The organism is Solibacillus palustris (genome assembly GCF_022549215.1).
GTDB classification, from domain to species: domain Bacteria; phylum Bacillota; class Bacilli; order Bacillales_A; family Planococcaceae; genus Solibacillus; species Solibacillus daqui.
On record NZ_JAKZFC010000001.1, the window covers coordinates 1,211,099 to 1,268,769 of the forward strand.

A 57,671-nucleotide genomic window follows, 5' to 3' on the forward strand; every position below is an offset into this window, starting at 1 on the left:
TGGTACAGCAGGGCTTGATGGTGCATGGTTAGTAATTGTTGGTTCAATTATTTTAGGGTTTTTAATGGTAGTGATGCCAGCGATTGCACAGCCATTCATGCGTCAAATAACAGGTAATGACGACGTGGCAATGGGGCATTTCTCAACAGCAGGTTACGTTGTTGCAGGTTTAGTTGGGAAAGCAATCGGTAATAAAGATAAGTCCACAGAGGATATCAAAATTTCGGATAAATGGGCTTTCTTAAAAGATTCTTTGCTTTCAACGGCGTTAACAATGATCGCAATCTTTGTGATTATCGCAATTTTAGCTGGATCTGACATTGTTAACGAATATTCTGCAGGTCAAAACTTTATTATGTTTAGTATTATCCAAGGGTTAACTTTTGCAGCTGGTTTGTCCATCATTTTATTAGGGGTTCGAATGATTTTAAACGAAATCGTCCCAGCGTTTAAAGGGATTGCTGATAAGTTAGTTCCGGGCGCTAAACCAGCATTAGATGTACCAATCGTATTCCCATATGCCCCAACAGCTGTACTAATAGGATTTTTATTCAGTTTTGCAGGAGGATTAGTTTCAATGGCGGTCCTTGGTGGATTGTCAATGGCATTAATCATTCCTGGTTTAGTACCGCATTTCTTTACAGGTGCAGGTGCAGGAGTATTTGGAAATGCAACGGGTGGTCGTGTAGGTGCGGCAGTAGGTGGGTTTGTAAATGGTATTTTAATTAGTTTCATCCCAGCATTTTTACTACCAGTATTAGGGGATTTAGGCTTTGCAAATACAACTTTCGGTGATACGGATTTTGGTATTGTAGGAATTATTATTGGGTATATAGCTAGCCTATTTGGCTAATAGCAAAAAATTAACCTTCTTCTGAATAAAGAGGAAGGTTATTTTTTAAAGGGGATGAATGTGATGATCTCTATTCAACAACTTGAAAACCACGCAGTTAACATTCGTCGCAAAATTATAGAAACAGCGCATTATAAAAAACAGGGTCATGTTGGAGGCTCATTATCTGCGGTGGATATTTTGACAGTTTTATATTTTGATAAGCTGAATTTGAATGGAAATGAAATGCGTGATCGCTTTGTATTATCAAAAGGGCATGTAGCACTTGGTCTATATTGTACGTTAGCTGAGCGTGGCTTAATTGAAATGGAGGAACTTAAAACATTTGATAGCTTTAATTCGCGTTTGCAGGCACATCCGGATATGACGAGGCTTGAAAGTTTAGATATGTCGACGGGCTCTTTAGGACAAGGGCTATCAACGGCTGTTGGAATGGCGATGGGTGCAAAATATTTATCACAATCATTTCATGTATTCGTACTCCTTGGTGATGGTGAGTCACAGGAAGGTCAAGTGTGGGAAGCCGCTTCCATAGCAGCACGCTACAAGTTAAACAATTTAACGGTTATTGTTGACTGCAATGGATTACAGCAATTTGGGTGGCATGAAGAGAATCAAGTATTTCCGCCTGATCAACATTTACCTGAGAAATTTAAAAGTTTTGGCTTCCTTGTACAAGAGGTTGATGGACATAGTATTGCATCGCTACAAAAAGTGCTTGAGCAAAGTAAGCAAAACCAAACTAATCAACCAATAGCTATTATTGCTAAAACGGTAAAAGGTAAAGGGGTATCCTTTATGGAAAACAACTATTTATGGCATTCCAAAGCCCCAAATGACGAGGAGCTAGACCAGGCACTTCTACAGCTTGAAGTAGGTGGTGAGTGTAGATGAAAGGTGAAAGTCTTCGCAATACATTTGGCCAAGTTCTATCGCAGCTTGTACAACAAGACTCTAGAGTGGTTGCATTGGATGGGGATTTAGGGAATTCTACTAAATTAGATCATGTGTTGATGGTTAAAGAATCTGCATTTTTCCAAATGGGAATTGCAGAACAAAATATGGTAGGTGTTGCAGCAGGGCTTGCACATGTTGGCGTTAAGCCATGGGTATGCAGTTTTGCAACCTTTTTAACGAAGAGAGCATTCGATCAAATTGTAGTCAGTGTTGCACAAACCAATGCAAATGTAAAACTAATTGGTAGCTATAGTGGCTTATTAACTAGTAATACAGGAAAATCGCACCACTCGTTGGAGGATTTAACCATGTTTTCTACAATTCCGAATATGAGTGTCATTGCACCGGCTGATGCACAAGAGTTATCTAGTGCAATGAAAATAATGTACGAAACAGATGGGCCCATGTATTTGCGTGTTTCACGTGACGAGACCATTCCGCCTTTTTTAGGTGGAGAGCCGTTTCAACTAGGAAAAGGAAGAGTTTTGACAGATGGAGGGCCTATACTAGTAGTCTCCACAGGGACGATGACTTATCAAGTGAAGCTTGCTTTGGAGCAACTTCAAACGAGCTTGGTGACACATCTACATATGCCATCGATTAAGCCCTTTGACACGGAGCTACTATTAGAGCATGCAGCTTTATGTACACAAGTAGTAACGGTAGAAGAACATTATATTCGTGGTGGCTTAGGTGGCATTGTAGCAGAAATATTAAGTGAACAAAATCCAAAGTATGTGACACGCATAGGGGTAAAGGATGGGTTTTCAGGATGTGGTACAGATGCAGAACTATTAGAGGCTAACGGCTTAAGTGCAAACTGTATAGCTGAAGCAATAAAAAAATTATTAGTGAAATGAGGAACCAAGTATGAATAAAACGTATACCATCCCATTTTCAGAAGGGCTACATGCTCGTCCGGCTTCGCAGTTTGTGCAGCTAGTACAAGATTTTGATGGACATGTGCAAATTGACAAAGAAGGGAAACGAATCAATGGCAAAAGCGTGATTCATATTATGACGTTAGGTGCAAAAAAAGGCGATCAGTTAACGATCGCTTTAACAGGTGAGGAAACAGCAGAAGCTGAACTATTTGCAAGGTTAGATGATTTTTTCTCTGCATAGCTCTCCTTAAAAGCACTTGTTTTGAAAATAGCGGACAACGCCAATGACAGAAACCCTAAGATTCTGTCATTGCGTGACTGCTCTAATATTGCTTTAGCAAAATATCCCCAACCTCAAAGCTTGCTACCTCGTTTCTTTACCCGCTTCATTATTCAGAACTTTCCCGCTCTATAAAAGCGATATCCATACTTCGCGCAGTGCTGTAAATTTTTTGTTTTTGCTCTGTACCGAATTTCACCGTTTCGTTAATAATGATTTCATCGTTCGCAGTTTGGAAAATGTATTGACCATACGGAAGCTCGTGATGATATTCGTAAATTACTGCTTCTATGTCAGCCCAATTGAAAATTTGCTCATTATTATAGGATTTCAAAATAATTTTTTCGTTTTGAATCGCGTTATAATTCGTTAGCGTCCAGCCACAAAAGCCGATAATTGCAATAATCGTGAGTGTCGCTAGACTGTACGTAAGTTTTGTATGCTTTAATGCTAGTAAGATCAGTGTAGCAACGATCAAAACAAGCGAAGTAAGTGAAATGATTAAGTTGTTTTTCGGTGTCAGTAAGACGATGTTGTCTTTACTAAAGTGTAATGTCTCGGTCATAATAGTCGGTAAGAAAATAGCGAAAATAATGCCTATGAATCCAACAGCAATTGCGATAATACCAATTTTGGCACGTGTTGATTTTTTATTTAACATCAAAACTCCCCCTTAAGTCATTTCCTTATATACGTATTAAATTGATAAAAGTTTCGAATATATGGAATATTTCGATAAATAGAAATCATTACCGAAACATGGGGTTCATGTGCGTTTCGGAGCATTTGCGTGCGCTTTAAGACCCGAGCCCTCGTGATTCGTGGTAAACTAAGGAAGAGAACAGTACAAATGAAAATGGTGATAAAATGAACGAACAAATTACAAAATGTGCGTCACTCGTAAAAGAGATTTATGAAAAAATGGACGCAAGCCATGATTTTCAGCACATCGAACGAGTATATGAAAATGCGTTAACAATTTTAACAGCAGAGCCGCAAGCAAACGAAAAAATCGTGCGTTTAGCGGTGTTATTACATGATGTGAGCGATTCGAAATACGCAGAGACAAAAGAAGATGAGGATCGCATTTTACAGGCGCTTAACTTAACAGACGAAGAAATCCAGCACATTCAAACAGTCATTGCTGAAGTATCGTTTAACGGTGGCAATGAGCTCCCAGCAACAACGATTGAATCAAAAATTGTGCGGGATGCCGATCGATTGGATGCGATTGGTGCGGTGGGAATCGCCCGTACATTCGCTTATGGTGGGGCAAAGGGTCGTAAATTGTATGATGATGCAGAGGAAGCACGTGATGGTATGACGTTAGAAGAGTACCGCACAAAATCAACGGCCAGCGTTACCCATTTTTATGAAAAGCTTCTTCTTTTAAAGGGTTTAATGGTAACAGAAAAAGGGCGCGAAATGGCTGAAGGGCGTCATGCATTTATGGTACAATTTTTACAGCAGCTTAAAAAAGAAAGAGACGGGATTTCATGAGTCATTTAATCGTATCAAATTTAACAAAAACAGTTGGCGATAAAACGCTATTTCAAAATATTGAATTTACCATTTATGAAGGGGAGCGAGCGGGTCTAATCGGGATTAATGGCACAGGGAAATCGACACTATTATCCATTTTAGCCGGTATACAAGATGCGGATGCTATTGAGCTTGACCACCCAAATAAATACCGTATTGCTTATTTAGAGCAAGACCCACAGTTTGAAGCAAATGTAACGGTATTACAGGCAGTGTTCAGCGGGGATTCGCCAATTTTACAATTAAACCGCCAGTATGAGGATATTGTAGCGGCACTTGCGAATGACCCAACGTCCGAAAAGCTACAAAATGAATTGTTCCGCCTACAGCAGCAAATGGACACGGACAATGCATGGGATGTCAACGCATTAGCAAAACAAGCGTTAACAAAGCTTGGCATTGATATGTTTGATAAGGAAGTAACTTCTTTATCAGGTGGTCAGCAAAAGCGAGTGGCTCTTGCAAAAGTATTAATTGAACCAGCAGATCTCTACTTATTAGACGAGCCGACCAACCATCTAGACGTCGCATCAACGGAGTGGCTACAAGAAATGGTATCGCGTTTAAAAGGTGCGGTGATTTTCATTACCCATGACCGATATTTTTTAGATGAAACGGCAACGCATATTTACGAATTAGCGGATCAAACATTATACCGCCATACTGGTTCATACGGAGATTACTTAGAAGCACGTGCGATTCGTGAGGAAATGCAAGCGGCAACACAAGCAAAATTACGCAATCGTTACCGTTCTGAATTACAGTGGATTCGCCGCGGTGCAAAGGCACGAACAACAAAGCAAAAAGCTCGTATTCAGCGCTTTGAGGCATTGGATGATTCCATTGATCGTTCAGGTGAACAAACAGATCTTGAAATGAACTTAGCTACATCACGTCTTGGCAAAAAGGTGTTGGAGTCAGATGCCATCACAAAAACTTATGGCGATCGCACAATTATTAAAGATTTCAGCTTTTTACTACAGCAAGGGGACCGAATTGGCATTATCGGCGCGAACGGTTACGGGAAGTCAACATTACTAAACATGCTTGCTGGCGAAATCGAGCCAGATCAAGGCGAAGTTGTTGTAGGTTCTACAGTTAAACGTTTACACTTTAAGCAGACATTACCGGCGATGAACGAAAAAGCGCGTATGATTGACTATGTGCGTGAAGCATCGAATGATATTACCGATGCAAACGGTGAACGTTTTTCTGCATCTCAAATGCTAGAACGCTTCTTATTCCCATTAAATGTACATGGCACACCGATTAGTAAGCTTTCAGGTGGTGAGCGCAAACGTCTACATTTACTGCGCTTACTTATGGAGCAGCCGAACGTGCTTTTACTAGACGAGCCGACGAATGATTTAGATATTGAAACGCTAGGTGTATTAGAAGACTTTATCGAAAATTTCCCAGGCGTTGTTATTACAATTTCGCATGACCGTTTCTTCTTAGATCGAATTGCGAAAAAGCTTTGGATTTTAGATGGTCAAGGCGGTGTGTCGGAAAGCTTGGAAGTTTACACAGACTATCTAGCGAAAAAAGAAATTGAGCAGCAACAAGTCGCAAAAGAAGTAAAACAAGAAAAAACGAAAGCCGAAAAGCCAAAATCCGAAAAGAAAAAGCTATCCTTCAAAGAGCAAAAGGAATGGGAGACAATTTCGGATGACATTGCCAAGATGGAAGAAAAAATCATGCAGACGGAAGAAGAAATTTCTACAGCTGGCTCAGATTTTACAAGGCTTCAGCAATTAACGGGAGATTTAGAAACTTACAATAACGAATACGAGCAATTAATTGAGCGTTGGAGCTATTTGGACGAAATTGTAAATGGATAGGAGCGCTTACTATATGAAAATATTATCAATCGAGCCAACACCAAGTCCAAATTCGATGAAGGTTATCATTGATCAAGACTTACCATTTGGGAAAAGTTTTAACTATACAAAAGACAATATTCGAGAGGCTTCTTCTGAGTTACAAGCGATTTTTGCGGTTGAAGGTGTGAAGGGCATTTATCACGTATCGAACTTTCTAGCAATTGAACGTAATGCGAAATATGCATGGGAAAATATTTTAGCCGATATTCGTCGTACTATTGGTGGCGAAGAGACTGAAGGTAAGGAACAGCAAATTAACGAGCATTACGGAGAAGTAAATGTACACGTACAAATGTACAAGGCCATTCCACTGCAAATTAAAGCATTTGATGGTGAAGGAGAAATACGTATTAGCGCAGGCGACCGTTTTACGATTGCATTTAAGCATCTACAATTTAAAGTGGCAGAGGACAACTTCATTTTAGAGCGTAAATGGGTGGACTTCGGCGTGCGCTATGGTGATAAAGAGCAAGTGGCACAGGAAGTATTAAAAGAAGTGGACGCGCTATATCCACAAGACCGTGTGGAATCGATCGTCGAAAACGTCAATACCGAAGTTGTAACAGCTGCACAAGAACGTAAAGAAGTAACGCTTGAAGCATACATGCAAGTGGAGGACTGGCAACAGCGCTTCCAACTGCTTGACCAACTACCTGATCCCGAGGTGAAGGATATTCCGCTATTAGAAAAAGCGTTAGAAGATGAGCAAATGTCAATTCGTCGTCTTGCTACAGTTTATTTAGGAATGATTGAGGACGAGGCGGTCGTTCCAGCGTTGACGAAAGCACTGAATGATAAGAGTGCGGCCGTGCGCCGAACAGCAGGGGATTGTATGAGTGATTTAGGTCTAGAAAGCTTTGAACCTGCAATGATTGCAGCACTAACGGATAAAAATAAGCTAGTGCGCTGGCGTGCGGCAATGTACTTATATGAAGTAGGGACAGAAGTAGCGGTAGAGGCTTTAAAAGTTGCGAGTACCGATAAAGAGTTTGAAGTGAAATTGCAGGCGAAAATGGCGCTAGCGCGTATTGAGGGCGGCGAGGAAGCAAAAGGCTCTGTTTGGAAGCAAATGACGGAAAGCCGTAAATAATCGTTCGAAAATATTGAAACCTATTGAGCAGTTGAGACTTGCTTAATAGGTTTTTTTGAGTTTGATAAACTTAATTTTTAATGGGTTTTTAACCATAAAGCATAAGAAATGAAAGTGAATTATGTAGAAATTTGTCGAATGAATGTTGTAGACGTTCCCGTGAAAAATATTCACTTATTGAGATATTTGTTATATATTTACAGAATGGACACAATGAAGGAGATGAAGGTTTAATGGAGTTGTTACAGAATGAGCGATTGTTGGAAAATCCAGTTAGTTTAGAAACTAAGCGGATGGAAAAGCTTTTATCACTTTTAGACTCTTTTAAAATGAATCATTCACAACTATTCACGAAAGAGGATGCTTGCTTAATTACATATGACATTTGGACATTGTTAGAACTTGGCGGAGATTACGAAGAGAAAATCAATAATGAAGATGTTAATAAAAAAAATTGGCGCTTATTTTTACTAAATTTTTTTGCAGCAAATGGATTGGACAAAGATTCCGTGTTTACACAATATGATAGCACCGAGAAGCGATTTTTTACTGCGTTATTTATTGTAAAAAAGCTAATATCAGGTCATTTATCACAACTAGAGAAATTATGGAAAGTACAAGAGCACAGTGAAACGATTCAATCAATGAATAGTATTGATAAAAAATTGGAAATCCTGCAGCAAAGATTATTTAAAGAAATACAAAATAAGTGGTATATTCATTTGTTCAAATACAAGACTGAATTCCAAAATATTCTTGTACAAGTTGAAAGGCAGCAAAACGCGGTTGAACAAATATTAGGTCCAGAAATTTGGAAAACAATTGATGAAAATCATTTTGTTATGCTTATGAAATCAATTGAATCTAATCACTTTGCAGAGCTTCTCTTTTGGAAAGAAAAAATTGAGAAAACAGAATTTGTAACAAATCAATCCAACCAAAATTGTTCCTACATTCTTTGTGTGCAGCAAGATGTGTCTATGCGTGAATATATTAACATACAAACTGCAATTGTCCTCCAATTAATAAAATCAATCCAGAAAAACGAACAGAATTTCATAATTGTTCCCTTTGCTCAAACCATTGAACGCGAGATGGTTGCGTTAAAAGGGATGTTTAATATGGACCGTTATTATGATTTGAATCAGCCATTTCAATCTAAAAATGAGCCAATAAATTATAAAAATGCACTGAATTATGCGTTATTGATGTTGAAGCTGGAGTTATCTCCAAATGAGAATGGTAAAATCTATTTTTTATGCAATGAAATGATCTATAAGCATTTACCACAGGATGAAGAATGGAAAAATGCTGTTGAAAGCCATAAGAAAAATAATAGTATTCAAATTTGTGTAATTTATTTAGGTGGCAAAAATAACTTTAAACCTATATGGTTTGCCGATGAAATTCATTTGGCTGAACAATTTGTTGCGTCAGTAAAAGTGTAATAACTTATAACGAACATTTTTCAATACAAAATTTGGAACCAAGTGCATTTATCTAATAAAATCCGTTCTGCTACGCTACGGGGGACGCTTTCCTGAGGGCGTGGCTGCAACTAACTTGTATGTGCCTCTTACGCTGGCACATACAAGTGGATTTTCCGCACACGCTTAATCCTCTAGGAGTCACCCCCTTCACTTCGCGGCACTCTACTATAAAGTAAAAATTGGTTTAAATTACAAAGAACTTGAACAAATGTGCTAAATCTAGCTCTGTCATTGAAATAAAATAAAAATTAGTCTAAGAATGTTTTTATTTTGAAATAATAAAAGTAGCTAAATTTATCGCTGTAGCAAACCTTTAATCTAAATTTCAATAATAAAACAGAGCAATATTTTATTCAGCACCGCCGCCTCGCGATAGCGCAAGCGGCAACATTGGACTCTTTTAGCTTTATTAAAACGTAACATATTAATTTGGCGGGCCTTGGATGCGGCATTAAAGACAGTAGTATGGACACGTACCACGTGGCCATAATGCTGTCATGCCGTTGCCCGACAAAAATATGTAACACTTCACTTAATACATTTTTTGTTAGCAAATTTGCTGAATGTCAGTAATAAATAAACACTGAAGAGTATGCTTCTGTAGGAGGCATACTTTTCAGTGTTGGGTTAAGAATCAGGCTGTACTTTTTGAACTTTTTGGTCTGGATAAAACACGGTATATATAATACTCCCGAAAATGAGGACAATACCTAATATTTGTAGCATTGACGGTCTAAAGCTCAGTAAAATGGCATCCAGTAAAATGGCTACAACCGGATCAACAAAAACGAGCACCGATACAATTACTGTTGGTAAATCACGAATACTATCAAAAAACAAATAATAGACAAAGCCTGTATGGATGAAGCCCGTGCCAAGAATATACAGCCAATTTGTTGTAGTTAAGCCGTCAAAGACCGTAAAATCACATAGCGGAAACAGCATGACAATTCCGACCGTCGTTTGAATAAACGTTAAAGCATATGAAGATAGTCCGTGAATGGTTTTACTTGTAAACATAGTGAGCGCATAGCAAATTGCCGACAGTAACGCCCAAACAAAGCCCGAATTCATAAATTGAGAAATACTTGAGAAGTTATCAATACCAACAATTAATATGCTACCTAAGAAGCAAACAACCGTTGCTAAAATTGACCGTACCCCCATTTTTTCTGCTAGTAAAACCGAGCCAAGCATGAGGACGAAAATCGGTGCTAAATTGTAAATCGAAATTGCGATTGAAATAGACATCACTTCAAAAGCTTTAAATAAAAACACCCAATTCAGCACGATGAAAATCCCACAAATACACGTTTTAATCACTTCACGTTTGTCCCATTGTTCTGTTTTATGACCACCTGTCAGCAACCATAATCCACCTAAAAACAACGTTGCACAAATACAACGTACAAACACAAGCTCAATTGCAGGGAGTCCTGTATGAATTGTAAAAAATCCAATTGAACCAAAGATGGCCATAGAAAGGGTCAATTTAATCATGGAGCTGGTGTTCATCATTCAACCTACTTTCTGCCTGTTTAGTTGCGAATTTGGCCTTTACCAGTAATATAAAATTTCGTTGATGTTAATGCAGGTAAGCCCATTGGTCCACGTGCATGTAGCTTTTGTGTAGAGATGCCAATTTCTGCACCGTAGCCAAATTCAAAGCCATCTGTAAAGCGTGTTGAAGCATTGTGATAGACTGCGGCAGCGTCAACTGAATTTAAAAATACCTCTGCATTTTGTACATCTTCTGTAATAATTGCTTCTGAGTGATTTGTTCCAAATTTATTAATATGATGCACTGCTTCATAGACGTTTTCGACAACCTTAATGCTTAACGTACATGCTAAAAATTCTTCCGCATAATGTTCATCTTTTGCTGGCAAAGCTGCATTCAATGCGCGGCATACTTGTTCGTCACCGTAAATTTTAATACCTAACTCCCCATGTAAATAATGTAGGAATGCTTTACCGTGCAAATGGAAGAAGTCCTCGTGCATTAGTAAGCTTTCTGTTGTATTACATACCGAAAGACGCTGCGTTTTTGAATTTTTTAAAATTGTTTTAGCCATGTCAACATTAGCGAAATTGTCTAAATAGACATGGCAGTTACCTGCGCCGGTTTCAAGAACGGGAACTGTCGATTCACGTACTACTAAATCGATTAAGTTTTTTCCACCACGCGGAATCAGTACATCTAAATAGTCGGTCATTGTGAACAATGTTTTTGCTGTTTCACGGCTGGTATCTTCGATCAATTGCACGGCATCAACTGGATAGTTTGCTTTTTCTAATGCGCGGTGAATCGAGGCAACAAGTGCCATATTCGAATTTTTTGCCGATGAACTTCCACGCAAAATAACGGCATTACCTGTTTTTAACGAAAGGGTAGCAGCATCGACCGTTACATTTGGACGTGCCTCGTAAATCATACCGACAACACCAAGTGGAACGCGCTTTTTCGTAATATGTAGGCCGTTTTCCTTTGTAATGTCTTCAAGTACTTCTCCAACTGGGTCTGGTAAATCAATCAGTTGTAAAATGGCGTCACTCATCGCTTGTACGCGTTCTATATTTAATAATAGGCGGTCTAGTGTAGAGGAATCTACCTGGTTTTCTTGCCCTGCGATGATATCCAGTTCATTGGCAGCTAAAATTTCGTTCAAATCCATTAATAATTGTGTGGCGATGTGTTTTAATGCATCATTTTTTTGTTTTGTTGAGCAAATATTTGTTTTATAGCTTGCGATTTTTGCGCGTTTTCCTTTTTCAATTACTTCGTTTGTCATTGTTGCTCCCCCCTTAATTTTTCACCCAATGATTGCGGTGGATAACTTCGATTGGTGCGTTTGAAAGCTCATCAGTACGTTTGCCCATTGCCTGCTCTAGTTCTTTTGCTGAATATAAAACTTCCCCACGGCCAATACATGTATGACGGTCATATACTTCGACAACATCGCCTCGATTGAATTGTCCTTCAAAGGCGTATATACCAGCAGGAAGTAGGCTTTTCCCACCGTGTTGCAGGGCATTGACAGCACCTTCATCGATAAATAGCTTGCCTGAAGCCTCTGTAAGTGTAACCCATTGTTTATTCGTGGGAATGGCCTTGTCACTTCGTTTGAAATACGTGCCATCACCATTGTTATCTAAAATTTCAATTAATTTAAGTGATCCGAAACCTGTACCGATAAAGACATCTACTCCGGCATTCATTGCAAATTTTGCGGCAGCAAGTTTTGACTGCATACCACCTGTACCAACTTTTGAACCAGAGCCTTTAGCGTAGCCAAGCATTTCATCGGTAATTTCTTCAATGAGTGAAATACGTTGTGCATCTGGATTGGTTAGTGGATTGGCTGTGTAGAGTCCATTGACATCCGTTAAAATAATGAGCTGGTCGGCATGGACTAAACCACTCACTAAAGCCGATAGCATATCATTATCGCCAAATGTTAATTCAGCTACAGATACTGTGTCATTTTCATTGATAATTGGAATGATTGAGCGCTCAAGTAGCTCAGATAATGTTTCGTATGCATTTTTATAACGCTTTTTATCGCTAAAGTCAGAGCGTGTCAATAAGATTTGCGCTGGGATATTGCCATAGCATGCGAATTCGTCTGCATAGGCTTGAATAAGTACGCTCTGTCCAACGGCTGCTGCTGCTTGCTTGCCCTTGATTGTTACGGGACGAGATGAGTAACCTAATTTACGAAAGCCTGCAGCAACTGCTCCCGATGAAACTAAGATGACTTCATGGCCAGCTCCTTTTAATTTTGCAAGCGCTGCGACGTGATCGGTGAATTTTTGTTCGTCAATTTCACCTTTTGTATTTGTTAAAGAACTGCTACCAATTTTGACGACGACGCGTTTTCGTTCCATAAAATTGCCTCCATTTCCATCATAAACAATAAAAAAGCACTTTTCCTCCTAATGCATAGGACGAAAAGTGCTGTAACTTCCGTGGTACCACCTAAATTGAATGTTAAAAACATTCCACTTCATCTCATAACGCTGAGCCGGCGCCTAAATTTATTAGGAGCATGTCGAAGTAGGTTCGGTAGGTTTTGCTATGCCATTCTTTCAGCCGCTGGAATGTGCTCTCTTTTCTAGCCAAGTGCTACGTACTATTCTTTGAGTAAGCCTTTATTTTCTAATAGCATGCCCGATTGAATGGGATTTGTCAATATCATTTAAAAAATAGTATCGTGAATAATAATTCTACAATTCCATGAAATATTTGATGTTTTGTCAATTTTGATGGGGGAAATTGTTCAAATAAACGTTTTCCATTGAAAATTTTGCAAAAACTGCACTTTGTCAATGTAGCACGAAATTTTTATGGTGGAGTTACCTAGGAATAACAAGTTGTGCACAGCTCAAAGGAATGCAGCATAATGCAAGAAATCGATGAGTGCATTGGCGAGTTTGAGTATTTGATTTTACGTGTGATTGCGAAGTACAAACTATTTCAGGATAAAGAAAACTATATGCAGATAGGGCGGTTAGCCATTTGGAAGGCGGCCAAGGAGTTTGATGAAACAAAAGGAAATTTTGAAATGTATGCCTATATGCTGATTAAATTTGCGATTCTTCGCGAATTTAATGGTAATTTGAAGGTGACTGAACATGAAACAGCTACAGAGGATGACAAGTTGTCATATTTGTGCAATACAGCTTCAGACCAATTACCGTTTACAATGGAACGGCCGGATTGGTATTATCACCTATTCCCAGATCATCAACGATTGATTGAGCTACTTTATTATGAAGGCCATTCAATGCGTGATGCAGCAAAACTAGAAGGCATTTCGTACGAGCTGATGAAAAAACGTAGAAGTAAAATGCTGAAAAATATTCGGACAATGATACAAAAAAAGGATGGGCAAGTACCCATCCTGTGAATTATTGATTAACGGTATTTAAAAATGCGTTACGTTGTTCTTCCGTTTGTTGAATACCAGCTACTAGCATTGCACCTACACGATAATCAGCTTGGCCTTTCTCAACAACGTATTGTAAATTAACGGATTGAACTTTGTCATTAACTTTGCAATCACCTTTAAATTCAACGACGTGCTCCATCATTTTCGTTTGGAAATACTCCCATTTACTCTTTTCACAATAGTTTTTGAGGGCAACTTCAGTTGTGATGTTACTATTTTCGACAACTGGAGCTGCCTGTATGTATTGAACATATTCGTTATCTGTCACGGGCTTTTTTGGTCCAAAAAAGAAAATAAACACCCCTAAAACAGCAATTGGAATAATCCAAAAAATTGTTCGTTTATATTTCCCCATATAAAAACTCCCCCTTTGTACATATGTAGTATAACATCTGGATGGATATATTTTCTACATCAACATAATAAAGTTCTCGTTCATGTTGAAAGTTTATATAGATGTTGGTGAAGGTAGTGCCATACGTATGTTCGGTTTTAGTTTGCAAATTGTGTGATTCAACTTATACTAAAGGTAGATAAGGGGGAGGATTGCATGCCTAAAGCATTGCTCATTGCTGAGAAGCCTTCACTCATGCGTGATATCGAAAAAGTATATAAAAAAATGAATTTACCATACACGATAGATTTTGCGAGCTTTGTAGGACATGTCGTGGAGTTGAAAGAGCCGCATGAATATAAGCCGGAATGGAAGAAATGGGATTTAAATTTGCTGCCAATGATGCCTGAGCGATATGAATTCCGTGTGAAAAAAACAGCTGGGAGTGTTTACCGCAATATTGCTGACCAGCTAAAGCAAGGTCGCTATGATTTCGTAATAAATGCGTGTGATGCAGGGATGGAAGGTGAAAATATCTTCTATTCATTTTACAAAAAAGCGAATTGCACATTGCCAGTAAAGCGTTTTTGGACATCGCAAACGACTGAGCCTGCGATTCGAGAGTCACTTGAAAATTTAATTGATGAGAATGATGTGCTCATAAAAAATTTGCGCAATGCCGCGATGTATCGCATGATTTTTGATTGGCTAGTTGGTTTGAATTTAACACGTGCTGCAACGGTAAAAGGCGGACGTACAATTAAAGTGGGGCGTGTTATGACACCAACATTAGCCATTGTCGTTCAGCGTGAGCTAGAAATTCGTAATTTTGTGCCGCAGCCATATTTTCAAATTGAACTTGATTTAGGTAACGTCAAGGCAACTTGGTTTGATCCGAAAACAAAGTCAAATAAAATCGCAACACTTGAACAGGCACAGGAGGTTTTGCAGCGCTTGGCAGCTGAGGCAGTAGTTGTAGACGTAAAGACCGAGCGAAAAACGATGTATGCGCCAAGCCTGCATTCGTTACTTGAGCTACAAAAGGAAGCCAATCGCTTATACGGCATGACATCTGCTGAAACGCTAAAGGCCGCACAAAGTTTATATGAAACGCGAAAGCTAGTGACGTACCCTCGTACTGAATCACAGCATTTACCTACAAATTTTGCGAAAACGATTGACCGTAATTTAACTGCGATTCAATCGATGCCCCAATATTCTGAGCTAACATCTTCTATATTAAATGACCGAGCACGCATACAAAAAGTCCAATATTCGAAAAAATATGTGGATGACAAGAAGTTAACGGATCATCATGCCATAACCGTTACTGAAGTCAAACTTGGTCAAAAGAAACTAACGCCCCAAGAGGATAAAATTTATCAGCTCATCGTCAAACGTTTGCTTGCCATTTTTATGGACCCATATATAATTGATAAAACACAAGTGGTGTTCACTTGTGGTGGGGAGCATTTTAAAGCATCGGGAAATGTCATAGTTGATGAAGGTTACACAGTGTTATATAAAGCGCATAAAAAGAAACAAACAGAAACACCATTACCAGCACTCCAAAGTGGAGAGCAACGAATGGTTAAGGATGCTAAAGTCCATTCTAAAGTAACTGAGCCGCCTGCACGTTATACCGATAGTACATTATTGGATGCGATGTTTCATGCGGGTCGCTTTGTAGAAGATAAGGCACTTCAAGAAATTTTAAAAGATGCAGAAGGAATTGGGACATCAGCTACGCGTGCTGAAATTTTAGAAAAGCTATTTGCGATTGGTATGCTAGTACGAGATGGGAAATCCATTGTAGCAACACAGTTTGGTATTGATGTGATTGAAAGCATGAAGCACCATGATATTGTGTCGCCTGTATTAACCGCTATTTGGAGCAAAAAACTGAAGGATATTGTGGATGGCACACTAAGCTCGCGCCAATTTTATGAGGAGATGCAGCGTTATATTGTTGCAACGACAGAAAGCTTTAAAGCCATTGACATGGAAGTGGCAGAGAAGGAAATTGTAGTAGTTGGCAAATGTCAAAAATGTGGTGGACAGGTTGTAGAAGGTTTTAAAGGCTACCAGTGTACGACAAAGGGCTGCAAGTTTTTCATTTCGAAAACGTTAATGAAAGCAAAAATTATGGTGAATGATGCGAAAAAGCTATTGGCAGGTAAAGAAACACGCGAAATCCGCTTCACCTGGAAAAGTGGGAAAAAGGGAAAGGCAAAATTGAAGCTCGAAAATGACCAACTACAATTTGTCTTTTCACAACCGAAGAAATAATTCCAATAAAATTAGAAAGCAACCATTTTTCCTATTGAGAGGTGGTTGCTTTCCTTAATGAAAATAATTGTTAGTATTCCATCATTTCAATCGAAAAATCACACCAATTTGTAAAAATACAATATAATATATTGACAAATGTAAAAAAAATTCGTATTTTGACTAAATAGATTATGAATTTCCAGAATAGTCTTGACCGCATTAGGATATGTTTGTACACTGTGTAAAGTCAAATGTTTTTTCGGTAAGTACAAATATCAATTTTGAGAGTAAGGATCTGATGAGATGATAGTATGTAAGTTTGGAGGCACATCTGTAGCAAGTGCAGAACAAATTAAAAAAGTAGCAAACATTGTGAAATCTAATCCTGAAAGAAAGATTGTCGCTGTCTCCGCTCCTGGTAAGCGTTCAAGCGACGATATTAAGGTGACAGATTTATTAATCGATTTAGCAGAGACGGCTTTAGCTGGCGGTGATGTAGAGTCAAAAATTAACGGTGTAGTAAATCGATACCGAGATATTACTGACGGACTTGGTTTAGACAATACGATGATGAATGTAATCGCAGCGGATTTAAGTGAGCGTGTTCAGGCAGATCGTTCAAATAAAGATTTATTCATCGATAGCATAAAAGCAAGTGGTGAAGACAATAACGCAAAATTAATCGCAAGCTACTTCAACTCAATTGGTATGCCTGCAAAATATGTTAGCCCAAAAGAGGGACTTGTTTTAAATGATTTACCTGAGCGCACTTATGCATTACCTGAAGCGTATGTAAACTTAAGTAAATTAAAGGACACAAAAGAAATTATTATTTTCCCTGGCTTCTTTGGCTATACAAAAGAGGGAATTTTACGTACATTCGACCGTGGTGGCTCGGATATTACAGGCTCGATTTTAGCGTCAGCAGTTGGCGCAACCTTATATGAAAACTTTACGGATGTGGACTGTGTTTTTGCGGCGAACCCGAAAGTTGTCAATGATCCAGTAGATATTAAAGAAATTACGTACCGTGAAATGCGTGAATTATCGTATGCGGGCTTCTCGGTTTTCCATGACGAAGCATTAATGCCAGTATACAAGCAAGGTATTCCGGTAAATATTAAAAATACAAACAATCCTTCAGCTCCAGGCACGCGAATTTTACCAACACGAATTCAAACAAATCGCCCGGTTACAGGTATTTCGGCAGACGGAGGCTTTTCAATCCTTTACGTGTCAAAATATTTAATGAACCGCGAAGTTGGCTTCGGTCGTAAGCTTCTACAAATTATTGAAGAAGAAAATATTTCATATGAACATACGCCATCTGGTTTAGATGATATTTCGGTTATCATGCGTTCAAATCAGCTAACTCCAGAAAAAGAAGAGCGTATTGTGGCACGTGTAAAAACTGAATTATGTGCAGATGATGTCCATTTCAGTCATAATTTCTCAATGATTGTGATTGTGGGCGAAGGTATGCGTCATAATACAGGTCTTGCGGCGCGCGCGGCAACAGCGATTTCAAATACTGGGGCAAATATTGAAATGATTAATCAAGGTTCATCAGAGGTAAGCTTAGTATTTGGCGTCCGCTCTGAATTCGAGGACCGCATTTTAAAAGGACTTTACGAAGAGTTTTTTGCAAAAATTCCAATTTCTTGAAAGCGTAAGGATGAGTCGAATCCGTAATGGGTTCGGCTTTTTTTCTTGTCTTTTAAACTGATGCATGTGAGAATAGACGCACGTACTATTAATCGGAGGAAACGCATGAAAATCGAAATCTTCTCGGACTTTTCTTGTCCATTTTGCTATATAAGCAAAACAAAATTATTTAATGCAATTCAAGAGTTAGGTTTGCAGCATCAAGTTGAAATAGAATATAAGGCATATCAACTGAAGCCAGATGCCTCAAAAACGGAAACGTGCAACTACAAAGAGGAAATGATGCAACGTTTCCAAGGTCGTCAATTCAAAATGCAAGAAGCGATCGACGCAGTTCATGCGCATGCAAATGAGGTAGGACTTACGTACAATGTAGATGAAATCAAAATCGCCAATACCGAAAATGCGCACCGCTTAGCAAAATTAGCAGCTACATTTAACGTAGCTGATGCCTTTATAGAGCATGTGATGAATGGTTATTTTTCAAATGGCTTTGATATGAATGACACCTCAGCGTTAATTGACATAATTGTATCATTAGGTATCCCAAGAGAACACGCAAAGCAAGTGATTGATGAGCAGCTATTTTCTGAAGAGCTTGCACAAGACCGCTATGATGCTCAACAGTTACAAATTTCGAGTGTACCATTTATGGTTTTTGAAAATGCATATGGCATTAAAGGTGTGGAGCCACTTGAAATTTATATGAAAACATTAAAGCAAGCGCAAGGAATCGCTAAAAAGCGAATAACTGTCATTGAAAGCGATGCAGTCTGTAGTAATGATGGCTGTAAAATTTAGCAACAAAATTAAAATTAGTTATTAAGGGGTCTTTCATGCAACTATTTACGTATAAAGCACTTGGCGATATTAAATCAACGAATCCGCAGCCTATTAGAAATGAGGCAGGCGAGCAAGAACAGTTAGTAGAGCGCGTTTATGATAATGGCTTAAAAAGGTTTCTAGACGGTTATTTTGACTACCGCTATTTTTTAAAGTATCGCGTGACGAACAATGACGGAGCGCCAATTTTTGAAGCAAAGAAAATTTTCCGTAGAGGTAAAGTATGGTTTGAAGGGAAAGATTTTGTTTCTAATGAAACATATAGGATCAATTATGAAAATTGGCGAATTGGTGTGCCTGAATTGTTTGTAAGCGGCCCAAATTTTAATATGAAAATCGATAAAGAGATGGAAGACTGGTCAAACTTCATTGTAGAAGATGAAATCATTGCACGGTGGAAGGCTAACTATGATGAGGCAAGTGACGAATTTACAGTAATGCTTGAATTGTCAGAAGCCGCACCGGTTCAAAATACTGCATTCTACATCGCGATTGCACAGGCAACATTATTTATCGGAGTATAGGAGAAATATATGAACGTTGTATTTGTATTAACTGAAACAGCAGAAGAAGTGCTACATATGGTTTCTAATGATGTCGCAGGTCTTCTAGCGGCAGTCAAAGGAGACAGTGTGTCATTTCCTTTTGGCACGTACCAATATGATAGCCACACATTAGATCACTATTTATTAGAAGATGGCTCATATCAGCAAGAGCTCGTCGTGTATTTAAAGCCTGAACAAAAGAAAGGCGAGACCGTACTTCCATTACCACAAGTAGATCAACCGATTTATTAACTTGCTTCAGCTAACTGGCTGAATCAAGTTAAGCCCCGGCGGGTGTCACAGATTTTTCAAGGGAGTTTTTCAAGCGAGCTTGAAAAAAATCTGGACGCAATTACGCCGAGGCGTAATTGATTGGATAGGAACATAAATGTTTCTTAAAAAAGGAAATTCATATCACCTGCTCGAATGTATTGTACATACAAGTCGGGTAGGTGATTTTTTGGAGCAATTGAGTTTATTTCAAATTGTCGATGAGGTGCGAAAGCCGAAATTTTTAGTATTAGAACGGGTGATGGTGCGGTTAATTGATGAAGAAATCGATAGCGAAACTCATCATTATCGTAAATACTACGAGCCGCATATAGTAAATAAAGTGGGCGAAGTGCTACAAATTATTGTAACGACACAAGGTATTACCTATGAAGTCGATATATATGGCACGAAATATTATTTACTAGAGGAGGAGCTGGTTGGATTATAGGGGTTTGTATGTGGATAATTTTAGGAATATTTTGAAACTTTATCGGTTCTCCACTCGTAAGTAAGGAGAATGGAGGGAGCTAGATGGTAAAATTGAACATTTTTAAAATCGGGTTTGTCGCAATCTTGCTAGTGGTTTTCATCGGATTTGGCATTATGTTGACGAATGTAACGATTTACACAACAGCCGACTTAGAATCACAGCAAATTATTGAAGAAAATGATAACTATTATTTATTATTCGATGATAGAAAATTGAAATTAAGTGAAAACTCACTAAAGCAACTGGAGTTGGATAAATTTCCAACATACAAATTAACATATTCATACAATAAATTAATTGAAAATAAAGGAAAAGTTTTGCGCCTCGAAGTATATGGAAAGCAAGTACCTTAAATTTCAAACTGCTCATTAGGCATCAAGTGAAACTCAATTTCTTCACAATTTATGCCACTTTCCACCAAAATGTAAATATATTGTTAAATTATAAGGGATTAAATGTTAAGATAGATTTTTGAGTGGATAAGAAACTATTTTTAAATAGAAATCCTCTTTAGAACAATATCATTTCGCGCTGCGCTAGTTTGCGACACATGTGTTTTTCTATTGATAATTACATTTGGTGGTGAATTCAATGCTCACGATTTTTGGTGGGATTGGTCTGTTTTTACTTGGTATGACCATGCTAACAAACGGACTGAAAGAAATTGCTGGAGACGCATTAAAAAAATGGCTGAACAGGTTTACGAAAGGTCGTATTAGTGCGGTTGTTTCCGGAGCTGTTATGACGATGCTTGTACAATCTTCAACAGCAACAACATTACTTACAATCGGCTTTGTGAGTGCAGGTTTGCTTACATTTATACAATCGATTGGGGTCATTATTGGTGCGAACATCGGTAGTACGAGTACGGGTTGGATTATTTCATTAATTGGCTTCAAAATTAGTTTACAAACGATGGCGTTACCGATTATTGGTGTTGGGGTATTTATGTCTCTGATTGCGCCGAATGATATTAAAAAATTCGGTAATGTGTTTGCAGGATTCGGTTTACTATTTTTGGGGATTGATATGTTACAGCAAGGAATGGGCTCGGCACAGGATTTAATCGCGTTCGACAAAATTCCGGCTGACTCTATTATTTCGATTTTTCTATTAATAGTTATTGGCATTGTGATGACTGTGATTATGCAAGCTTCAAGTGCTGCAATGGCAGCTACTTTAGCAGCATTATTTACAGGGGCCATTGATTTTGAACAGGCCGCGTACTTAGTCATTGGGCAAAATATTGGGACGACAGCCACGGCATTATTTGCGGCAATTGGTGCATCGGTTGCAGCAAAGCGTACAGCGATAACCCATTTAATGTTTAATGTAATTACAGCAATTATTGTTACGGCCATATTCTCTTACTTTGTCTCAGCAACAAAATGGATTACGGTTGCGATTTCTGGTAGTTTTGATGAAACTATAGGATTAGCGATTTTCCACACATTATTTAGTGTACTAGGGGCGCTTATTTTCATTCCATTAATGCAGCCGTTTTCCAATTTACTAATGAAAATGGTGCCAGAACGTGAAAATGCATTGACGCGTAATTTAGATGACAGCTTAGTGGAAATGCCTACTGTAGCGATTGATGTGTCATTTAAAACGATGCGTGACATTATGATGGAATTAACGAAGGCACAACAGCTTTTATTACAGTCGAAAAAAGTGACCGTAGAATACGAAAAGAAAATGCTAGAAGTAGAAGAGGCCCTTATCATTACACGCAAATTTTTAGATGGTATTTTAGTAAATTCTTCGCGTGACCGTACAAAGCTGATTTCAATATTACATACACTCGATCATTTACATCGTTTAATAAAAGTATTGCGCGAACAACAAAAGGTAGAGGCGCTTTATTTACAAGAAAAACTCATGCAAGATTGGCAGGAGTTATTGGAGACGATTGGTGACCGTCTGACTGAGGACGAAAAAATGCTCGACATATCGATTATTTTAGAGCATACATCGCAAGAAATGGCACAGCAGCGTCGCAATAAGCGCGAACAATATTTTGAACGCTCCGTATCAAATGAAACACAGCTTGATTTAGCGGTTTCAAAGGTAGATGCACTATTATGGATTGACCGTTTAATCTACCATTATTGGCGTGCAACGGCGCGTATGGCAGAATACCAAACGATTAATGAAGACTAAAAAATGGTGCTGTCTAAAAAGTCAAAACTTTTTAGACAGATGCCTCCTCATGTATTAATTATCCGCTTGAGGCGGTGCTTCTGCGGTGGTCGTAAGAAAAGAACGAATGCTAAACCCGTCACGTCCTGTGACTACACATTCATGACCAGCATCTTGCTGGCCTCCATCCTCGGCGCAAAGGGTCTACCCCAGAATTACTTCTCGGGCAGACCCTTTTTTATTATTTTTGATATTTTTTTTCTAGCTTCATGCCGACGATACGGATGACAATACCGATTAAAATAAAAATCCAACCAAGGCCGATAAAAATATAGTTTAACGTTTGATTTGAATTTGGAATGACATCAAATAACCCTAAACAAACGACGATGATACCAGAAAATGATATTAAAAGGCCAGCTGTTACAATACTCACGTTCTTTCACCTCTAGCGAAAATTTTATCATGAATCGTGCATATATTACAACGGACATAAATAAAGTCATAGAGGTGTCACATAATATTGTAACTATTATTGAATATTTTGAAACTTTTTACAATATTTTACGTATTAATTAGAAATAACCTATAAAAAGGGGGATGCACCATGAAAAAATGGGCAAGTTTAATAAGTGCGTCGGCAGTAGCGCTAAGTTTATTTACAGCGGGGACAGTGGCAAATGCCAATACTGCTATAACTTCAAAAGAAGATCGCCAACAAATTTATGTAGCAATTAAGGATGAACAGGTTACAAAGGAAATGCTGATTAAGAAACTAAAATCAGTATTACCTGAGATGTTCGGTTCATATAGCAATAGCGATTTCACTATGTCGACAATGAGCCATCACTATTCGGATGATTTAACAACTCGTTATGAATTATCGTTTACGAAAACCGTTAATAAAAAGACACAATCAGGAAGTATTACGTTTAAAGAAGGGGATTTAGAAATTGAATCTCTTTCTATTTCACCAATTATTACAAAGGACTCGTTATTTCCTGGGAAAATAACAGAGCAAGAAGCGCAAAAGATTGCAACGGATTTAGTCAAGAAAGTAACGGGGAACACTAATTTTATTACAGCAAGCAAAGTTCCTAGCTATTATTCAACACGCTTAATTACAGAGCCAATTTCATATACGTATTCATTTACGAAAACCGAAAATAACATTCCGATTCAAGATCAAGGATTGTATGTAAGTGTGCTTGGGGACGGAACAATTCAGCATTTTATGCAATATTCACAGACGCCTAAACGTTTAGCATTTGAAGAAACGAATAATATCCTTGCTAAAAGTGAAGCAATTGCCAAAATGAAAGATTCGCTAAAATTATCGCTCCAATATTCGTATAATTATAATTTATACAATTCGAAACCTACAGTAAGCTTAGTGTATGCTCCAAAGGCAGATTATACGGGCATTCATGCGAAATCAGGAAAGTGGCATACTTATACTGGTGAGATAGAGCAGTTCCAAGCAAAAGCACTTTCACAAATAGTGGAAAAGCCATTACAGGCAGCAAAACCAATTACGCTTGAGGAAGCGAAACAAGTCGTCAAAAAGCTTGCAGAAACAAAAGCGAATGGTGAGGAATTTGAAATCGATTCCGCTTATGAGCATGAAAGTGAAGGGACAAGCATTATTAGTATTTCATATTCATACCGTACGAAAAACTCTTCGTATGGTACGTCGATTGAATTCAATAAAAACACTGGAGAGCTTTTAAATTACTATGATATGTCAGATTCAGTACCATATATAGACGCACCTGAAGATAAAACGCCACGACTTGAAGAAGATAAAGTGCTGGCGATTGCAACGGATTATGTGAAACAATTTGCACCAGCCTCGGTTCATGAATATGCGAAGCCGATTTATAAAACAGATTACAATGAGGAAAATAAAATGCATACGGTTTCATTCCCACGTATGAAAAATGGAATTGTTGTAATGGGGGATAGTATTTCAGTTTCCATTAACAACAAAGGCGAACTTAAATCTTATTACCGAAATAATTTAACAATTGATGAGTGGCCAGCTATTGATTCCGTAATTTCACAAGAAGAAGCTCAGAAGAAGTTTGATGCGGTGCTAGATGCTAAGCTTGTATACCAGCCGGTTTACGATAAACCAGGAAATTACGAACTTCTTTATATCCCAACAATTGGTGATGACTTTGTTTACCAAATGAATGCGTCGACAGGTGAATTTATGAATCTTTTCGGTATGGAAAAGAAGGAGCAAATTACACATCCAACTGCTGAAAAAGAGCTGAATTATTTAATTCAAGCAGGTGCAATTGAAGTGAAAGACGCAAAAACCTTTAATGCAGATAAGACCATTTCACAAGGTGAGGCTTTAAAAACAATTATAAAATCGATTAGTTATTTCTATGACGACTATTGGTATAATTATGGTCGAAATGAAACGAATACAATCGACTTCGTATCAAAGGACAATCCGTACTATTCTACAGTGGAATCCGCTTACCGAATGGGGATTATAAGGGATGAAGATAAGCTAGCGATTGACCAAAAGGTAACGAAAGAGCAGCTAGCAGTGTGGTTTGTCCGTGCATTAGGTCTAGAACAAGCCGCGAAAAATTCAGGTCTTTATAAGTTAGATGTGAAAGACTTGAATGAAATTACAGCAGCAAACATTGGTTATGTATCATTATCAAATGCGTTAAAGCTTCAGCCAATAACAGAAAATAAATTCCAGCCAAAAAAGGAAATTTCATATGCGGAATTAGCCGTTTCGATTATTGATTTAGCCTATGCTATTGCAGAAAAACAGAATACAGGCTATTAATTTACTTTAGCAGAGGTTCAACCCCCGACTAAAGCAAGTTACTGCCCCCGGCGGATGTCACAGATTTTTAAAGGAGTTTTTTGAAGGCTCGAAAAAAAAACTGGAAGAGAGTAAGCCGAGGCAAAATTGATATAAAATTCACCTCACTATGCATTCTGTGTAGTGAGGTGTCCTTGTTCGTGGAGCGGAAATGAGAACTGTTTTGAAGAACAGCATCGAAGCTCTTTCATTTCAGTATAAACGAAATGTGTTTTTATAATATTTGTTCTTATATAGTCACATAATTAAGAATGTATGTTCTAATTTTCTTGAATCGTAGTGGTTTATGAATATGATTTTATGTTAAAATAAGAAAAAGCACGAAATCCTAAAAAAAGAAGCGAAAAATTTTAGGAAACGATGTAATATAATTAAAGTAATTAATCAATGATGGAAGTTGGGAAAAACATGCAAAAAAATAAATATCGCATTCATAGTAATGCATTATTTGAAATTGCGCAAAGTCGTGCATTTACCGAAAAGGATAATATCGAAGAGCGCTTCGATGAAGATGGTAAAATTAAATTAGTAAGTGACCGTGCTGGTGCGGATCTTACATTATCATTAGTAAAAACGGAAGATGGCCTTGCTTACCTAGTAAAATGGGATGATTCTGAGGAAATATATAAAGGCTGGAACATGGCTTGGGAAGAATTCGTTTGGTGCTTAGGTGTGGTAAATAAGCCGATCGAGGAAGCTGCCAAAAAAGCGGCTGAAGAAGCAGCAGCTCGTCGTGCAGAAGAAGCGGCATTAGCTGCAGAAAACGCAGAAGCTGATGAAGTAACTGAAGATGATGCAGTTGAAGAAATTGTAGCTGTTGTAGCTGAAGAATTAGAGAAATAATATACGGAAAACCGTCTGAAGCAGTGTGTTGCTTAGACGGTTTTTTGTTTGTTTTGGACATATTATAAAGCGGTAATTTTATGGATATACATAGGAAAGGTAGGGGGACTCCGTAGAAAATAGCGAGATGCGTGAGGAAAGCCTTCTCAAAATCGAAAGCAAATGTAAATAGCAAAGGGTCTGCCCAAGAAGTAATTCTGAGGTAGACCCTTTGCGCCGAGGATGGTGGCCAGCACGATGCTGGTCAAGAATGCATTGTCACAGGACGTAACGTTTTTATTAGCATTCGTTCTTTTCTTACGACCACCGCAGAAGCACCGCCTCAAGCGGATAATTAATACATGAGGAGGCATCTGTCTAAAAAGTTTTGACTTTTTAGACAGCCCCTTCTTTGGTTTATAGGAAAGTATAAATTTTTCAATGTGAGCCATAGGAGAAATGAGATGTCTTATGCTTGTTTATTTGGCCCAACAAGCGCAAATCGTTCCCACTTACGACTACGCCAGCGGAAAATGACTAAAATTGCACGAATCCATTCATCACAAGAAATCGCAAGCCATACACCGACTAAGCCTAAATCTAGGACAAATACAAATAAGTAACCTAGTGTTAGTCCGATACAAATCATCGAGATAATACCGATACGCACAGGGTAGGTCGCATCTCCAGCAGCACGTAGCGAGTTGATGATTGTAATATTAATGGTACGACCGGTTTCTAAGAAAATACTAAATAATAAGACGCTAGCACCGATTTGAATAATATCATCATTGTCAGTAAACACGCGCATAAGGGGTTCTCGGAATGTCGTAACGAGTGCCACCATCACAAGTGTAAAAACAAGTGCTGATTTTACACTAAACCATACTGTTTTGTAGGCTAAGTCTTTTTCACCTGCGCCAACATAACGCCCGATTAATATAGCCGTACCAGAACCAATTGCCATCGCAAATAAATATGTAAACATAGATATATTCGCCGCGTATTGACGTGCTGATAATGCTTCAGCACCTACATACGTTACATAGTAAAGTAATACAATTTGGCTTGTTTGGTACAGTACTTGCTCCAGTGCAGATGGAATGCCGATTTTTAAGATTTTTGAAATGTAATCTTTCGACATACGGTAATAGTCGGCAAATTGAATGCGTACTTCAAGTGCCTGATAAAGTAACCAGAAAAATACCACTGCAGCTACAATGCGACTAATGACTGAAGAAATGGCTGCCCCTTCAACACCAAGCTCCGGCGCACCAAATTTCCCGAAAATTAAAATGTAGTTCAGAATAACGTGAAGTACGTTCATTCCAAGTGATACATACATCGTTTGCTTCGTCCAACCTTGCACGCGAATGATAGAAGACAGCGATGTAATTAGTGCCTGCACAAAAATAAAGCCCCCAACAATTGCTAAATAGCTTTGCGAAGCTTCAAGGACAGCTCCTTGTAAATTCATCATTCGCATAATCGCATCAGAGAATAATAGAAAAACGCCACTTAAAACTAAACCAGTAATGAAGTTTAATGTCACCGATAGCGCGGAGATTTTCGAGGCATCTTCTAGTAAGCGAGAGCCTAAATATTGCGAGACAACGATCGAAGCTCCTGTACCAATAACACCTAATAACAGAATCGCAATTTGGATAAATTGGTTAGCTGTCCCGACACCAGCAACGGCATTGTCAGATACGGCACTTAACATGAACGTGTCTGCAAGCCCCATTAGCATAAATAAAAATAGCTCTAAAAATAAAGGCCATGTAAGTCTAAATAAGCTTAATTCCTTTGTTGTGTTTGCCAAATTACTTCACTCTTTCATTAATTTACTCTGTAGTTTTTTTGAGTTTGCTTAAAAACGTCTCTAAAAAACTGTAATATCCGCAGGGGTATTAGCCCCACTGAATAAAGGTATGCTTGGCATCCATCTTCCATTTATAGAGATGTAGAAATTTTGTACTTATCGCTTTGCTTATGGTAAAAAAAAAGAATTTGCAAAAGCAAGTTGAAAACAAATCGTATCTTACCATAAATAGGGATTTGAAGATAGTACGAAATTCGAAATAACAGCATTTTTAAATAAAATAATACAAATTTGATTATTTTATACTGGATAAAAATAATTATCAGAAATTTGTAATGTTTAAATGACAAAATTTCACCATTTGATACTGAATTGTAATTTCCGTATCATCAATTTGTCATATTACTGAAATATAAAGTAGGTATGCTAATACAAGTTGAATCAAAAAGATTTTTCACGAAAATTATTTTGGAGGGAAATATTCAAGTATGATCAAGAAGTTATTAGCAATTACCGTGGCAATCGCCGCAAGCGCATTTATTTTTGCAAGCCCGTCTTTTGCAGCATCACATACAGTTCAATCAGGTGAGACTTTATTTTCAATTGCTCCCAAATATAACGTAACAGCAACAGAATTAAAAAAGGAAAATAAACTAAAAACAAATAATCTTTTAAAAAATCAAGTTCTTCAAATACCAAAGAAAACTGAAAAAGTATCAGCAACACACCCATCAAATGTAAAGAAAACATTTAAAATGACGGCTACAGCATATACAGCAAATTGTAAAGGCTGTTCAGGTATTACGACAACAGGATTAAACTTACGTAAAAATCCAGAACTAAAAGTAATCGCGGTCGATCCAAAAATCATTCCACTTGGTTCGAAAGTGTGGGTTGAAGGCTATGGTATTGCAGTTGCAGGTGATACAGGCGGCTCAATTAAAGGAAACAAAATCGATATTTTCGTAAAAAGTAAATCAAAAGCCAATAACTGGGGACGTAAAACAGTGACAGTTAAGCTGTTAAAATCATAAATTAAAGGTCATGCAAATGCTGCATGACCTTTTTTATGTGTATTTTTGAATTGTACAATATTGTGAGGCTTTCGTACTACTTTAATCGATAATTACTTGTCACAATAACGTAAAGTATAGATTCGTTTCTGTGTAAGCTGTTGAAAATTAAGTCCTCATTTATAAGCTTTTACTACGTTTTGAATAAGAGGAGTTCCGGTTTCTACTAAAGACTGATTATCATAGTTAAGTCCCCAATAATAAATAGTTCCCAGTAAAGTTTGGATAATTACTTGGAAAAATTGTTTTTTTGAATCAATTTTTTTTAATGATCCATCCTTATTCCCATCCTCTATAATTTCTAAAATAATTTTAAAAAGTTTTCGATCTTCGCTTGTAAAAAATGTATGCTTTTGGTCAATAATCGCTGCAGAATATATAACCCTCATTAATTCCTTTCCCATCTCTTTTTCAATGCTTGCATATACGGATAAACAAAATGCTTCTAAACGATCAATTGCCAAATGGTGTTCTAATCTAATTTGAGAATATATATTTACATAGCTTTCATCCATTTCCATAAAGCGCATCATAAAAATACTAGACTTCGATGGGAAGTGTTGATAAAAGGAACCTTTAGAAGTCTTACTTTCTTTGACAATACGATCAACAGAAATTTTATCATAGCCATACTTTTCAAAAAGGGCTAGTGCAACAGTCATTATATGTTGTTGTTTCTGAATCCCGCTCTCAGTTTTGTTATCGGTAGTGTACATATTATCTCCTTTAAGTGTTTATTTCGTTAAAATATAAATTGACTTACTATAATTACCATTATATCATTAGACTACAGTCTGGTCTATGGAGGGGATGAGAATTATGAAAAAGCTTAGAAAGCCTGAAGAGTTATCTATACTTTTTGAAGACTCTATGCGTTTACTTGTTGGGGGCTTTGGTATTTCCGGCACACCACTAACAGTTTTAGACGCCCTTGCTAAATTTGAAGCAGGTAACTATGAAGTTGTTAGTAATAACCTTGGGGACAATGGAAAAGGATTACACAAAGTTTTTATGGCTGGGAAAATTGACAAAGCTATTGGATCTTTTTTCACTATTAATAAAGAAGCTATAGAAGCATGGTCAAAGGGAGAATTAGAAATTGAGCTTTTACCTCAAGGTACTTTAGCAGAAGCAATTCGTTGTGGAGGCGCTGGCATTGGTGGTTTTTATACCCCAACAGCATTAGGTACTAAATTGGCCGAAGGAAAAGAAGTACGTGAAATTGACGGTGTCCGCTATTTATTTGAAAAAGCAATCAAAGGGGACATCGCATTAATAAAAGCGGATAAGGCGGATAAAGCAGGAAATCTAGTTTACCATTCAACAGCACGTAACTTTAATCCAATGATGGCAACAGCAGCTAAAATTGTTATTGCTGAAGTTGATGAAATTGTTGAAATTGGCGAATTTAGCCCTGAAGAAATTGTAACTCCACATATTTATGTAGATTATATAGTGGAAAGTAAATATGTAAAGCAAGGAGGGAGTTACATTGAAACTAGATAATAGAGAACTAATTGCTAAAAAAATAGCTGAAGAATTACAAGATGGAGAGGTTGTGAATTTAGGGGTAGGAATTCCAACTCTCGTAGCAAAATATATCGAAAATCATAATGTTTATTTGCAAACTGAAAATGGTTTAATTGGGATGGGACCACCGCCAGCCGAAGAGAACATTGATATTGATCTAATTGATGCTGGTAAAACACCAGTAACAATTACACCTGAAGCGTCATTTTTTGATAGCGCATTTTCTTTTGGAATGATCCGTGGAGGACATGTAGATGTAGCAGTTTTAGGAACGTTAGAAGTAGATTGTTATGGGGAGATTGCCAACTGGGCTGTGCCAAATCAACCAATTTTAGGAGTTGGTGGAGCAATGGATTTAGTTGCAGGTGCAAAAAAAGTCATCGTTGCTAGTACCTTGTTTACAAAAGACGGTTCACCAAAATTAGTAAAAAAACTGACATTAGACTCCAGTGGAGAAAGAAAAGTTGATCAATTTGTAACAGAATATGCAAATTTCATGTTTCAAGATGGCGAAGTGATTGTAAAAGATATTTACGGATCACTCAGCTTTGAAGAACTTGAAGAAAAAATTGGTTTTCCTTTAAAGTTTAAAATAACTAAATAATTTGGGGAGGATTAGCTATGTGGAGTTTAATTACAATCGTTATCTCATTAATACTACTAATTGTATTAGCGCTTCGTGGTTATAGTATCATTATTATTGCTCCAGTTGTCAGTTTGTTTGTAATGGTAACAAATGGTTTCTCGATATTAGAAACATTTCAAGAAACTTATATGTCTGGATTTATAAATTATGTGAAAAATTACTTCCTCATATTCTTATTTGCCGCAATATTCGGTAAATTGATGGATGATAGTGGTGCTGCTCGTCAAATTGCTAACTTACTATTAAAAATTGTCGGTAAAGATAGCAAATATAAAGTACTAGTTTCAGTCATGATTATTTGTGCATTTTTAACGTATGGTGGCGTTAGTCTATTCGTAGTTATTTTTGCAGTATTACCGATTGCTAAGCCCCTATTTAAGGAATTGGAAATTCCTTGGCATTTGTTTATGGCTCCATTCTTTACTGGGATAGGAACATTTACAATGACGATGTTACCGGGCACACCATCTGTTCAAAACATCATTCCGACTAAATATTTAGGTACAACTGTAACAGCTGCTCCATTATTAGGGATTATCGCAGCGGTATTCGTTATTGCGATTAACTTATGGTATATGAAGTTTGCGTTAAAACGCTCTGAAGCAAGAGGCGAAACATATTCTGGTATGAAAAACCCTGATAACGATGAAAAAGGAAGCATTAAAGATATTTATGCAGGACGTAAATTACCGAATCAGATTATTAGTTTAATCCCACCAATTGCTTTATTAGTCACTTTAAATTTATTTGAAGTTCCAATTATCTATACATTAATGGGAGTTGTTGTATTAACTACAATTTTATTCTGGAAAAATATCGAAGTCAAAAAGGAAACAATTAATAATGGTACAACTTCAGCCATATTACCAATTATTAATACAAGTGCAGATGTTGGTTACGGTTCAGTAATTGCAATTACAGCAGGCTTCACATTATTTAATGATGCTATGGCAGATATTCCAGGAAGCCCATTAATTTCACTATTTATTGCGACTACTGCATTAGCTGGTATCACTGGTTCATCAAGTGGTGGTTTAGGGATTGCGATGGAAGCGCTCTCCCAAACATATTTAAACCTAGGATTAAATCCAGAAGCTATGCACCGAGTAGCTGCGGTCGCTTCTGGAGGATTAGATTCATTACCACATAATGGTGCAGTAATTACGATTTTAGTTGCTTCTAAATTAACTCATAAGGAAGCATATAAGCATATTTTTGCAGTATCAGTAATTGCACCACTACTTGCTGCGATTCCAATGTTAATTGCTGCAGTTTTATTATACTAATTTTTGGGAGGGATAAGCATGGTGGAAAATGTAGGAGTTATCGGTTCTGGAACAATGGGGTTCGGAATTGCGTTTCAATTCATTACAAACGGTACGCAAGTTACTATTCAAGACATTCGTAGTGAAGCGTTTGAACTTGCTAAAGAAAAGTTAAAGACTTACTTAACCATCTTCCGTGAAGAGGGCGTTTTATTTACTGATACTGAAGAAGTAATTATAGATCGCTTAAAATTTACTACAAAAATTGAAGATTTAAAGCATTGCGATTTAATAATTGAATCAGCGACTGAAAATTTAGAACTGAAACAGAAGATTTTCAAGCAACTGGATGAAGTTTGTGATGCAAAAACAATTTTAGCGTCAAATACATCTAGTTTAAGATTATCGGAAATTACTAGAGATATTAGTGAATCAAGAAAGCAACGTGTTCTTTTAACTCACTTTTTTAATCCTGCTCATATTGTACCTTTAGTTGAATTATTAAAAGCACCTGAAACATCACAAGAAGTATATAACGAAGTAGATACTTTTATGAAAAAAGTAGGTAAGGTGACGATTGAAGTTAAAAAAGAAGTACCAGGTTTAGTTGCAAACCGTATTCAAACAGCACTTGCAAGAGAAGCTCTTGCGTTACTTGAAGATGGAATTGTATCGGAGCACGATTTAGAAAATGCAATTTTTGCTGGTCCAGGTTTTAGATTTTCAACTAGTGGATTATTAAAAATAATGGACTTTGGGGGTTTAGATGTTTGGAACATCGTTTTAGATCAGTTACAACCTGTTCTAGAATCTAATATCCGTTCATTTGAAATTTTAAAAGACAAAGTACAAGCTAATAAATTCGGAGTTAAAACGTCTCAGGGGTTCTTTGAATATCCAGGTAAAAGCTTGGATAGTTATGTAGTCGAAAGAGATCGTTCGTTAGTTCAGCAATTAAAAGTTTTCAATAAAATATTAAATACGAAGGAGCATGAGCATGCGTAATGTTTTAATTACAGGTGCAGCAGGTGGTTTAGGTCAAGCCATGGTAAAAAAATTCATAGATGAAGGGGATTATGTTTTCGCTGCTGATTTGGCTATCGATGAATTAAATAAAGTGGTAGAAGCATTTCCTGGAAAAGTAACTGCTGTTGAACTTGATGTAACAAGTGCCCAATCAGTACAAAATGTAATCGATTCCATTTGTAAGGAACAAGAGTTACATGTCGTTGTTAATAATGCCGGTTTACAACACAGAGATAAGATTGAAGACTTCCCAGAAGAAAAGTGGGATTTATTGCAAAATGTAATGTTAAAGGGTCCATTTTTAATTACTAAATACGTATTCCCATATATGAAAAAACAAAATTACGGAAGAATTGTAAATATTTCTTCTGTGCATGGTGAGATGGCTACACCTGAAAAAGTAGCTTATGTTGCTGCTAAGCATGGGGTTATTGGGTTAACGCGCGTTGCAGCACTTGAAGGAGCTGCCTATGGTATTACGGTTAATGCAGTATTACCAGGACCTGTAAAAACACCATTACTCCAAAAGCAATTAAATGATTTAGCACAAAATAAAGGTATGTCTGAAGCAGAAGCATTAAGTGAAATTGTTTATCCTAAGCAAGCAATGGAACGCTTTATCACAGCAGAAGAAATTGCGGATGGAGTTTATTTTATTTCTTCAAAACATGCAACAGGTATTACGGGTGAAATGTTAAATGTCTCGGGTGGAATGTAAAGGAGGAATATTATGACAGCATATATTATTAGTGGTAGTCGAACTGCATTTGGTACATTTGGTGGCTCATTAGCGAATACAACGGATATAGATTTAGGTGTAGTTGCAACAACAGAAGCAATTAAACGCTCGAAAATAGCTACAGAAGATATAGGTGAAATTGTCTTCGGTAATATTATTCAAACAAATGAGTCTTCGGCATATTTAGCGAGACATATCGGCTTAAAGAGTGGATTAGCTCACGAAAGCTCAGCATTAACTGTTAATCGTTTATGTGGATCTGGTCTACAGGCTATTGTAACAGTTGCTAAAGAAATTAGTTTAGGAACATACGATGTTGGTGTGGCTGGGGGTACTGAAAATATGAGTCAAGCGCCCCATGTTTTACAGGGTACTCGCTTTGGGTCTCCTAATAAGTCACCAAACGTAGTCGATATGCTCTGGTCTACTTTACATGATACTGTAGCTGGTTGTGGCATGGGGATGACAGCTGAAAATTTGGCTGACAAATACTCAATTTCAAGAGAAGAACAGGATCAATTTGCACATGAATCACATAAACGAGCAGCAATAGCTCAGAATTCGGGTAGATTTGAAGAAGAAATTGTGCCAGTAATAGTTAAAAAGGGCAAGAAAAGTCTAGAGTTTAAAGAAGACGAACATATTCGAGCAGAAATCTCCGTTGAAAAATTAGCTACTTTAAAGCCAGCATTTAAAAATGATGGTACAGTTACTGCTGGTAATGCGAGTGGAATCAATGATGGTGCAGCAGCAGTTGTCATAGTTTCAGAAGCGTATTTACAACAGCATCAGTTAAAACCATTAGCAAAAATTGTAGCATCTGCAACTGCAGGTGTTGATCCAACAATTATGGGAATTGGTCCAGTTCCAGCAATTCAAAAGCTATTAAAGCAAACAAATTTAACAACGGATGACATCGGGTTGTTTGAATTAAATGAGGCGTTTGCTGCACAATCTTTAGCAGTTATAAATGAGTTAGGGTTAAACAGAGAAATTGTAAATGTAAATGGTGGTGCAGTAGCTTTAGGTCATCCAGTAGGAGCAAGTGGTGCTAGAATCGCATACTCACTATCATTAGAGATGCAAAAACGAGGTGTAAAATATGGTGTCGCTAGTCTTTGCATTGGCGGTGGCCAGGGGATTGCAGTACTTTTAGAAAATCCTTCAGTCTAAAAATATGTGTTTCTCAACTAATTCCCTAATATAATATACAAATTGTCAATTATAAAAAACCGTGCATTTTTCTATGAACCCCAAAATAAATAATGTACGGTTATAATAATTAAAGATAGTGCTTAGTCTAGTACGCAAAATCCCCAGTCTAAGCGCTAATTTAATATTATAACACACGTGTTGATTAACCAAAATCATCCAGTATTTATTTGATTTAACTCATATTAAAACGCGAGGATTTCTTTGAGTCCAATACGCCATTCAATCGACAAGGCTGTTGCACGTAACTTACATTTCATATGGAATCTCTCTTTTGTTTGTTTTTATAGGAAATAAATGGTTAATAAACAGACGTGATTGAATTTTGAAATATTCAAATACCTATCACGGAAACTTATGATTTTAGAAATTAATATTTCAATAAAAGCATAGACACAAAATGTTGATCAAACTTTTGTTTGGGAACGTTATTTTGTTCACTCGTGCAAGACTATAAAAAATTTAAACTTCATTAAGGTTGGACAATTATGTGAATTGAAGAAGGTTCTTCTGAAATAATATCACCTTCAAATTCCCCAATATTCTCAATTATAAGTCGATTTTCAATATGTATAGGTGGTTGATTAATAAATAGTTCTATTAAATGAACATCTCTGAAATTTTTTTCAAACCTAGTACAAACAGGTTGTTCAATAAAATATTCTTTATTAAATATTTTTAAGCTTATAAAATTGTGATGTATTGCTTGCGTATCTAACTGGGTAATATTATTTGGGTCGAAGCCTACTAATTTAATGGCACCTGAAATAGTTAGCTTTATGCCTTCTGATGTATTAAAGTGTTCGAATGCTTTTAACTTATTTTTTTTAGCATTGCGTATTATTTGAAAAACTTCTTCTGAATTATTAGGTACATTTACTTCAATAGGCATGTAGTTAGGATAGGTATTTTTAAAAAAGTGATACAAGTTTAACTTTGAATTTGTAAATTCTACTTTCCAGTTCTTTGAAATGTCATCTAATAATAGACAAATAAATAAACCCGAATTATAGCAACTACTTCGAATATTTATTTGTAGTAAATTGTTATCCAATAATTGTTCTGCATATTTGCTTATCACATTTTCTTTAATGGAACTAACATCTTTTAACGCTTGATATTCAACATAAAATGCAGTTCCTTCAATTGTTTCAACTGAATTTTCACATTCTACATAATCAGGAAATAGTTCCATCCTTTTAACTCTAAGTGTGATAAATTCGTTTATTTTTTGATGTTTTTCTATTAAATCGGTTGATATAAAAGCTTCGAAAAGTCTTTTTCTTTCTAAAATACGTAGTTGAATATTATTAAAATCAATTGGATAGTTGAATCCTAATATTTCATTTGGATAACGGCTTTCTTCGGATAAGTGTTGAAACACATGAAACGATTCATGTACAAGTAAAGAGTAGATAACCTCAAACGAATCATAAAGTGTAGTATCTACTATAGCTGTTGGCACTTCTTCAAATAGTATACAAGTACAAGCATGAAATTCTTCCGTTTTAGCCAATTTGATATAATGTTCTTCTTTGCATTTAGGATGATTAAATAAAAAGACATCTTTATCGTCGAAAATCGCAAAGGCAACGGGTTTAAATCCGTCCCAATATTTCTCTAATTGTTCAAATGGTAAGCTATTTAAAACTCGCTCTATAATGTTTTGCATAAAATTCACCTTTCAATATTAATATTTGATAAAAACTTACATTATCTTCCGAATAGCACTCCAGATAATTTAATCAAATGCTCTCGTTAAAAAAGATGTAAGATAATTAATTAATATCCCCTAAATAAGTCGTAGCCTTGCCACTGTCAAAATAAGAAATCAAATGCGATCTTAGTGCTTGAGGAAATAATTTGTATTCTAGCAAATCCTTAATCGGTATCCATTCTGCACCTGTTTGCCCCTTGTCTGGATTATTACCATTATCAAATGTATCTTGATAAACATGACACAAAAACATAAATTCCATTTGATGTGCATGAGCATGATAGGCAGCTAATTCATGGTTTTTTCCAATGTATTCTCGCACAAAGATCAATTCTCCAATTTCCACATCGGCACCTATCTCTTCCTGACATTCCCTTTTTAAAGCTTGGTGTAAATTTTCGCCATGTTCTTGACCACCGCCTGGTAATATATAATATGTATTATTATTTTCATGCATTTTTAAAGCTAATATTTTGTCGTTTTTAACGATAACGGCTTTTGCTGAATTTCTTATGATCATTTTCAATTCTCCCCAATTCGATAATTTCAATTGTCTAATAAACTCATCCTCTTAACCTATCTTTTCATCAGAAACGGATCTGATTCCGCGATTCAATAAATACGTGTACTTTTACTTCTTCAACTGTCATTTGTTGGAGAAGTGGAACTCAATCAAACTATTGTTAGCTAACTTGATTTAACTAGCTATATGCTCCAAATATTCTTAAACCCTCACTTAATTATACCTCTTCCACTTAAATTTTACAGAATATTAAAATATTTTGGTAGCATTCCTTTTACAAAGGTAACCGTTACTTTAAATTACTCTAGATATAAGCATGTTAATTAATTTGGCGAGGTAAGGCAGTGAAGGGGGAGTCCCTTTCTCATACACGAAAACAGCTTGTCCAGGAGGATTTAAAACGAAGCAACTAGCAAAAATACAGCTAGAGGAAATGTAAAATCAATTACAGAAAGAGCATGTGCCACAGCAACTAATCGCTTAAGTAGCAAGGTAACTTTAGCGATAGTCGTTTGTTTATTCATGACATCAAAAATTGTTTTACATCAAGGAGGCAAATCCAAGCTTAGCTCACAAATGCAGCGAATGTCTTGAAGGCATTTTAACTGCATTTGTCGCTTTAGTTGGTTTTTGTACAACTTTATTTATTATTATTAAGCGCATGCCATCAGCAAATGATCCGCATGAAAAGAATGAAAGAGCAAGGCTTGTTTGTACTTTAGCGGTATTAGTATAAAAGAAAAAAAGTCAATTTCCAGAGAGTGTTGAATTAGGTTAGGGTATTTTCCATCAAAATGAAGTGCCTAATTTTGCATGACTCATTTCCTCTTAAAGGATGTACGAAAAGGTGTTTTCTGGTGTAAAAAGTTTTATAATAAGGATTTGGATACTGTTGAAAGGAATGTGAATCTTATGTTTACATATGAAACGATTTGCCGTTATTGCCGCAAGCCCTTTTTCTTGCGAGAAGGCACAAAAAAATACCAGCAATATAAAGTGAATCGTCATGCAAATATTTCGTGTGAATCCTGTGAACGGCGCATTGAGGAAGATTCACGCAAATATCTATTTGACCGCGATTAACGTTGCATCATTCTTTTGAGATTCTGCATTTCGCCAATAAGTTCGTCCATTTGGCGCTGCATTTGCTCCGCTTCAAAATTGAACAGATTACTATTAGTTGATTTTGAGCTAGAGGAAGATGTCTCCTCTAATAAACGTAATGTAATGCCAGCAGAAATAGTGGCTAAAATATTTCCTATAGTTATGACAGCGACGCTAGCATACTCAAATTGCGCAGCTAAAACTTCTAGTGATTGCTCATTATTCGCCCGTGATCGTTTACTCAATAAGCTTCCTCCTAGCATTAGGTTTAGCTAGTATATGCAAGGACATAATATAATGAGCCTACAATTTACAATGAAGTGAAGGGGGGATGAACATTGGAAGCGAAAAAACAACAAATTGAATGTCACAACTGTCATGAAATGATGACTATAGATTTTGAAACAGCAACTTTTGCGACAGCAGTTCAAGTTATAAATGGTAAAAAATCTGAAACACGTACATATCTAGAAAAATGCCCAAACTGTGACGCTGTAAATAAAGTAACAAGTGACAACAAAGAGGAGTGGGGGAAACGTAAAGGACCAAATGTAAAATTCTTTATGTATTCAGGGATGTTTGGCTGTATAGCATTTTTGGGCCTAGGTATACTTGTGCTTTATTTCGCATTTAAAGGGCTAGGTTTTGTAATGGACTGGCTAATCAAATAATACAATATTGTGATTGAAAAAAAATTGGTTTCTTTTCAATCTTTTTTTGTGAAATGATAATATGGAAATAATGGCCGTGGTTATTATGCGGGATGAAAAACGCATTAACTGGATTTATTATCAGAAGAAAAAGAGGCGTTCAAGTATCGGCTTCGATTGTAAAGGAACTAATCGATACATGTGACCGAGTGGATTAAGTTGTGCCACATCACATGAATTCGTGCTATAATGAATGATTCGTGGAGGTGTAAACGACAATGAGTAAAAAATGGACAATCCATTCGATTCGTGAATACGTAGAAAAAAATACAGATACGAAATTACTTTCAACAGAATTTAAAGGTTTTTCGCAAAAGCTTGATTTTCAATGTGCTTGTGGCAATACCTTTCAAAAACCGTGGAAGAAATTTAAAGAAAATAAGCAACAAAAATGTGAAGTTTGTCAGCCACCAAAGGAATCACGATAATTACGTGCAAGCATAAGCTTGTGACGTAGAGGTAGTGGTGGTTACATAAAACTAACCAATCAATATATAAAAGGGTCTATCCAGAAAGTGATTTCAGGATAGGCCCTTTGCTATTGGTATAGTGCAATTATTCAATTACCGGTTCAGCGTTTGCCTTTTTGAGTTCAGGGTGAGCCATTTCAATAATGGATGTGCGTAATAATAGAATGACAATCAGCATTAATATTAAACCGCTGACAAGTAAAATGTATTGTGCTGGAACGAAGTCATATAAAAAGCCGTAAGCAAGTGTTCCAATCGGCATCGCACTCATCGCCATCATTTCAACAATTCCAAAAACACGACCACGATATTCCTCATCAATCGTTGTTTGCATCATGACACCAATTGGGGTATTAGTAATGACACCAAGTCCGCCGAAAATAAACATAAGGATAAAATAATAAATGAAATTCATCATGCTTGAAAAATCAAAGAATAAAGGTAAACCAACAAATATAACAAGTAATGCCATTAAAAAGGTAGAGCGTTTTACTAGCATTAATGGAAATTTTACAGTCGAACGAGAAGCGAAATAAATGGATGTGATGAATACACCGATCGCGCCGCCTGCTTCAATGATCCCAATTAATTTCGGATCAATCTGTAATAACGTTAGTAAAATGAAATTATGGCCTACGTTAACGGAAGTGAAAAATAAATTTAACCATAGTGCAGTCCATAAGATAGCTTTAATAACAGGTTTCTTATTGACATAGCGGAATCCAGCTTTAAAGCTTTCGACCATTGTTTCTTTTTGGGCATCAGTCGTTGCTTGTTGTTTTTTATACAATTGGAAATTCATTGTTGATTCTAAAGAAAGTGTCACGATAGAAGCAATGATGAAAATCGTTAAGAAAATTTCCATCGATACGAAGCCGAATAACATACCGCCAAAAATCGGTCCGCCAACACCAGATACTGAAAACGCTAGTTGGTTAAAGCTCATCGCCTTTTGGATTCTTGTTTCATCAACTAAATTGGCAATAGATGCAGAAAAGGCAACACTTGTGAATGTGCTGAAAATGCTATTAAACACTGTAGCGGTATAAATTGCTGCCAATGATAATCCAAACTGTTGTGTATAAAGCAGAAGTGTCGCAACTGTTAAGATGACGCCTGCCTGCCCACCAAGCACCAGTTTTTTTCGAGACATGCGATCCCCTAATATTCCCGCAATTGGTGCCATAATGGTACGTGGCAAATAGCTTAATATAATATTGAACGCAAAGCTTAACGATGAACCTGTCAATGATAAGATGTACATACTAATACCGAAACTATAAACATGTGACCCAAGCGAACCGATCATTTTACTCACTAGAAATGTGTATAAATGGTAGGTCGCTTTTTTGAATTGCTGCTGCTCTGTCATATGAAAAACTCCTTTTGTTTAATCTTATTAAACTTATAATAGTCGATAAATGAAATGGATGCAATACAAAAGTTTAATTTAATTAAAATTATTTTAAGTTTAAATTTAAAATCTCTTACATATTGTTTAATTGTATTAAAATATTCCTTTCGTCATGCGGATTTGTTACACTGTTTGTAGTGAGGTGGCAACGTGATTAAAATTGGTGAAAAAATAAAACTGCTTCGTAAAGAACGCAAAATGACGCTAGCACAAGTAGCAGGGGACAGGCTATCAAAAGGAATGCTTAGTTTAATTGAAAACGGCAAAGCCCAACCGTCAATGGAGAGCTTGCAGCATATTGCAAAGCAGTTGGGCATTGATGTGTCAGAGTTGATGCAGACGAAGGATACGGAGGAGCTAAAAGAGTTTTATTTAAGAGTAGAAGCATTAGCGACAGAATTGAAAAAAATATATGAAGATGAAGAGCATCGAGCAAAATGTGAGGAAATCTATTCGCTAGTCGAGCCCTATATCTTAGAGGACAAGCTAACTGGCAATACATTTGAAGAAATACGCTTAACGGATATGTATCATTTCATGCGTTATTACTTAGAAATGACACGTGATACAACTGGCTTTGAAAGCTGTATTGAGCGCTATAAGCAAATATCTGCCCATTCAAAGGTAGTAAAGCGCTATGGTGACCTCGGAGGCATCGAATTTAATTGGAAAAACTATGAAAACGCTATTAATTGGATGCTACAGGGTGTCGAATACATTGAGCAGTTTGATGGATTTATTGGTGAAATTGAAAAGCTGGATTTATACTATAATTTAACTGTTATCTATGCGGCACATAATAATGAGGTAGAATCTGAAAAATATTTGCAGCTGTCGTTAAAAATTGCGCATGAGAAAAAAATATTATATCGCATAAATGATTTTTATCGCTATTTATTTTTTATGCAGTTGAACAAGAGAGACGGGGAAAAGGCGCAAACGTATTTAGATAAAATTCGTGCGTTTTCAGTTATTTTACAAGATCCGCTAGATTTGGTTATGGAGGACTTATTGCAATTGGCGTATTGGAATCATATTGAAAAAGATTATGAACGAGTCATTTCTATTGAATTTAATTATCGCGATGTTTCTGCCAAAATTCGAACGCAATTGAATCAGTTTTTAGTGGGGGAGCAGGCCTATGCGCATTATCAATTGCAACAAGTAGAAGAAGCATTTGCGCTGTTACCAGATATTATTGGACCTGAACTTTACCATCATCCATTGGACGCAGCGCGCATTTATCGCTCTTTTGCTATTCGTGCACTTTGTTATTTGGCGCAGGGTGATGTAGAAAATGCCAAACGCGACATTTTATACGCGGCAAATGGTGTGAAAGACTACGCCTCGTCGCTTGATAAGACATTTATTGAAGATGCATATACAAAAATTATGAAAAATTAATAACGGTCCATTGCTCAAACTTTTTTGGGTGATGGGCTTTTTTTTATCTGAATTTAATTATCTTTATTTAGCATAAATGTTGAAAAATGTTCGATATAATTCTGAAAAATAATATAAATATGTGGTATATTTGCAACAGAAATTGACGGAACTTGTAAATTATGTGGTGATTTTGTTGGTTTCGTATGAAAAATGAGAATGGAGATAATGTAATGAAATTAAATGTAAAGGCAAAATTACAGTTATCATTTGGGGTAGTGTTAGCATTACTGATGCTTTTTGCCGCAGTAATTTTATACAGCTTAAATGAACATAACAAAACGCTAGAAAGCATTGATCATGATACAAAAATGGGTAATTTATATAATGATGTCGCGTTTCAAACAGTTCGTGCCAACGCAGCAATTCGAGGCTATATGCTTTATAAGGAAGATAATATGCGTGCCAACCATTATGAAATACGCGACACGCTAGCAGATTCGGTTGAACAGCTTAAGAGCATGGGGGCGGATAATGCGAAATTTGCCGAATTCGAACAAAAGCTAGCTGCATGGGAAGGCTCAATTGATAATGAAATTTTACCGTTAATGGATGCCAACAAGATGGCTGAAGCTCAAAAAGTAGCAAAGCCCGTACTTGGTGCTGGTTCTCAAGAGCTTGTAGTATTTGGGAAGTCGATGGCAAATGAAGTAAATGAAGAAATAAATCAACTGATTGCACATTCAAAGGACCAAATGCGTACAACGTTTATTGAAACGGTTGCGCTCGCGCTTATTTCGATTATTGTTAGCATCGCTATTTCGACTATTTTTGCACGTCGAATTGCACTGAATATGCAATCTGTTATGGCGGGTATGAATGAATTTGCACAAGGCAATTTACTAACGAAATTAAAAGTTACGTCCAAGGATGAATTTGGACAACTTGCGAACTCCTTCAATGCAATGGCAGACCGCTTACGTGATACGATGCGTCAAGTAGGGGATTCAGCAGAGCAAGTTGCGGGCACTTCCCAACAATTAACTGCAAGCAGTATGGAAGTGAGTAAGGCAACAGAGGTTGTAACGGAATCCATTCAAGAAATTTCACTTGGAATGGGTGATCAACAACAAATGACAAGTGATTCGAAAGCATTTTCGGACCATATAATGAAAAAGGTGTTTGACATTTCAGAGAGCATTGAGCAAGTAAATAGTGCTTCTGCTTATACGAAGGAAAAAATTACGGCGGGTCGTCAATCGGTACGTAATGTTATTGGGCAAATGGATATTATTAGTGACAATACATCGGAATTAAATGTTCGTGTGAAAGAATTGGATGGCAATACAAGTGCCATTGCCTCAGCCGTGCAAGTGATTAAAAATATTGCAGATCAAACGAATTTATTGGCGCTTAATGCGTCGATTGAAGCAGCACGAGCAGGGGAAGCAGGGAAAGGATTTGCGGTCGTTGCGAGTGAAGTTCGAAAGCTGGCAGATGAATCCAATATTGCGGCAACGGAAATTGAACAAGTGGTACAAAATATTGTGGAAAGTACGCGTATTATTGAAGAGGATATTACGAATAATGATCAATCCGTCGACATTGGGAAGGAAAAAGTAGAAGAAACACGTGAAAACTTCCTGAAAATTGATGCGGCCATTGATCAAGTTGAAGAGGAAACAAAGGCTGTAACGCTAGCAATTAAAGAGGTACTGAACGATGTCGAGAAGCTAGTTGGTGAAATCAATGATATTAATGAGGTAACATTGAATTCTAATGATAGTATTCAAAGTGTTGCAGCAGCTTCCGAGCAGCAAAATGCGGCGATGGAAGAAGTAGCAGCCGCGTCAACTTATTTAGCAGAAATGGCTGTAGAACTTCAAGAATCGATTCAATCGTTTAAATATTAAGCTTAATTATGATTACTGTCTGTTACAAAATGGCCTAAACAAAGTTCATAAAAAAAGACACAAAATGTTGATTTAACAGTGTTTTTGTCTTTTTGTGGATTGCCAATATTAGTTGTTCGTAAACTAAAAAGATTTCAATTAATAAAAGTATCCCGTACATTGGAAGCAGAAGCTTTTAACTGTACGGGACATTTCTATTTCTAACTTAATCTATATTTATTTTAACATATTCTTCCTATTGATTACAGACTTGTATGTGGTTTCTTGAGAATCTAAAATGAATAAAAGCAGAAGGGGGAGAGTGCTATGAAATTAGGGCTGAAAAAAGATGAAGTGAAATTGGTCCCGTATGATGTGAATTGGAAAAGTGCTTTTCTTATTGTCAAAAAGGAGTTAATAGATTGCGTAAAGCTGCAGGGCGGTCAAATCGAGCATATTGGAAGTACGTCCATTGAAGGGATTCAGGCAAAACCAATAATTGATATTTTAGTCGGTGTAAAAAATCTAAATTTGTTAGATAAAGCGTTTTTTTCGAATCTGCGAAAAGCGGGTTTTTATCGATTACAGGTACAAAGACCAAATGAGATTGTCTGTGCTAAGTTTACAGATGAAACCTTTGATACAAAAACGCATTTTCTTCATATCGTTGAACTCAATAAAGAAAAGTGGCATCAAATGCTCTTTTTTAGAGATTATTTGAATGCAAATGAAGAGGTAAAGAAGCAATATCAAGCCCTGAAAAATGATTTCTTTTCTACAAATTTGAATGGGATTAATGCATATACAGAATTTAAGGAGCAATTTGTTCAATCGATATTTTCAAAAATGGAGGAGTAATAATGAAATTTTTTAGTTTTGCTAAAGAACACGGTCGAAAAGTGACACATTATGCCTCAGATTTTATTTTATCTCGATTAGCTACCATTGAGGGGAGAGCTGTTGTTAGCATTATGTATCTAGAGGAAAATGGCATCATTGGTTATCATGAAGCATCAGTTAATCAAATTTTATTTGTCGTTCAAGGAGAAGGCAATGTTTGCAATGGAAATAAGGAATTTAAACGAATTCAGGCAGGTGAAGCAGTTTTTTGGAAAAAGGGCGAGTGGCATGAAACGAAAACAGATACAGGGCTGACCGCTGTTGTCATCGAGGGAGAAACACTTCTTCCAGAGCATCTTATCAAAACAGGGGAATAGGAAACAAAGTAAATAAAATCGGTGGATCTGCGTTATATGCTAATCCACCGTAGTTTGATTTTTTTATCGCAAAAACACGAATACGTTTATAATCTGCATACCATATATTGCATGATATTTGCTAAAATTATTCTACACTAGCAACTTCCCATTTCTTCATAAAAGCCTGCATTGATTTATCAACTTCTTCTTCACTTGGAATATTACGTAGAATTTCTTCCTGGGTATAGGCTTATCCACCTTTAACGATGAGCTCGATTTCCTGTATATGTTTAATATTTTCTAATGGATTGTTGCTTAGAATGACGAGGTCTGCCATTTTTCCTTCTTGGAGTGTTCCAATATCCGTTAGATTTATTGACTTAGCTGCATTTATAGTCGCTGCTTGTAGAGCCTCTATTTCGGTAAAACCAATCTCGACAAATAGTTCTAGTTCGCGGTGTAAAACCATACCAGGGTAGGTATATAATAAGCCAGGCGTATCCGTTCCAGCAACTACTGTTCCACCCATATCATAATAAATTTTAGCAACGGCTTTCTGTAAGTTATGTGTTTTGGCATTATATTTTTTTATCGAGTCTACATGTTCCGCTTGTTGATTCCAATAGTCCATAATGTAATTTATCTTTGAAGCGGATTCTATGACCATATTTTTAGGAGACCAAAATTCAGGATATTTGATGGATTGATCGTAAATAACCATGGTTGGGCATAATTTTACATTGTAAGCCAACATTTTCTCACAAAGTTCCTTTATTTTTTCTTGATCTGGGTTTTCCCAATCGATATGATGCCATTCCTCTTGGTCTACAAATAGATTCCACCCTTTATACATCTCATGTGCAAAACCAGATGCATGTTCAATCCAAGTAACCCCACACTCAGCTGCATCTAAAGCAGTTAAATCTTTTGAATTCACCAAATCAATAGCAACTTCCAAGTTATACTTCTTCGCCTCATCTACAGCCGCTACCATCACGTCTCTTTTGATCCATCCATACAATTTAACAAACTTTGCGCCCACTTCTACTTGTCTACGAACTTCTTTCCTCGCTTCTTCCGGATCGTCTGTTACGAGAGCCCCATAGCTCGTTGGACCCCATTGACCTGGTGTACCGTCAATCATTCTATCTGATGCATAAATTCGAGGGATTGGTGCATCATCCGGTTTTTCAATTAAGTTTTTTAGTAAAAGGACATTGCCGGCAGTATTACGTATTGTCGTTACCCCTGATGCAACAAAATGGGGCGCAAAACGTTCATTAATATGACAGTGCATATCGATTAGACCTGGAATAATATATTTTCCTTTTGCATCAATTGTTTCTATTCCCTTAGGTAATACATCAGACTGTTTTATTATTCTTTTAATCTTATTCTCTTCAATTTCAATTGAACCGATAAAAGATACCCCATTCTCCACATCAATAATTGTTCCATTTTTGATTAATAACTGTTTCATTTTTTATCCTCCTTCAATTGATTCCATATATTTCTTTTTCTGATTTTATTGTATATTGAATAAAACAATGGATTTTCAAAATTATCATATAGTGGATTGTTTTATATTTGGTGAATGGCATTTTTACTGAAGAATGCCGAAAAGTTATTGATACCAGTAAAACGTAACACTATTTAATCTACACTAGCTGCTTCCCATTTCTCCATAAAAGTCTGAATTGAATGATTAACTTCTTCTTCACTTGGAATATTACTTAGAATTTCATCTTGGGTGTATCTTTTTCCACCTTTAACAATGAATTCGATATCCTGTGTATGTTTAATATTTTCTAATGGATTGTTGTTTAGGATGACGAGGTCTGCAATTTTACCTTCTTGGATTGTTCCAATATAAGTTAGATTAATGGATTTAGCTGCATTCACAGTAGCTGCTTGTAGAGCCTCTAGTTCGGTAAAACCAATCTCGACAAATAGCTCTAATTCACGGTGTAAAGCCATTCCTGCGTAAGTAAATATTAATGCTGGGGTATCGGTTCCAGCAACTACTGTTCCACCCATATCATAGTAGGTTTTAGCAATCATTTTTGTTAAATTATTTATAACGGCAGTCCTTGATTTTATCGAATCGATATGCTCGATATTTTTATTCCATTCATCTATCAGATTATTTATAGTACCAAATGATTCGATCACATTATTTTTAGGTGACCAGATGTTAGGATATTGCATAGATTGATCGAATACTACCATTGTTGGGCAAAGTTTCACATTGTGTACGAGCATTTTTTCACAAAGCTCATTTATTTTTACTTGATCTGGATGATCCCAGTTGATATGGCTCCATTCCTTTTGGTCTTCTAATGGACTCCACCCTTTATACATTTCTTGTGCAAATCCAGATGCATGTTCAATCCAAGTAACTCCTAATTCTGCTGCATCTAAAGCCGTTAGATCCTTTGAATTCATTAAGTCACAGGCTACTTCCATGTTATATTTCTTAGCCTCATCAACTGCTGCTGCCATAACGTCTCTCTTTATCCAGCCATATAATTTTATAAAATTCGCTCCTACTTCAACTTGTCTGCGAACTTCTTTCCTTGCATCTTCTGGATTATCTGTTACGAAATTGCCATAGCTCGTTGGTCCCCATTGTCCAGGTGTACCGTCAATCATTCGATCGGATGCGTACACTCTTGGTGTCGGAGCATCATCAGGTTTTTGCATTAAATTTTGAAGTAAGAGCACATTACCTGCCGCATTCCTTATTGTTGTTACCCCTGATGCAACAAAATGGGGCGCGTATCGCTCATTAACATGACAATGCATATCGATTAGACCTGGAATAATATATTTTCCTTGTGCATCAATTGTCTCAATTCCCTCAGGTAATGCATCAGACTGTTTTATCATCCTTTTAATTTTATTCCCTTCAATTTCAATTGCCCCGATAAAAGATACCCCATTCTCTACATCAATAATCGTTCCATTTTTGATTAATAACTGTTTCATTTTTATTTCCTCCTTCAATTTATTCCATATATTTCTTTTTCTGATTTTATTGTATATTGAATAAAACAATAGATTTTCAAAATTGTCATATAGTGGAATGTTTTATTTTGGAGGGATAGAAATGTTGGTGGAATATGGGAAGACGCTAAGAATGATCAGACAACAAAAAGGAATCACTTTAAAAAAACTTGCGGATGACATCTGTTCTGTTTCTTTTTTATCCAAGTTCGAACGTGGAGATTCTGATATCACGCTTAGTCTCATGACGAAATTATTAGAAAAGTTAATGATGAATTTCGATGAGTTTTTATTTATCCACCACGATTATCAGCCTGATCAACTAGAACAATTTTTTAAAACAGCGGGGACAGCCTATTTTAATAGGGATGTAGATCAATTGAAGCTGCTGAAAAACACAGAACTAAATAAGTGGAAGCAATATGGTGTAGAAACATATCATTTTAATGCGCTGTTGCTTGAAGTATATGAAAGTATCGTGGACAGTAATTATAAGGTTGAAGGAATAAAGGAATATGATATTTCCCTCCTTTCCGATTACTTATTTCGGGTAGAGGTTTGGGGATATTATGAATTATCACTTTATAATGGAACATTACTTTTACTGGAACCGGATATGGTTATTATGTTATCCAGAACCGCCTATGAGAAAAGTGCTCGCTTTCAAGAATTTAAAAAGGTGAATGAAGCGATCACAGCTGTGCTTTTTAATACCATTATTTTTTTACTGGGTTCTGTGAATCGATTCCACGAAGAATTTACATATCAAAAGGAATTTATGGAGTTTATTTCGTATCTTGAGAAGATTGCCCTTCCAGAAAGCAACTTAATAGAAAGAAAACACTTATTAGAGTTGAAGGGTGCCTATGACATCAGAATAGGTAACAAAGAAGAAGGGATTGCAAAAATAAAAAAAGCGATTCAACTATTAAATGACCTAAATTCTACAAAGTTAGCTAACAATATCGAGCAATATCTTTTGCAAATTATCTAATAGGGTTGACTTTATTTATGTAGATCCCGGCGATAATGTGTGCATCGAAAAAAACCTCTTTCATCTGATAATAAATCCATATTTTCACAAGAAATGAAGTCATGTCCAACTTATAGTCATGAGCTGTTTTTAAGGTATATAAAGGTGATAATTGGAAATAAATGAAGGGATCAAATTAAAAAATATGCCGTCATTAATATAGACGACTTTTTGCGCGATATGTGTTTTGATAAGAACGGAACGAATCCATAATTCGTATCAGTAATATAGAATGGAAACAAAGAATTTCACATGGACTGCGCTGGTGTTTCGCATGAATTTGCAATAAGCTATGTTTTTCTAATAGGGTATATAGACGAAATGTTTGGGGGGTGACAAAACGAAATGGAAAATATCGTAATTTTTTCGATCCTATTTTTAGTAGTGTTATGGCTATGGTTGAAATTGAATCGTGCTTATTTTTTGCAGCGTTACATTCGGAAGCAATTAACGCGAGGTATTCGCAACAATAAGCAGGAGATTCGGTTGGCAAAAGGCGATAAAGAGCAGCAATTTGAGGTATATAAGCGAGTGTACAATCATGCTATTGTTACGTCAAAGAAGCGCCATAAAAGAAACCAGGTAAAGTATGAGTGCCAAGTAAATAACGAGCTCAATCGGATGGTTAATAATCCGCTAACACGCTTATTTTCATCTTTGCTTTTGCTTGTAAAAGGTATAACAGCGCTTGTTACGTTGTTTTTTACGATTGTCATTGGCTCAATTGTCGTTGATGAAGTAAAGGCAAGTGATTTAACGTTGCCAACTATTAATAAAGAGACACAAATTAAACTAAAAAATGATGCAAGTGATGTCATTGATCAGTTATTCACCAATTTCATAGATCCAAATCGAGGCATTGCTACCCTGGCCTATGACGAAGTAGCGAATTCAAAGATTGTGCCCGTTTATTCAGAGTCGGCTTATCCAGAAGGGGTGGAGACAGTCGAGCAGCTTGCACAGGCAACGGCTTATCATATGGCAAATTTTGAACAACATTTTACGATTCCCTATAAAGGAGAAACGGCTGATTTTGGCGCAACAATTGATGAAGTTTATAAATGGCTTGAAGTAAATGAACCGTATTATTGGGGTGTCTTTGCTGAAAGCTCATCAAGATACATCGATTATGGCTCGGTTATTGAATGGCAGGTCGACATGTCCTATGACTTAACAGCCGAAGAAAATGCACAGGTAAATGGAAAAATTAAGCAGCTAACTGATTCGATTCCTACAACAGCGTCAGAAATTGAAAAAATCAAGTTTGTGAATGATTATTTAGTGAAGCATACGAAATATACTGCTGATAGTACGGCGAATCCGCATACACCGTTTTCGATTTTAATGAATGGAGAGGGTGTTTGTGAGGGGTATGCTTTAGCAGCCTTACTTATGCTGGAGGCGTTGGATGTTGAAGTAAAATATGTCGTTGGTGATGCAGGCGCACCCCATGCGTGGAATTTAGTGAAGGTGGAAGGCGAATGGTACCATTTAGACACTACATGGAATGACCCTTTACCAGACCAAGGTGAAAAAGTACATTATAATTATTTTCTATTAAGTGATGAAACAATGGCACAGGATCACACATGGATTCGAGACGACTATCCAGCAACAGCAACGAGCAATTATTGGTGATGAGGTCTAAGGGAATTGTCTTTTTTTGCTAAGACAAGCACAAAAGTTTAATAAGTTAACAATCTCCGTAAATTTTCAACATGACAATTTACGGGGATTTTTTGTTTTGGATAAAGTAACAGGTTGATTTTTATGACTAACATGCATTTTATTGTCAGCGAATTGCTTTATACTAAATATAACGTTACACGTCGCGATTATATAACGAAATATGGCAAGAAAGGTGGTTTACACATGGACGTAAAAGTATTGCTTGCTCCTGAATATACAAAGCCTATCGCCGAGATTAAAGCCCAAGAACTGACACCGCGAATCGAAAAGGTGGTGGCAATGCTTGAGCAGGAACAACAAAAAAAGATCATGATTTTAAAGGGCAAAGAAATCGCACTGTTAGAAGAACAGAAAATCTTGTTAATTCGGACAGAGGTTAGGAAAGTGTGTGTCTATTTAACAGATGGCTCTTGGCATGAAACGAATATGACGCTCGCACAATTTGAGGATATTTTAGGTGTGCCATTTGTCCGCATTTCAAAAAGTGCAATTGTCAATTTGGAAGCGGTGCAATCAGTAAAGGCGGCTTTTAGTGGCATGCTTCATGTAACACTCAGAAATGATTTGGAGGAAAGTATTAGCCGCAATTACCGAAAAAACTTTAAAGAAAAGTTAAAGGAGTGGTATTCATGAGAAAAGCTGTTCAATCAATCATGGGTTCGTTTGCAGTAGGGTGCATGATTTTCATGGTATCGATTTTAATTGCGTATTGGGATGGACAAATGCAAATTTTTGAGCAGATGCAAGATCGTTATGATCAATACGTACTCGGCATTTTCATGGTTAGTATCGTTACTGGGGGTGGGGGCTATATCATTTACCGATTGAACATTTCCTATAATAAGCGTGTGCTGCTGCATTATGGAGCAACGATTTTGACGGTCATGGCCATCTCCATATGGCTAGATATTATCTCTATTTCTGTTTCGCAATTGTTAACTTATGGCACATTTACATCTGTCATTTTCATAGTCAATTGGTACGTCCACTATGTAAATGCGAAAAAAGATGCGGAAGAAATCAATGCGCTGTTAAAACAAAAAGTGCACTAATTGGTATTATATGGTATATTTATTAGGTGTTGGAATTAAGGACGATGGGAGGAAAACTTAATGTTGTTGAAGCAATATTCACCGAGGCTATTATTTGCATTAGCCGCAATTACTTGTATTGTCATATCACCGCTTTTTGCCATTTTTGTACCGATGACCGTGCCTGATTTATTTTTAACGGATCGCTCATGGTTTTACATCTATTCCTTCAAGGGCAATGTCAAGCTTATAATGGTGGGATTTGTCTTATTAGCAGCGGCCTTTGCATTACTGAGCTGGAAGCGACATGTAGCGACTTATATTGGCTGTATTGCACTCATTATTTTTGGGCTCGTGACATTGTATAGCTCCACTGAGAATTACACAGCAATTAATGAAACGCAAGTACAGAAAAATCAGCTAATCGGCTCGCAGACGTTAAAATGGTCTGAAATAGACGAAGTGGTGCTTGAATATGTGCCGGGTTCATTAGGGCAATACATTTTTAAAGGCAAAAACGGGAAAGAAATAATTGTTGAAGAGGATAAAGAAATGGCAACTGGCTATATTTACCAAATGGCGAATAAGCAAGATGTACCTTTTACTGAGTATGAGAAGAAATAAAGAAAGGCTGCATTCGTGTTGGATTTTAATCCGACTTGATTCGCAGCCTGTTTTATTATTTAAACGCCTCAACTAGCGCCCGCCCATCTGTCTCACCAAGCGGTAAATCTAATATACGTGCAATTGTTGGACCAATATCCACGACGCTCACTTCACCTAAATCAAAGCCTTGTTGTACAGTCGGCCCCGCGATAATAAGATTACTCGTATAATCGGGTTTACTAGGCAAGTAGCCATGTGTTGCATAAACCTTGCCCTGTGCATGCAAATCAATTACAGCTTCGCATTTATAGTCGTCATCAAAGCAATAGCCTTGCTTGGCTTCAAGCATCATTTCAAAGCGTGGGTCGACATGCATTGCTTCAAGCTGTTGCTTATCAAAAATGGCTTCAATGCCGTATCGTTCATCATGCAACGCTTCTTGTAAAAGAGTAAGTGCTAATTCATGTGCTTCATCATCACCAGGCTGTAAATGTAAATACGCCGCACCACCCGCCGCCTGCACATAGGCACGCCACTTCGGAATACCCGCTTTTTCATAAATGAGCCCGTGATCTGCAAACAAGCGATTTAAATACACCTTATAACGTACATCGAGTTGACTATGGTCACCAACGATCATAAAGGTCGTTTCGTCATACGTACCCGCTGCTTTTGTCGCGTCGATAATTGCACCAATACGGTTATCCATTCGTATTAATACTTCATCAATATGTGTACCCTTTGTACCTTTGAAATGCTTGATGTCATCTAAATCAATTAAATGCAGCATAAAGAGTTCAGGCTTTTTGTTTTTAATTGTATCCACTGCGCACGCAGTAGTGAAATCATCTAAGTATGGTTGCTCAATACCTTGACGAATTTTTCCGTACTTCATTTCTAATGCCAAAGTATAGAGCTTACTGCCATTTTTTAAGATTTTTAGCGCTTGATTTTCCCCACGCACAGCACGAATTTCGGGGATGTTGTACGTAATCGGCGCTTTACCAGAAACAGGCCATAGTAACGCAGCCGTTTTTAAGCCCTTTTTATGTGCCGCTTCAAAAATCGTAGGGCTTTTGATATCGCTTAAAAACCAATGCCAGTCTTGGTCGATTTCCCGTAAGAATGGCTGAAACGGATTGTTGTGAAACACGCGGTGCTTATCAGGGTAATTGCCCGTTACATACGACGAATGAATGACATATGTTAATGTAGGATATACACTTTTGACGTTTGTTGTTGATGCACCGCGCTGGATCAAGCTTTTTAAATGGGGTAGCTCTTTTGCCACTGCCCAATTATCTTGTGAAAAGGCATCGTACGAAATGACGATACAATATTTTTTAACCATTCGATTACCTCGCTGTCTGTGGGCGTGATGTTGCGTCCTTTGGTAGCATTAAAAATACAAGTAGCCCTAAAATAAATAACGGAATAATTGATAAAATACTGTATTTTGCCGCGCCTGTTAATGTCGTTGTTAATGCCATTAAAAATGGACCGATAATCGCGGCGAACTTGCCAAAAATATTGTAGAAGCCGAAAAATTCATTCGAGCGTTCTTTCGGAATAATTTTGCCGTAATACGATCGGCTTAGCGCCTGGACACCACCTTGCGCAGAACCAATCAACACACCAAGAACGAAAATATGCCACATTTCTGAAATGAAAAAGGCTGCTATACAAGACACAAGATACGTTAATATGCCGACGATTATCATTGCACGTGTAGAATATTTTTTAGCTAACGACCCGTAAAGTAGGGCAAAAGGGAACGCTACAATTTGAATGACAAGTAAAATGCCAAGGAGCATAAATGTATCGAGTGAATCAGCACCAAGAACACTTGTCGCATACGGTACAACCATTTTAATGATCGTATCTACACCATCAATGTATAAAAAGTATGCGATTAAAAAGGTAAAGACGATTTTATAATCTTTAATTTGCATAAAAGTTTGACCAAGTCGTTTGAAGCTATTTCCAACCGGATTTGGCTCAGGCTCGATATAGTGCCGCTGCTTCACATCTTTAATCATTGGAATTGTCAATAACCCCCACCAAAGCGCGGTAATCAAGAACCCAATTTGGTAGCCAATTGCTTTATCCATGCCCATTAGAAAGATAACGACTAAGCTAATGCCGAATGGAATAACGCTAGAAATGTAGCCGAAAGCAAAGCCGGATGAAGATACTTTATCCATCTTTTCATCGGTCGTAACATCGACTAAAAAAGAATCATAGAAAATGTTTGCGCCCGCAAAGCCGATACACGATAAAATATACATCACTATAAGGAGCTGCCATTGACCACTTTCTGGTGTGATAAACGCAAACGATAGAGTAGAAAAAATACCTACAAGTGTGAAAAATGTAAAGAAGCGTTTTTTCTTGTCCTTATAGTCGGCAAATGCGCCGAGCATCGGGCTCAGTATGGCTACTAGAATACTTGCAAGTGAATTAAAATAGCCTAAATCCATGTTGTTGACACCGTTAAACATACCAAAAACAATTGGAAAAAGTGCGGTTGTAATAGCCATTGAATAGGCAGAATTCCCGCAATCATACAGTATCCATGATTTTTCTTCTCTTGTTAACTTCAAATGCATTGAACTCCCTTCATACTGTATTTGTCGCATGCGCGACTAGTAAAAAAGTATACATTATGTCATGTATTATATCACTAGAATGGAAAGTAAAGGAATTTGAATATTCTAATTTTACATTAAATTAATAAAATTAAAAATTGGATGGGTTTTCTAATATAATACGAGTAAAATATAGACTGGAGGTGCGTGATGCAAAAAATGGTTAATTATTTTCATCCGTTAGTATGGATTATTTTATGTGGTACGATTTTTGTTAGGACAGCTAGCTTTATGGCTATTCCATTTTTAGCGCTCTATTTACACAATGAGCTAGAGGCATCACCGCTAATAATAGGGATAACAATCGGTATGGCGCCACTATTTTCAACATTTGGTGGGTTAATTGGGGGCTATTTGACAGATCGTTTCGGACGAAAAAGTGTTATTATTACAACGGTTTTCGTATGGAGCCTAACCTTTACTGGCTTTGCGTTTGCGCCATCAGCAATCTTTTTTGTCGTTTTGAATGCGTTGAATGGGCTGTGCCGCTCGTTTTTTGAGCCAGGTACGCAGGCGCTAATGATTGATTTTACCGAAAATGAAAAAAAGCGCAGACTATTTTCAGTGCGTTATACAGCAATTAATATCGCAGCGGTCATTGGTCCATTATTAGGTGTTTGGATAGCCGATTTTTCAAGCCCTGCCATTCCATTTGCGATTACGGGTATTATGTATGCGATGTATGGGGTATTTTTATTCGTTGTGCTGAATCGTTATGAAATGAAACAAAACAAACTTTCAAATACACAGCATGTTTTTACGATTTTCAAAGCGGTGTTTCAAGATCAAAAGCTATTATTATTCATTGCGGGTGGCATATTAGTTGTACTAGGCTATTCGCAATTTGATTCGACATTGCCTCAGTTTATTAATATGAATGTAGAAGATGGTGTAAAACTGTTTTCGTATGTTATTATCGCCAATTCCATAACGGTACTGGCATTACAATTGCCACTGACAATGATGATTGAAAAAATGTCAATTTATACATCGTTAAAAATGGGGATTATTATCTTTTCAGTTGGTTTATTTTTATTTGGTTTGTCGGACAGTGCGTGGATGTTTATCGCCAGTATGATTGTGTTTTCGATTGGAGAAATTTTCTGTTTTCCAATGATGAATGCGGTAATTGAAGAAATCGCACCAGAAGATCAGAAGGGGACGTATTTAGGCGCTGCGCAACTCAAAAATATCGGAGGCTTTATTGGACCGATTTTTGGTGGGTGGCTTTTAACGTCTGCAATCGATTTTATGTTTGCGATTATTGCCGCTGTGATGTTCAGTAGTATTTTTATTTATCGTAAAGCACTTAGAACTTCATAGTGTGGTGAAATCTTACGATAAACCTTGCGTTAAAAATTTTGTTTTGCTACACTCAAACTAATTAAATGCATTTGCAGGGGGACACATTGTGTTGAGAAGGTAAAACCTGACCCTTAGAACCTGACCGTTAATACGGACGTAGGGAGCAAAGTACATCATTTTTAAATTGTACTTACTAGGGCTCTGCGTATTTTTACGTGGAGCTTTTCGTTTGCAAATCCTTTAATTGCGGGGGGACACATCGTGTTGAGAAGGTTAAAACCTGACCCTTAGAACCTGAACAGTTAATACTGGCGTAGGGAGCAATCATAGAGTGAATCTACTCTTTTTTGGCGTCTCTATTTTTAGAGACGCTTTTTTGCCTTTACGTTCACCAAAAGAGGAGTGAATATCGTTGAGTCTACAAAAAATTAATGAGAAAAAGCCTTTAATCCATTGTA

Annotated in this window: 56 protein-coding genes and 2 riboswitches (2 of these 58 running past the window's edge); of the genes, 40 read left to right on the plus strand and 16 right to left on the minus strand. The window is 37.0% G+C overall.

The genetic code is table 11. From position 1 onward, the window contains the following. From LZ480_RS05760 to LZ480_RS05775, 4 genes are all read left to right on the plus strand, one after another. Positions 1 to 853: the 3' portion of a PTS ascorbate transporter subunit IIC gene (locus LZ480_RS05760; protein WP_241368423.1), read on the plus strand. It extends 413 nt beyond the left edge of the window; 853 of the gene's 1,266 nt are visible here — the last part of the coding sequence; the start codon falls outside the window, past its left edge; its stop codon occupies positions 851 to 853. Between the two features lie 63 nt (positions 854 to 916). Beyond that, the gene (locus LZ480_RS05765; protein ID WP_241368424.1) at positions 917 to 1,747 is read left to right on the plus strand and encodes a transketolase; all 831 of its coding nucleotides are present in this window, start codon (positions 917 to 919) and stop codon (positions 1,745 to 1,747) included. Next, positions 1,744 to 2,670 (plus strand): transketolase family protein, encoded by a 927-nt coding sequence (locus LZ480_RS05770; RefSeq protein WP_241368425.1) that lies wholly within the window; start codon positions 1,744 to 1,746, stop codon positions 2,668 to 2,670. The genes LZ480_RS05765 and LZ480_RS05770 overlap by 4 nt, the downstream gene beginning before the upstream one ends. A gap of 10 nt (positions 2,671 to 2,680) precedes the next feature. Beyond that, positions 2,681 to 2,935 carry an HPr family phosphocarrier protein gene (locus LZ480_RS05775; protein WP_241368426.1) on the plus strand — a complete coding sequence of 85 codons (255 nt, stop codon included), beginning with the start codon at positions 2,681 to 2,683 and terminating at the stop codon, positions 2,933 to 2,935. A gap of 148 nt (positions 2,936 to 3,083) precedes the next feature. On the opposite strand, the gene LZ480_RS05780 is transcribed toward LZ480_RS05775, so the two are convergent. Then, on the minus strand, positions 3,084 to 3,635 hold the full coding sequence (locus LZ480_RS05780; RefSeq protein ID WP_241368427.1) for a hypothetical protein: 552 nt from the start codon (positions 3,633 to 3,635) through the stop codon (positions 3,084 to 3,086). A gap of 206 nt (positions 3,636 to 3,841) precedes the next feature. Between LZ480_RS05780 and LZ480_RS05785 the strand changes: the two genes are divergently transcribed. The 4 genes from LZ480_RS05785 to LZ480_RS05800 all read left to right on the plus strand — a co-directional run bounded on the left by LZ480_RS05785 (position 3,842) and on the right by LZ480_RS05800 (position 8,937). Then, positions 3,842 to 4,474, plus strand: a complete 633-nt coding sequence (locus LZ480_RS05785; protein ID WP_241368428.1) for an HD domain-containing protein — start codon at positions 3,842 to 3,844, stop codon at positions 4,472 to 4,474. Then, positions 4,471 to 6,357: an ABC-F family ATP-binding cassette domain-containing protein gene (locus LZ480_RS05790; protein WP_241368429.1), complete on the plus strand. Its 1,887-nt coding sequence runs from the start codon at positions 4,471 to 4,473 to the stop codon at positions 6,355 to 6,357. The genes LZ480_RS05785 and LZ480_RS05790 overlap by 4 nt, the downstream gene beginning before the upstream one ends. A 13-nt stretch (positions 6,358 to 6,370) precedes the next feature. Next, positions 6,371 to 7,489 (plus strand): conserved virulence factor C family protein, encoded by a 1,119-nt coding sequence (locus LZ480_RS05795; RefSeq protein ID WP_241368430.1) that lies wholly within the window; start codon positions 6,371 to 6,373, stop codon positions 7,487 to 7,489. A gap of 233 nt (positions 7,490 to 7,722) precedes the next feature. Next, the gene (locus LZ480_RS05800) at positions 7,723 to 8,937 is read left to right on the plus strand and encodes a hypothetical protein (protein WP_241368431.1); all 1,215 of its coding nucleotides are present in this window, start codon (positions 7,723 to 7,725) and stop codon (positions 8,935 to 8,937) included. A 669-nt stretch (positions 8,938 to 9,606) separates the two neighbouring features. On the opposite strand, the gene LZ480_RS05805 is transcribed toward LZ480_RS05800, so the two are convergent. Genes LZ480_RS05805 through proB form a run of 3 tightly spaced genes read right to left on the minus strand, consistent with a single transcriptional unit; the run spans position 9,607 to position 12,867 of the window. Continuing rightward, a complete protein-coding gene (locus LZ480_RS05805; RefSeq protein ID WP_241368432.1) occupies positions 9,607 to 10,494 on the minus strand; it encodes a DMT family transporter in 888 nt (295 codons plus the stop codon). A 23-nt stretch (positions 10,495 to 10,517) separates the two neighbouring features. Then, positions 10,518 to 11,771: a glutamate-5-semialdehyde dehydrogenase gene (locus LZ480_RS05810; protein WP_241368433.1), complete on the minus strand. Its 1,254-nt coding sequence runs from the start codon at positions 11,769 to 11,771 to the stop codon at positions 10,518 to 10,520. A gap of 13 nt (positions 11,772 to 11,784) precedes the next feature. Then, complete coding sequence (gene proB, locus LZ480_RS05815) at positions 11,785 to 12,867, minus strand: glutamate 5-kinase (protein WP_241368434.1); 1,083 nt, start codon at positions 12,865 to 12,867, stop codon at positions 11,785 to 11,787. 515 nt (positions 12,868 to 13,382) lie between these two features. Between proB and LZ480_RS05820 the strand changes: the two genes are divergently transcribed. Further along, complete coding sequence (locus tag LZ480_RS05820; protein ID WP_241368435.1) at positions 13,383 to 13,889, plus strand: sigma factor; 507 nt, start codon at positions 13,383 to 13,385, stop codon at positions 13,887 to 13,889. A gap of 1 nt (position 13,890) precedes the next feature. Here LZ480_RS05820 and LZ480_RS05825 read toward each other — a convergent pair whose 3' ends face one another. Then, the gene (locus LZ480_RS05825; RefSeq protein ID WP_241368436.1) at positions 13,891 to 14,286 is read right to left on the minus strand and encodes a glucosamine 6-phosphate synthetase; all 396 of its coding nucleotides are present in this window, start codon (positions 14,284 to 14,286) and stop codon (positions 13,891 to 13,893) included. Positions 14,287 to 14,481: 195 nt separating this feature from the next. Here LZ480_RS05825 and LZ480_RS05830 point away from each other — a divergent pair, with 195 nt between their 5' ends. The 8 genes from LZ480_RS05830 (at position 14,482) to LZ480_RS05865 (ending at position 22,515) form a co-directional block, all read left to right on the plus strand. After that, on the plus strand, positions 14,482 to 16,554 hold the full coding sequence (locus LZ480_RS05830) for a DNA topoisomerase (RefSeq protein ID WP_241368437.1): 2,073 nt from the start codon (positions 14,482 to 14,484) through the stop codon (positions 16,552 to 16,554). 285 nt (positions 16,555 to 16,839) lie between these two features. Further along, a complete protein-coding gene (locus tag LZ480_RS05835) occupies positions 16,840 to 18,201 on the plus strand; it encodes an aspartate kinase (RefSeq protein WP_241368438.1) in 1,362 nt (453 codons plus the stop codon). A 105-nt stretch (positions 18,202 to 18,306) separates the two neighbouring features. Then, positions 18,307 to 19,002 (plus strand): DsbA family oxidoreductase, encoded by a 696-nt coding sequence (locus LZ480_RS05840; RefSeq protein ID WP_241368439.1) that lies wholly within the window; start codon positions 18,307 to 18,309, stop codon positions 19,000 to 19,002. Between the two features lie 35 nt (positions 19,003 to 19,037). Beyond that, positions 19,038 to 19,568, plus strand: a complete 531-nt coding sequence (locus LZ480_RS05845) for a tubby C-terminal domain-like protein (protein WP_241368440.1) — start codon at positions 19,038 to 19,040, stop codon at positions 19,566 to 19,568. Positions 19,569 to 19,577: 9 nt separating this feature from the next. Next, entirely contained in the window at positions 19,578 to 19,841 is a 264-nt protein-coding gene (locus tag LZ480_RS05850) for a thymidylate synthase (protein ID WP_241368441.1), read from the plus strand. Positions 19,842 to 20,049: 208 nt separating this feature from the next. Continuing rightward, positions 20,050 to 20,310 (plus strand): hypothetical protein, encoded by a 261-nt coding sequence (locus tag LZ480_RS05855; RefSeq protein WP_241368442.1) that lies wholly within the window; start codon positions 20,050 to 20,052, stop codon positions 20,308 to 20,310. Positions 20,311 to 20,393: 83 nt separating this feature from the next. Next, positions 20,394 to 20,705 carry a hypothetical protein gene (locus tag LZ480_RS05860; protein WP_241368443.1) on the plus strand — a complete coding sequence of 104 codons (312 nt, stop codon included), beginning with the start codon at positions 20,394 to 20,396 and terminating at the stop codon, positions 20,703 to 20,705. 238 nt (positions 20,706 to 20,943) lie between these two features. Next, positions 20,944 to 22,515 carry a Na/Pi cotransporter family protein gene (locus LZ480_RS05865; protein ID WP_241368444.1) on the plus strand — a complete coding sequence of 524 codons (1,572 nt, stop codon included), beginning with the start codon at positions 20,944 to 20,946 and terminating at the stop codon, positions 22,513 to 22,515. 220 nt (positions 22,516 to 22,735) lie between these two features. On the opposite strand, the gene LZ480_RS05870 is transcribed toward LZ480_RS05865, so the two are convergent. Beyond that, on the minus strand, positions 22,736 to 22,930 hold the full coding sequence (locus tag LZ480_RS05870; protein ID WP_241368445.1) for a hypothetical protein: 195 nt from the start codon (positions 22,928 to 22,930) through the stop codon (positions 22,736 to 22,738). Between the two features lie 171 nt (positions 22,931 to 23,101). On the opposite strand from LZ480_RS05870, the gene LZ480_RS05875 reads away from it, so the two are divergent. Together LZ480_RS05875 and LZ480_RS05880 are read left to right on the plus strand one after the other, a co-directional pair. After that, entirely contained in the window at positions 23,102 to 25,309 is a 2,208-nt protein-coding gene (locus LZ480_RS05875) for a YcdB/YcdC domain-containing protein (RefSeq protein ID WP_241368446.1), read from the plus strand. A 447-nt stretch (positions 25,310 to 25,756) separates the two neighbouring features. Next, positions 25,757 to 26,191, plus strand: coding sequence for a homoserine dehydrogenase (locus LZ480_RS05880; protein WP_241368447.1), 435 nt, complete (start codon positions 25,757 to 25,759; stop codon positions 26,189 to 26,191). 448 nt (positions 26,192 to 26,639) lie between these two features. On the opposite strand, the gene LZ480_RS05885 is transcribed toward LZ480_RS05880, so the two are convergent. Then, the gene (locus LZ480_RS05885) at positions 26,640 to 27,992 is read right to left on the minus strand and encodes an MATE family efflux transporter (RefSeq protein WP_241368448.1); all 1,353 of its coding nucleotides are present in this window, start codon (positions 27,990 to 27,992) and stop codon (positions 26,640 to 26,642) included. A gap of 488 nt (positions 27,993 to 28,480) precedes the next feature. Here LZ480_RS05885 and LZ480_RS05890 point away from each other — a divergent pair, with 488 nt between their 5' ends. Continuing rightward, positions 28,481 to 29,026: a 3D domain-containing protein gene (locus tag LZ480_RS05890; RefSeq protein ID WP_241368449.1), complete on the plus strand. Its 546-nt coding sequence runs from the start codon at positions 28,481 to 28,483 to the stop codon at positions 29,024 to 29,026. A gap of 155 nt (positions 29,027 to 29,181) precedes the next feature. Here LZ480_RS05890 and LZ480_RS05895 read toward each other — a convergent pair whose 3' ends face one another. After that, on the minus strand, positions 29,182 to 29,781 hold the full coding sequence (locus LZ480_RS05895) for a TetR/AcrR family transcriptional regulator (RefSeq protein ID WP_241368450.1): 600 nt from the start codon (positions 29,779 to 29,781) through the stop codon (positions 29,182 to 29,184). Positions 29,782 to 29,884: 103 nt separating this feature from the next. On the opposite strand from LZ480_RS05895, the gene LZ480_RS05900 reads away from it, so the two are divergent. Genes LZ480_RS05900 through LZ480_RS05925 form a run of 6 tightly spaced genes read left to right on the plus strand, consistent with a single transcriptional unit; the run spans position 29,885 to position 35,444 of the window. After that, the gene (locus LZ480_RS05900; protein WP_241368451.1) at positions 29,885 to 30,571 is read left to right on the plus strand and encodes a CoA transferase subunit A; all 687 of its coding nucleotides are present in this window, start codon (positions 29,885 to 29,887) and stop codon (positions 30,569 to 30,571) included. Beyond that, positions 30,558 to 31,199 carry a 3-oxoacid CoA-transferase subunit B gene (locus LZ480_RS05905; RefSeq protein ID WP_241368452.1) on the plus strand — a complete coding sequence of 214 codons (642 nt, stop codon included), beginning with the start codon at positions 30,558 to 30,560 and terminating at the stop codon, positions 31,197 to 31,199. Before LZ480_RS05900 ends, LZ480_RS05905 begins: the two co-directional genes overlap by 14 nt. A 17-nt stretch (positions 31,200 to 31,216) precedes the next feature. Beyond that, positions 31,217 to 32,527, plus strand: a complete 1,311-nt coding sequence (locus LZ480_RS05910; RefSeq protein ID WP_241368453.1) for a GntP family permease — start codon at positions 31,217 to 31,219, stop codon at positions 32,525 to 32,527. A gap of 18 nt (positions 32,528 to 32,545) precedes the next feature. Continuing rightward, positions 32,546 to 33,511: a 3-hydroxyacyl-CoA dehydrogenase family protein gene (locus tag LZ480_RS05915; RefSeq protein WP_241368454.1), complete on the plus strand. Its 966-nt coding sequence runs from the start codon at positions 32,546 to 32,548 to the stop codon at positions 33,509 to 33,511. Continuing rightward, on the plus strand, positions 33,504 to 34,250 hold the full coding sequence (locus tag LZ480_RS05920; protein ID WP_241368455.1) for a 3-hydroxybutyrate dehydrogenase: 747 nt from the start codon (positions 33,504 to 33,506) through the stop codon (positions 34,248 to 34,250). Before LZ480_RS05915 ends, LZ480_RS05920 begins: the two co-directional genes overlap by 8 nt. Before the next feature lie 9 nt (positions 34,251 to 34,259). Further along, a complete protein-coding gene (locus tag LZ480_RS05925; RefSeq protein ID WP_332844021.1) occupies positions 34,260 to 35,444 on the plus strand; it encodes a thiolase family protein in 1,185 nt (394 codons plus the stop codon). Between the two features lie 511 nt (positions 35,445 to 35,955). Here the strand turns inward: LZ480_RS05925 and LZ480_RS05930 are convergent. Beyond that, positions 35,956 to 37,155 carry a hypothetical protein gene (locus LZ480_RS05930; RefSeq protein WP_241368457.1) on the minus strand — a complete coding sequence of 400 codons (1,200 nt, stop codon included), beginning with the start codon at positions 37,153 to 37,155 and terminating at the stop codon, positions 35,956 to 35,958. Positions 37,156 to 37,261: 106 nt separating this feature from the next. Beyond that, positions 37,262 to 37,720, minus strand: coding sequence for an NUDIX domain-containing protein (locus LZ480_RS05935; protein ID WP_241368458.1), 459 nt, complete (start codon positions 37,718 to 37,720; stop codon positions 37,262 to 37,264). 538 nt (positions 37,721 to 38,258) lie between these two features. Between LZ480_RS05935 and LZ480_RS05940 the strand changes: the two genes are divergently transcribed. After that, on the plus strand, positions 38,259 to 38,459 hold the full coding sequence (locus tag LZ480_RS05940; protein WP_241368459.1) for a CagC family type IV secretion system protein: 201 nt from the start codon (positions 38,259 to 38,261) through the stop codon (positions 38,457 to 38,459). 343 nt (positions 38,460 to 38,802) lie between these two features. On the opposite strand, the gene LZ480_RS05945 is transcribed toward LZ480_RS05940, so the two are convergent. After that, positions 38,803 to 39,072, minus strand: a complete 270-nt coding sequence (locus LZ480_RS05945; RefSeq protein WP_241368460.1) for a hypothetical protein — start codon at positions 39,070 to 39,072, stop codon at positions 38,803 to 38,805. Positions 39,073 to 39,165: 93 nt separating this feature from the next. Here LZ480_RS05945 and LZ480_RS05950 point away from each other — a divergent pair, with 93 nt between their 5' ends. Together LZ480_RS05950 and LZ480_RS05955 are read left to right on the plus strand one after the other, a co-directional pair. Next, positions 39,166 to 39,498 (plus strand): redox protein, encoded by a 333-nt coding sequence (locus LZ480_RS05950; protein ID WP_241368461.1) that lies wholly within the window; start codon positions 39,166 to 39,168, stop codon positions 39,496 to 39,498. 257 nt (positions 39,499 to 39,755) lie between these two features. After that, on the plus strand, positions 39,756 to 39,965 hold the full coding sequence (locus LZ480_RS05955; RefSeq protein ID WP_241368462.1) for a hypothetical protein: 210 nt from the start codon (positions 39,756 to 39,758) through the stop codon (positions 39,963 to 39,965). 127 nt (positions 39,966 to 40,092) lie between these two features. On the opposite strand, the gene LZ480_RS05960 is transcribed toward LZ480_RS05955, so the two are convergent. Further along, a complete protein-coding gene (locus LZ480_RS05960) occupies positions 40,093 to 41,379 on the minus strand; it encodes an MFS transporter (RefSeq protein ID WP_241368463.1) in 1,287 nt (428 codons plus the stop codon). A 192-nt stretch (positions 41,380 to 41,571) separates the two neighbouring features. Between LZ480_RS05960 and LZ480_RS05965 the strand changes: the two genes are divergently transcribed. From LZ480_RS05965 to LZ480_RS05980, 4 genes are all read left to right on the plus strand, one after another. Beyond that, positions 41,572 to 42,825 (plus strand): helix-turn-helix domain-containing protein, encoded by a 1,254-nt coding sequence (locus LZ480_RS05965; RefSeq protein ID WP_241368464.1) that lies wholly within the window; start codon positions 41,572 to 41,574, stop codon positions 42,823 to 42,825. 212 nt (positions 42,826 to 43,037) lie between these two features. Beyond that, positions 43,038 to 44,717: a methyl-accepting chemotaxis protein gene (locus LZ480_RS05970; protein WP_241368465.1), complete on the plus strand. Its 1,680-nt coding sequence runs from the start codon at positions 43,038 to 43,040 to the stop codon at positions 44,715 to 44,717. Positions 44,718 to 45,023: 306 nt separating this feature from the next. Then, complete coding sequence (locus LZ480_RS05975) at positions 45,024 to 45,554, plus strand: GrpB family protein (RefSeq protein WP_241368466.1); 531 nt, start codon at positions 45,024 to 45,026, stop codon at positions 45,552 to 45,554. Between the two features lie 2 nt (positions 45,555 to 45,556). Beyond that, the gene (locus LZ480_RS05980) at positions 45,557 to 45,913 is read left to right on the plus strand and encodes a cupin domain-containing protein (protein WP_241368467.1); all 357 of its coding nucleotides are present in this window, start codon (positions 45,557 to 45,559) and stop codon (positions 45,911 to 45,913) included. A gap of 232 nt (positions 45,914 to 46,145) precedes the next feature. Here the strand turns inward: LZ480_RS05980 and LZ480_RS05985 are convergent, their stop codons facing one another. Both LZ480_RS05985 and LZ480_RS05990 read right to left on the minus strand, forming a co-directional pair. Beyond that, positions 46,146 to 47,375 (minus strand): amidohydrolase family protein, encoded by a 1,230-nt coding sequence (locus LZ480_RS05985; protein ID WP_241368468.1) that lies wholly within the window; start codon positions 47,373 to 47,375, stop codon positions 46,146 to 46,148. Positions 47,376 to 47,548: 173 nt separating this feature from the next. Further along, the gene (locus LZ480_RS05990; RefSeq protein WP_241368469.1) at positions 47,549 to 48,883 is read right to left on the minus strand and encodes an amidohydrolase family protein; all 1,335 of its coding nucleotides are present in this window, start codon (positions 48,881 to 48,883) and stop codon (positions 47,549 to 47,551) included. A 121-nt stretch (positions 48,884 to 49,004) separates the two neighbouring features. Between LZ480_RS05990 and LZ480_RS05995 the strand changes: the two genes are divergently transcribed. From LZ480_RS05995 to LZ480_RS06015, 5 genes are all read left to right on the plus strand, one after another. After that, positions 49,005 to 49,895, plus strand: a complete 891-nt coding sequence (locus LZ480_RS05995; RefSeq protein ID WP_241368470.1) for a helix-turn-helix domain-containing protein — start codon at positions 49,005 to 49,007, stop codon at positions 49,893 to 49,895. 384 nt (positions 49,896 to 50,279) lie between these two features. Beyond that, on the plus strand, positions 50,280 to 51,572 hold the full coding sequence (locus LZ480_RS06000; protein ID WP_241368471.1) for a transglutaminase domain-containing protein: 1,293 nt from the start codon (positions 50,280 to 50,282) through the stop codon (positions 51,570 to 51,572). Positions 51,573 to 51,704: 132 nt separating this feature from the next. Further along, positions 51,705 to 52,256: a LytTR family DNA-binding domain-containing protein gene (locus LZ480_RS06005; RefSeq protein WP_241368472.1), complete on the plus strand. Its 552-nt coding sequence runs from the start codon at positions 51,705 to 51,707 to the stop codon at positions 52,254 to 52,256. Then, positions 52,253 to 52,675: a DUF3021 family protein gene (locus tag LZ480_RS06010; protein WP_241368473.1), complete on the plus strand. Its 423-nt coding sequence runs from the start codon at positions 52,253 to 52,255 to the stop codon at positions 52,673 to 52,675. Before LZ480_RS06005 ends, LZ480_RS06010 begins: the two co-directional genes overlap by 4 nt. A 60-nt stretch (positions 52,676 to 52,735) precedes the next feature. Next, on the plus strand, positions 52,736 to 53,278 hold the full coding sequence (locus tag LZ480_RS06015) for an ATP-dependent exonuclease (protein WP_241368474.1): 543 nt from the start codon (positions 52,736 to 52,738) through the stop codon (positions 53,276 to 53,278). A gap of 55 nt (positions 53,279 to 53,333) precedes the next feature. Here the strand turns inward: LZ480_RS06015 and LZ480_RS06020 are convergent, their stop codons facing one another. After that, positions 53,334 to 54,611: an alkaline phosphatase family protein gene (locus LZ480_RS06020; protein ID WP_241368475.1), complete on the minus strand. Its 1,278-nt coding sequence runs from the start codon at positions 54,609 to 54,611 to the stop codon at positions 53,334 to 53,336. 4 nt (positions 54,612 to 54,615) lie between these two features. After that, entirely contained in the window at positions 54,616 to 55,869 is a 1,254-nt protein-coding gene (locus LZ480_RS06025; RefSeq protein WP_408641589.1) for an MFS transporter, read from the minus strand. Positions 55,870 to 56,058: 189 nt separating this feature from the next. On the opposite strand from LZ480_RS06025, the gene LZ480_RS06030 reads away from it, so the two are divergent. Together LZ480_RS06030 and thiM are read left to right on the plus strand one after the other, a co-directional pair. After that, entirely contained in the window at positions 56,059 to 57,231 is a 1,173-nt protein-coding gene (locus LZ480_RS06030; protein ID WP_241368476.1) for an MDR family MFS transporter, read from the plus strand. A gap of 65 nt (positions 57,232 to 57,296) precedes the next feature. Then, positions 57,297 to 57,393: riboswitch (TPP riboswitch) on the plus strand. Between the two features lie 58 nt (positions 57,394 to 57,451). Next, a riboswitch (TPP riboswitch) is annotated at positions 57,452 to 57,550 on the plus strand. Between the two features lie 75 nt (positions 57,551 to 57,625). Further along, on the plus strand, positions 57,626 to 57,671 hold the 5' end (the start) of the coding sequence (gene thiM, locus LZ480_RS06035; protein ID WP_241368477.1) for a hydroxyethylthiazole kinase. Its footprint extends 698 nt past the window's final position; the window shows 46 of its 744 coding nt (coding positions 1-46); the start codon lies at positions 57,626 to 57,628; its stop codon lies beyond the right edge, outside the window.

What these genes read in the sequence shown, in the direction of transcription:
- LZ480_RS06030 (WP_241368476.1), top strand. Translation starts at nt 56,059, where the DNA reads ATGCAAAAAATGGTTAATTATTTTCATCCGTTAGTATGGATTATTTTA.
- LZ480_RS05800 (WP_241368431.1), top strand. Translation starts at nt 7,723, where the DNA reads ATGGAGTTGTTACAGAATGAGCGATTGTTGGAAAATCCAGTTAGTTTA.
- LZ480_RS05805 (WP_241368432.1), bottom strand. Translation starts at nt 10,494, where the DNA reads ATGAACACCAGCTCCATGATTAAATTGACCCTTTCTATGGCCATCTTT.
- LZ480_RS05915 (WP_241368454.1), top strand. Translation starts at nt 32,546, where the DNA reads ATGGTGGAAAATGTAGGAGTTATCGGTTCTGGAACAATGGGGTTCGGA.
- LZ480_RS05825 (WP_241368436.1), bottom strand. Translation starts at nt 14,286, where the DNA reads ATGGGGAAATATAAACGAACAATTTTTTGGATTATTCCAATTGCTGTT.
- LZ480_RS06010 (WP_241368473.1), top strand. Translation starts at nt 52,253, where the DNA reads ATGAGAAAAGCTGTTCAATCAATCATGGGTTCGTTTGCAGTAGGGTGC.
- LZ480_RS05985 (WP_241368468.1), bottom strand. Translation starts at nt 47,375, where the DNA reads ATGAAACAGTTATTAATCAAAAATGGAACAATTATTGATGTGGAGAAT.
- LZ480_RS05955 (WP_241368462.1), top strand. Translation starts at nt 39,756, where the DNA reads ATGAGTAAAAAATGGACAATCCATTCGATTCGTGAATACGTAGAAAAA.
- LZ480_RS06000 (WP_241368471.1), top strand. Translation starts at nt 50,280, where the DNA reads ATGGAAAATATCGTAATTTTTTCGATCCTATTTTTAGTAGTGTTATGG.
- LZ480_RS05820 (WP_241368435.1), top strand. Translation starts at nt 13,383, where the DNA reads ATGCAAGAAATCGATGAGTGCATTGGCGAGTTTGAGTATTTGATTTTA.
- LZ480_RS05840 (WP_241368439.1), top strand. Translation starts at nt 18,307, where the DNA reads ATGAAAATCGAAATCTTCTCGGACTTTTCTTGTCCATTTTGCTATATA.
- LZ480_RS06025 (WP_408641589.1), bottom strand. Translation starts at nt 55,869, where the DNA reads ATGCATTTGAAGTTAACAAGAGAAGAAAAATCATGGATACTGTATGAT.
- LZ480_RS06005 (WP_241368472.1), top strand. Translation starts at nt 51,705, where the DNA reads ATGACTAACATGCATTTTATTGTCAGCGAATTGCTTTATACTAAATAT.
- LZ480_RS05890 (WP_241368449.1), top strand. Translation starts at nt 28,481, where the DNA reads ATGATCAAGAAGTTATTAGCAATTACCGTGGCAATCGCCGCAAGCGCA.
- LZ480_RS06020 (WP_241368475.1), bottom strand. Translation starts at nt 54,611, where the DNA reads ATGGTTAAAAAATATTGTATCGTCATTTCGTACGATGCCTTTTCACAA.
- LZ480_RS05850 (WP_241368441.1), top strand. Translation starts at nt 19,578, where the DNA reads ATGAACGTTGTATTTGTATTAACTGAAACAGCAGAAGAAGTGCTACAT.
- LZ480_RS05995 (WP_241368470.1), top strand. Translation starts at nt 49,005, where the DNA reads ATGTTGGTGGAATATGGGAAGACGCTAAGAATGATCAGACAACAAAAA.
- LZ480_RS05865 (WP_241368444.1), top strand. Translation starts at nt 20,944, where the DNA reads ATGCTCACGATTTTTGGTGGGATTGGTCTGTTTTTACTTGGTATGACC.
- LZ480_RS05920 (WP_241368455.1), top strand. Translation starts at nt 33,504, where the DNA reads ATGCGTAATGTTTTAATTACAGGTGCAGCAGGTGGTTTAGGTCAAGCC.
- LZ480_RS05895 (WP_241368450.1), bottom strand. Translation starts at nt 29,781, where the DNA reads ATGTACACTACCGATAACAAAACTGAGAGCGGGATTCAGAAACAACAA.
- LZ480_RS05765 (WP_241368424.1), top strand. Translation starts at nt 917, where the DNA reads ATGATCTCTATTCAACAACTTGAAAACCACGCAGTTAACATTCGTCGC.
- LZ480_RS05830 (WP_241368437.1), top strand. Translation starts at nt 14,482, where the DNA reads ATGCCTAAAGCATTGCTCATTGCTGAGAAGCCTTCACTCATGCGTGAT.
- LZ480_RS05785 (WP_241368428.1), top strand. Translation starts at nt 3,842, where the DNA reads ATGAACGAACAAATTACAAAATGTGCGTCACTCGTAAAAGAGATTTAT.
- LZ480_RS05975 (WP_241368466.1), top strand. Translation starts at nt 45,024, where the DNA reads ATGAAATTAGGGCTGAAAAAAGATGAAGTGAAATTGGTCCCGTATGAT.
- LZ480_RS05775 (WP_241368426.1), top strand. Translation starts at nt 2,681, where the DNA reads ATGAATAAAACGTATACCATCCCATTTTCAGAAGGGCTACATGCTCGT.
- LZ480_RS05835 (WP_241368438.1), top strand. Translation starts at nt 16,840, where the DNA reads ATGATAGTATGTAAGTTTGGAGGCACATCTGTAGCAAGTGCAGAACAA.
- LZ480_RS05810 (WP_241368433.1), bottom strand. Translation starts at nt 11,771, where the DNA reads ATGACAAACGAAGTAATTGAAAAAGGAAAACGCGCAAAAATCGCAAGC.
- LZ480_RS05770 (WP_241368425.1), top strand. Translation starts at nt 1,744, where the DNA reads ATGAAAGGTGAAAGTCTTCGCAATACATTTGGCCAAGTTCTATCGCAG.
- LZ480_RS05880 (WP_241368447.1), top strand. Translation starts at nt 25,757, where the DNA reads ATGCAAAAAAATAAATATCGCATTCATAGTAATGCATTATTTGAAATT.
- LZ480_RS05900 (WP_241368451.1), top strand. Translation starts at nt 29,885, where the DNA reads ATGAAAAAGCTTAGAAAGCCTGAAGAGTTATCTATACTTTTTGAAGAC.
- LZ480_RS05930 (WP_241368457.1), bottom strand. Translation starts at nt 37,155, where the DNA reads ATGCAAAACATTATAGAGCGAGTTTTAAATAGCTTACCATTTGAACAA.
- LZ480_RS05875 (WP_241368446.1), top strand. Translation starts at nt 23,102, where the DNA reads ATGAAAAAATGGGCAAGTTTAATAAGTGCGTCGGCAGTAGCGCTAAGT.
- LZ480_RS05910 (WP_241368453.1), top strand. Translation starts at nt 31,217, where the DNA reads ATGTGGAGTTTAATTACAATCGTTATCTCATTAATACTACTAATTGTA.
- LZ480_RS05935 (WP_241368458.1), bottom strand. Translation starts at nt 37,720, where the DNA reads ATGATCATAAGAAATTCAGCAAAAGCCGTTATCGTTAAAAACGACAAA.
- LZ480_RS05795 (WP_241368430.1), top strand. Translation starts at nt 6,371, where the DNA reads ATGAAAATATTATCAATCGAGCCAACACCAAGTCCAAATTCGATGAAG.
- LZ480_RS05780 (WP_241368427.1), bottom strand. Translation starts at nt 3,635, where the DNA reads ATGTTAAATAAAAAATCAACACGTGCCAAAATTGGTATTATCGCAATT.
- LZ480_RS06015 (WP_241368474.1), top strand. Translation starts at nt 52,736, where the DNA reads ATGTTGTTGAAGCAATATTCACCGAGGCTATTATTTGCATTAGCCGCA.
- LZ480_RS05845 (WP_241368440.1), top strand. Translation starts at nt 19,038, where the DNA reads ATGCAACTATTTACGTATAAAGCACTTGGCGATATTAAATCAACGAAT.
- LZ480_RS05980 (WP_241368467.1), top strand. Translation starts at nt 45,557, where the DNA reads ATGAAATTTTTTAGTTTTGCTAAAGAACACGGTCGAAAAGTGACACAT.
- LZ480_RS05970 (WP_241368465.1), top strand. Translation starts at nt 43,038, where the DNA reads ATGAAATTAAATGTAAAGGCAAAATTACAGTTATCATTTGGGGTAGTG.
- LZ480_RS05960 (WP_241368463.1), bottom strand. Translation starts at nt 41,379, where the DNA reads ATGACAGAGCAGCAGCAATTCAAAAAAGCGACCTACCATTTATACACA.
- proB (WP_241368434.1), bottom strand. Translation starts at nt 12,867, where the DNA reads ATGGAACGAAAACGCGTCGTCGTCAAAATTGGTAGCAGTTCTTTAACA.
- LZ480_RS05990 (WP_241368469.1), bottom strand. Translation starts at nt 48,883, where the DNA reads ATGAAACAGTTATTAATCAAAAATGGAACGATTATTGATGTAGAGAAT.
- LZ480_RS05860 (WP_241368443.1), top strand. Translation starts at nt 20,394, where the DNA reads ATGGTAAAATTGAACATTTTTAAAATCGGGTTTGTCGCAATCTTGCTA.
- LZ480_RS05790 (WP_241368429.1), top strand. Translation starts at nt 4,471, where the DNA reads ATGAGTCATTTAATCGTATCAAATTTAACAAAAACAGTTGGCGATAAA.